General features: G+C 63.6%; 54 protein-coding genes and 1 pseudogene (1 of these 55 only partly in view). 32 read left to right on the forward strand and 23 right to left on the reverse strand.

Annotation, left to right across the window (positions count from 1 at the left end; all coding sequences use genetic code 11):
- The first annotated feature begins 35 nt into the window (after positions 1–35).
- From ROZ37_RS15700 to ROZ37_RS15750, 11 genes are all read left to right on the forward strand, one after another.
- Positions 36–473 (forward strand): TIGR03745 family integrating conjugative element membrane protein, encoded by a 438-nt coding sequence (locus tag ROZ37_RS15700; protein WP_312660700.1) that lies wholly within the window; start codon positions 36–38, stop codon positions 471–473.
- An 8-nt stretch (positions 474–481) separates the two neighbouring features.
- Positions 482–916 carry a TIGR03750 family conjugal transfer protein gene (locus ROZ37_RS15705; RefSeq protein ID WP_312660702.1) on the forward strand — a complete coding sequence of 145 codons (435 nt, stop codon included), beginning with the start codon at positions 482–484 and terminating at the stop codon, positions 914–916.
- Positions 917–931: 15 nt separating this feature from the next.
- Positions 932–1,705: a PFL_4703 family integrating conjugative element protein gene (locus ROZ37_RS15710; RefSeq protein ID WP_312660705.1), complete on the forward strand. Its 774-nt coding sequence runs from the start codon at positions 932–934 to the stop codon at positions 1,703–1,705.
- 158 nt (positions 1,706–1,863) lie between these two features.
- Positions 1,864–2,757 carry a TIGR03749 family integrating conjugative element protein gene (locus tag ROZ37_RS15715; RefSeq protein WP_312660819.1) on the forward strand — a complete coding sequence of 298 codons (894 nt, stop codon included), beginning with the start codon at positions 1,864–1,866 and terminating at the stop codon, positions 2,755–2,757.
- Between the two features lie 8 nt (positions 2,758–2,765).
- Positions 2,766–4,220, forward strand: coding sequence for a TIGR03752 family integrating conjugative element protein (locus ROZ37_RS15720; protein ID WP_312660706.1), 1,455 nt, complete (start codon positions 2,766–2,768; stop codon positions 4,218–4,220).
- Positions 4,207–4,704 carry a TIGR03751 family conjugal transfer lipoprotein gene (locus tag ROZ37_RS15725; protein WP_312660707.1) on the forward strand — a complete coding sequence of 166 codons (498 nt, stop codon included), beginning with the start codon at positions 4,207–4,209 and terminating at the stop codon, positions 4,702–4,704. Before ROZ37_RS15720 ends, ROZ37_RS15725 begins: the two co-directional genes overlap by 14 nt.
- A gap of 13 nt (positions 4,705–4,717) precedes the next feature.
- Positions 4,718–7,567: a conjugative transfer ATPase gene (locus tag ROZ37_RS15730; RefSeq protein WP_312660709.1), complete on the forward strand. Its 2,850-nt coding sequence runs from the start codon at positions 4,718–4,720 to the stop codon at positions 7,565–7,567.
- Positions 7,567–8,103, forward strand: a complete 537-nt coding sequence (locus ROZ37_RS15735) for a hypothetical protein (RefSeq protein WP_312660712.1) — start codon at positions 7,567–7,569, stop codon at positions 8,101–8,103. Before ROZ37_RS15730 ends, ROZ37_RS15735 begins: the two co-directional genes overlap by 1 nt.
- Positions 8,100–9,419 carry an integrating conjugative element protein gene (locus ROZ37_RS15740; RefSeq protein ID WP_312660715.1) on the forward strand — a complete coding sequence of 440 codons (1,320 nt, stop codon included), beginning with the start codon at positions 8,100–8,102 and terminating at the stop codon, positions 9,417–9,419. The genes ROZ37_RS15735 and ROZ37_RS15740 overlap by 4 nt, the downstream gene beginning before the upstream one ends.
- Positions 9,416–9,790: a hypothetical protein gene (locus tag ROZ37_RS15745; RefSeq protein WP_312660718.1), complete on the forward strand. Its 375-nt coding sequence runs from the start codon at positions 9,416–9,418 to the stop codon at positions 9,788–9,790. The genes ROZ37_RS15740 and ROZ37_RS15745 overlap by 4 nt, the downstream gene beginning before the upstream one ends.
- A 12-nt stretch (positions 9,791–9,802) precedes the next feature.
- Entirely contained in the window at positions 9,803–11,395 is a 1,593-nt protein-coding gene (locus ROZ37_RS15750) for a conjugal transfer protein TraG N-terminal domain-containing protein (protein WP_312660721.1), read from the forward strand.
- 11 nt (positions 11,396–11,406) lie between these two features.
- On the opposite strand, the gene ROZ37_RS15755 is transcribed toward ROZ37_RS15750, so the two are convergent.
- Complete coding sequence (locus ROZ37_RS15755; RefSeq protein WP_312660723.1) at positions 11,407–11,715, reverse strand: hypothetical protein; 309 nt, start codon at positions 11,713–11,715, stop codon at positions 11,407–11,409.
- A gap of 32 nt (positions 11,716–11,747) precedes the next feature.
- On the opposite strand from ROZ37_RS15755, the gene ROZ37_RS15760 reads away from it, so the two are divergent.
- The 14 genes and pseudogenes from ROZ37_RS15760 to ROZ37_RS15825 all read left to right on the forward strand — a co-directional run bounded on the left by ROZ37_RS15760 (position 11,748) and on the right by ROZ37_RS15825 (position 22,415).
- Positions 11,748–12,566: a DsbC family protein gene (locus tag ROZ37_RS15760; protein ID WP_312660724.1), complete on the forward strand. Its 819-nt coding sequence runs from the start codon at positions 11,748–11,750 to the stop codon at positions 12,564–12,566.
- Complete coding sequence (locus tag ROZ37_RS15765; RefSeq protein ID WP_312660725.1) at positions 12,563–12,982, forward strand: TIGR03757 family integrating conjugative element protein; 420 nt, start codon at positions 12,563–12,565, stop codon at positions 12,980–12,982. Before ROZ37_RS15760 ends, ROZ37_RS15765 begins: the two co-directional genes overlap by 4 nt.
- An 11-nt stretch (positions 12,983–12,993) precedes the next feature.
- The gene (locus tag ROZ37_RS15770; protein WP_312660726.1) at positions 12,994–14,022 is read left to right on the forward strand and encodes a TIGR03756 family integrating conjugative element protein; all 1,029 of its coding nucleotides are present in this window, start codon (positions 12,994–12,996) and stop codon (positions 14,020–14,022) included.
- A gap of 5 nt (positions 14,023–14,027) precedes the next feature.
- Positions 14,028–14,567, forward strand: coding sequence for a PFL_4695 family integrating conjugative element protein (locus ROZ37_RS15775; RefSeq protein WP_312660728.1), 540 nt, complete (start codon positions 14,028–14,030; stop codon positions 14,565–14,567).
- Positions 14,568–14,577: 10 nt separating this feature from the next.
- Entirely contained in the window at positions 14,578–15,138 is a 561-nt protein-coding gene (locus ROZ37_RS15780) for a hypothetical protein (RefSeq protein WP_312660729.1), read from the forward strand.
- 10 nt (positions 15,139–15,148) lie between these two features.
- Complete coding sequence (locus tag ROZ37_RS15785) at positions 15,149–16,060, forward strand: transglycosylase SLT domain-containing protein (RefSeq protein WP_312660730.1); 912 nt, start codon at positions 15,149–15,151, stop codon at positions 16,058–16,060.
- 14 nt (positions 16,061–16,074) lie between these two features.
- Entirely contained in the window at positions 16,075–16,719 is a 645-nt protein-coding gene (locus tag ROZ37_RS15790) for a hypothetical protein (RefSeq protein ID WP_312660732.1), read from the forward strand.
- 486 nt (positions 16,720–17,205) lie between these two features.
- A pseudogene (locus tag ROZ37_RS15795) lies at positions 17,206–17,791 on the forward strand (RadC family protein).
- Between the two features lie 412 nt (positions 17,792–18,203).
- Positions 18,204–19,184 carry a helix-turn-helix domain-containing protein gene (locus ROZ37_RS15800; RefSeq protein WP_312660736.1) on the forward strand — a complete coding sequence of 327 codons (981 nt, stop codon included), beginning with the start codon at positions 18,204–18,206 and terminating at the stop codon, positions 19,182–19,184.
- Complete coding sequence (locus ROZ37_RS15805; protein ID WP_312660738.1) at positions 19,181–20,005, forward strand: hypothetical protein; 825 nt, start codon at positions 19,181–19,183, stop codon at positions 20,003–20,005. Before ROZ37_RS15800 ends, ROZ37_RS15805 begins: the two co-directional genes overlap by 4 nt.
- A 211-nt stretch (positions 20,006–20,216) precedes the next feature.
- Complete coding sequence (locus ROZ37_RS15810) at positions 20,217–20,450, forward strand: hypothetical protein (RefSeq protein WP_312660740.1); 234 nt, start codon at positions 20,217–20,219, stop codon at positions 20,448–20,450.
- A gap of 430 nt (positions 20,451–20,880) precedes the next feature.
- A complete protein-coding gene (locus ROZ37_RS15815) occupies positions 20,881–21,780 on the forward strand; it encodes an EAL domain-containing protein (protein ID WP_312660742.1) in 900 nt (299 codons plus the stop codon).
- The gene (locus tag ROZ37_RS15820; RefSeq protein ID WP_312660744.1) at positions 21,781–21,951 is read left to right on the forward strand and encodes a hypothetical protein; all 171 of its coding nucleotides are present in this window, start codon (positions 21,781–21,783) and stop codon (positions 21,949–21,951) included.
- 20 nt (positions 21,952–21,971) lie between these two features.
- Positions 21,972–22,415, forward strand: coding sequence for an H-NS histone family protein (locus ROZ37_RS15825; protein ID WP_312660745.1), 444 nt, complete (start codon positions 21,972–21,974; stop codon positions 22,413–22,415).
- A 419-nt stretch (positions 22,416–22,834) separates the two neighbouring features.
- Here the strand turns inward: ROZ37_RS15825 and ROZ37_RS15830 are convergent, their stop codons facing one another.
- Genes ROZ37_RS15830 through ROZ37_RS15840 form a run of 3 tightly spaced genes read right to left on the reverse strand, consistent with a single transcriptional unit; the run spans position 22,835 to position 26,021 of the window.
- The gene (locus ROZ37_RS15830) at positions 22,835–23,995 is read right to left on the reverse strand and encodes a hypothetical protein (protein ID WP_312660747.1); all 1,161 of its coding nucleotides are present in this window, start codon (positions 23,993–23,995) and stop codon (positions 22,835–22,837) included.
- A 2-nt stretch (positions 23,996–23,997) separates the two neighbouring features.
- Positions 23,998–24,933, reverse strand: a complete 936-nt coding sequence (locus tag ROZ37_RS15835) for a hypothetical protein (RefSeq protein ID WP_312660749.1) — start codon at positions 24,931–24,933, stop codon at positions 23,998–24,000.
- 2 nt (positions 24,934–24,935) lie between these two features.
- Positions 24,936–26,021 carry a nucleoid-associated protein gene (locus tag ROZ37_RS15840; RefSeq protein WP_312660751.1) on the reverse strand — a complete coding sequence of 362 codons (1,086 nt, stop codon included), beginning with the start codon at positions 26,019–26,021 and terminating at the stop codon, positions 24,936–24,938.
- Positions 26,022–26,484: 463 nt separating this feature from the next.
- Here ROZ37_RS15840 and ROZ37_RS15845 point away from each other — a divergent pair, with 463 nt between their 5' ends.
- The gene (locus ROZ37_RS15845; protein ID WP_312660758.1) at positions 26,485–27,021 is read left to right on the forward strand and encodes a hypothetical protein; all 537 of its coding nucleotides are present in this window, start codon (positions 26,485–26,487) and stop codon (positions 27,019–27,021) included.
- 108 nt (positions 27,022–27,129) lie between these two features.
- On the opposite strand, the gene mcrC is transcribed toward ROZ37_RS15845, so the two are convergent.
- From mcrC to ROZ37_RS15880, 7 genes are all read right to left on the reverse strand, one after another.
- Entirely contained in the window at positions 27,130–28,248 is a 1,119-nt protein-coding gene (mcrC, locus tag ROZ37_RS15850; protein ID WP_312660759.1) for a 5-methylcytosine-specific restriction endonuclease system specificity protein McrC, read from the reverse strand.
- Entirely contained in the window at positions 28,248–30,470 is a 2,223-nt protein-coding gene (locus ROZ37_RS15855; protein WP_312660760.1) for an AAA family ATPase, read from the reverse strand. Before ROZ37_RS15855 ends, mcrC begins: the two co-directional genes overlap by 1 nt.
- A 63-nt stretch (positions 30,471–30,533) precedes the next feature.
- On the reverse strand, positions 30,534–31,694 hold the full coding sequence (locus ROZ37_RS15860) for a hypothetical protein (RefSeq protein WP_312660761.1): 1,161 nt from the start codon (positions 31,692–31,694) through the stop codon (positions 30,534–30,536).
- A complete protein-coding gene (locus ROZ37_RS15865; protein WP_312660762.1) occupies positions 31,691–32,854 on the reverse strand; it encodes a PDDEXK nuclease domain-containing protein in 1,164 nt (387 codons plus the stop codon). The genes ROZ37_RS15860 and ROZ37_RS15865 overlap by 4 nt, the downstream gene beginning before the upstream one ends.
- Positions 32,851–34,470 carry a class I SAM-dependent DNA methyltransferase gene (locus ROZ37_RS15870; protein ID WP_312660763.1) on the reverse strand — a complete coding sequence of 540 codons (1,620 nt, stop codon included), beginning with the start codon at positions 34,468–34,470 and terminating at the stop codon, positions 32,851–32,853. Before ROZ37_RS15870 ends, ROZ37_RS15865 begins: the two co-directional genes overlap by 4 nt.
- 15 nt (positions 34,471–34,485) lie before the next feature.
- The gene (gene hsdR / locus ROZ37_RS15875; RefSeq protein WP_312660764.1) at positions 34,486–36,888 is read right to left on the reverse strand and encodes an EcoAI/FtnUII family type I restriction enzme subunit R; all 2,403 of its coding nucleotides are present in this window, start codon (positions 36,886–36,888) and stop codon (positions 34,486–34,488) included.
- Between the two features lie 91 nt (positions 36,889–36,979).
- Positions 36,980–38,116 (reverse strand): hypothetical protein, encoded by a 1,137-nt coding sequence (locus ROZ37_RS15880; RefSeq protein WP_312660765.1) that lies wholly within the window; start codon positions 38,114–38,116, stop codon positions 36,980–36,982.
- On the opposite strand from ROZ37_RS15880, the gene ROZ37_RS15885 reads away from it, so the two are divergent.
- Positions 38,106–39,047, forward strand: a complete 942-nt coding sequence (locus ROZ37_RS15885) for a competence protein CoiA family protein (protein WP_312660766.1) — start codon at positions 38,106–38,108, stop codon at positions 39,045–39,047. The genes ROZ37_RS15880 and ROZ37_RS15885 overlap by 11 nt on opposite strands.
- A gap of 65 nt (positions 39,048–39,112) precedes the next feature.
- Here the strand turns inward: ROZ37_RS15885 and ROZ37_RS15890 are convergent, their stop codons facing one another.
- The 8 genes from ROZ37_RS15890 to ROZ37_RS15925 form a co-directional block, all read right to left on the reverse strand.
- Positions 39,113–41,398: a helicase gene (locus ROZ37_RS15890; RefSeq protein WP_312660767.1), complete on the reverse strand. Its 2,286-nt coding sequence runs from the start codon at positions 41,396–41,398 to the stop codon at positions 39,113–39,115.
- Positions 41,399–41,521: 123 nt separating this feature from the next.
- Positions 41,522–42,538, reverse strand: a complete 1,017-nt coding sequence (locus tag ROZ37_RS15895) for a hypothetical protein (protein WP_312660768.1) — start codon at positions 42,536–42,538, stop codon at positions 41,522–41,524.
- A 268-nt stretch (positions 42,539–42,806) separates the two neighbouring features.
- Entirely contained in the window at positions 42,807–43,151 is a 345-nt protein-coding gene (locus ROZ37_RS15900; RefSeq protein WP_312660769.1) for a hypothetical protein, read from the reverse strand.
- A gap of 107 nt (positions 43,152–43,258) precedes the next feature.
- Positions 43,259–43,882, reverse strand: a complete 624-nt coding sequence (locus ROZ37_RS15905; RefSeq protein WP_312660770.1) for a hypothetical protein — start codon at positions 43,880–43,882, stop codon at positions 43,259–43,261.
- A gap of 173 nt (positions 43,883–44,055) precedes the next feature.
- Positions 44,056–45,153: a DUF6094 domain-containing protein gene (locus ROZ37_RS15910; protein ID WP_312660771.1), complete on the reverse strand. Its 1,098-nt coding sequence runs from the start codon at positions 45,151–45,153 to the stop codon at positions 44,056–44,058.
- Between the two features lie 459 nt (positions 45,154–45,612).
- Positions 45,613–46,266, reverse strand: a complete 654-nt coding sequence (locus ROZ37_RS15915) for a DUF3275 family protein (RefSeq protein ID WP_312660772.1) — start codon at positions 46,264–46,266, stop codon at positions 45,613–45,615.
- A 394-nt stretch (positions 46,267–46,660) separates the two neighbouring features.
- Positions 46,661–47,167 carry a DUF3577 domain-containing protein gene (locus ROZ37_RS15920; RefSeq protein WP_312660773.1) on the reverse strand — a complete coding sequence of 169 codons (507 nt, stop codon included), beginning with the start codon at positions 47,165–47,167 and terminating at the stop codon, positions 46,661–46,663.
- 1,550 nt (positions 47,168–48,717) lie between these two features.
- On the reverse strand, positions 48,718–48,939 hold the full coding sequence (locus ROZ37_RS15925) for a hypothetical protein (protein ID WP_312660774.1): 222 nt from the start codon (positions 48,937–48,939) through the stop codon (positions 48,718–48,720).
- A 1,068-nt stretch (positions 48,940–50,007) separates the two neighbouring features.
- Here ROZ37_RS15925 and ROZ37_RS15930 point away from each other — a divergent pair.
- Both ROZ37_RS15930 and ROZ37_RS15935 read left to right on the forward strand, forming a co-directional pair.
- A complete protein-coding gene (locus ROZ37_RS15930; RefSeq protein ID WP_312660777.1) occupies positions 50,008–50,577 on the forward strand; it encodes a hypothetical protein in 570 nt (189 codons plus the stop codon).
- Between the two features lie 77 nt (positions 50,578–50,654).
- Positions 50,655–50,978: a helix-turn-helix domain-containing protein gene (locus ROZ37_RS15935; RefSeq protein ID WP_312660780.1), complete on the forward strand. Its 324-nt coding sequence runs from the start codon at positions 50,655–50,657 to the stop codon at positions 50,976–50,978.
- A gap of 3 nt (positions 50,979–50,981) precedes the next feature.
- Here ROZ37_RS15935 and ROZ37_RS15940 read toward each other — a convergent pair whose 3' ends face one another.
- The 3 genes from ROZ37_RS15940 to ROZ37_RS15950 all read right to left on the reverse strand — a co-directional run bounded on the left by ROZ37_RS15940 (position 50,982) and on the right by ROZ37_RS15950 (position 53,020).
- Positions 50,982–51,191, reverse strand: coding sequence for a hypothetical protein (locus ROZ37_RS15940; RefSeq protein ID WP_312660782.1), 210 nt, complete (start codon positions 51,189–51,191; stop codon positions 50,982–50,984).
- A 45-nt stretch (positions 51,192–51,236) separates the two neighbouring features.
- Entirely contained in the window at positions 51,237–52,106 is an 870-nt protein-coding gene (locus ROZ37_RS15945) for a tyrosine-type recombinase/integrase (protein ID WP_312660784.1), read from the reverse strand.
- Between the two features lie 434 nt (positions 52,107–52,540).
- Entirely contained in the window at positions 52,541–53,020 is a 480-nt protein-coding gene (locus tag ROZ37_RS15950; protein ID WP_312660785.1) for a hypothetical protein, read from the reverse strand.
- A 334-nt stretch (positions 53,021–53,354) separates the two neighbouring features.
- On the opposite strand from ROZ37_RS15950, the gene ROZ37_RS15955 reads away from it, so the two are divergent.
- Positions 53,355–53,750, forward strand: coding sequence for a helix-turn-helix domain-containing protein (locus tag ROZ37_RS15955; protein WP_312660787.1), 396 nt, complete (start codon positions 53,355–53,357; stop codon positions 53,748–53,750).
- 102 nt (positions 53,751–53,852) lie between these two features.
- Positions 53,853–54,278 (forward strand): hypothetical protein, encoded by a 426-nt coding sequence (locus ROZ37_RS15960; protein WP_312660788.1) that lies wholly within the window; start codon positions 53,853–53,855, stop codon positions 54,276–54,278.
- A gap of 37 nt (positions 54,279–54,315) precedes the next feature.
- Here the strand turns inward: ROZ37_RS15960 and ROZ37_RS15965 are convergent, their stop codons facing one another.
- Positions 54,316–54,681 (reverse strand): hypothetical protein, encoded by a 366-nt coding sequence (locus ROZ37_RS15965; RefSeq protein ID WP_312660790.1) that lies wholly within the window; start codon positions 54,679–54,681, stop codon positions 54,316–54,318.
- 98 nt (positions 54,682–54,779) lie between these two features.
- Between ROZ37_RS15965 and ROZ37_RS15970 the strand changes: the two genes are divergently transcribed.
- Positions 54,780–56,210, forward strand: partial view of a DDE-type integrase/transposase/recombinase gene (locus ROZ37_RS15970; protein ID WP_312660791.1) — the 5' portion only. 879 nt of this gene lie beyond the right edge of the window; only the first 1,431 of its 2,310 coding nucleotides appear in the window; it begins with the start codon at positions 54,780–54,782; its stop codon lies off the right edge, out of view.

A 56,210-nucleotide genomic window follows, 5' to 3' on the forward strand; every position in this document is an offset into this window, starting at 1 on the left:
ACGAAACGGCGCCTTACCACCACACGGAGGAAACCATGAAGCTCCTCATCCAACCTTCGAGCGCAGCAAACGCCGCGGATGGTCACATGATACAAGCACCGGCGCCTTGTCTGGAGCACCGGCCCAATCATGCCGCCCGCACTATCTTGCTGGGCTTCGCCGTCCTCGCCTCGGCCTTCATCGTCGAGCCAGCCCTGGCCGAGCTACCGACGGCCGTCGCCGCAGAAGGTGCCGCTTCCGGGGACTACATCGCGATCGGCAAGGAGTACTTCAAGAACGGCCTGATCGTCCTCGGGCTCATCATCGCCACGCTCGGCTTCATCGCGGTCGCCGCGGGCGGCATCGCGAAGTTCAATGAATACCGCATCGGTCGCGCGGAGCTCGGCGACTTGGGCGTGCTGGCCGTCGTCGGTGCCGTCGTGTTGGTGCTCATGGTCTACCTCCTCAACGAGGCGGCCGTCATCATCACCTAGGGATGGTCATGGACTCCTCCAACGTCCCGGCGCCGCAGCCGGAGATCTCCGTCGGATCAGGCCAAACGCCGCTGCCGAATCGTGTGAACGCTGAGCCCGCGATCATCAAAGGGCTCTCGTACACCGAATCGAAGTGGACCATCGGACTGGCCTTCCTGCTGTGGCTCCCGGTGGGCAGTGTAGTAGGCCTCGCCCTGCAGCACTTCCCGGTGGCTGTCCTCATCATCGCCACCGGTCCCATCGCCACGGTCTGGCTGGCAGCCGGGTACCTGGCCACGATGAAGCGCAATCGCCCCGATCACTATTACGTGCAGTTGTTCATGCGTCGCGGGGCGCGCCTCCATCTCATCCGCTCCCATTTCGTCACGCATGAGGGCGCTTGGGAGCTCGGCCGCACACTCGAGCGCTCTCGGGTGGCGAAACGCCGGAAGCCGTTGTGCTGACTCCGGAGCATTGCCATGCCCGCCTACACCGACAATCTTGCAAACGCCCGCGCAACGATTCGCCTCCAATCTTGGGCCATCCTCGTTGCGCTCGTCATCGTGCTGATCGCGGTGGCCGACCGGTTTGTGAGGCAGACGACCTTCACCGTGCATGTTCCGCCGGACCTCTCGCACGGAGCCACCATTCAGACGGGTCGAACGCCGGCGGTTCCGCCTCCGAACGTCTATGCCTTCGGGTATCTCATCTGGCAGCAGGTCAACCGCTGGGCCAAGGATGGCTCCAAGGACTACGTCGCGCAGATCTACGCGCTACAGAACTACCTGACGCCCTCCTGCCGGGAGCAGCTCCTCAAGGACGTCAGCACCAAGGCCGGCGATGCCGAGCTGATCCAGCGCACTCGCGCCCTCCTGGAGATTCCCGGCTACGGCTATACCGCGAACCGGGTGACGGCGCACGGCAACGGGGGATGGACCGTGCTCCTCGATGCCCAGATTCTCGAGACCTCCAGAGGAATGCCCGTGAAGGACACCTTCATCCGCTATCCCCTGCACGTCGTGCGCTACGACGTGGACCGTGAGCGCAACCCCTGGGGTCTCGCCCTCAATTGCTTTGCCGGCCGTTATCCCGAACGGATCGACCCGCAGGCGCTAGAGGCGCCAATCGCCCCCCAGCCGGCGCCGACCACGCCGCTACCCCCGTCCGCCGCGCGGTCCGCCGTCGATCCAGGTTCGGATCTGCCGCGAGCCGTGCCGCTGCCGGTCCCGGACACCAAGGAGGAGTCGCCATGATCGCCACTCGCATCGCCGCCGCGCTCATGTGCCTCGGCGTTCTTGCCTCCGCCTCAGCGCAGCAGCCCGAATCCAAGGCACCATCACCGGCCAGTCTTTCGCCGGATGCTGCGGGACCGACGGCGGCACCAAGCTGGCATCCCGCTGCCACGACGACCATGGATCTCGGCGCTCTCCCCCCGCAACCGGTCCCCTCGCCCGCTCCGGTCTTCTCGCCCCCGTCCAGCGGCCCAGCCGCCGGGAAGTCCGCTCATCCTCCATCGCCCCCCAACACGCAGGCGGCATCCCCCCCCCCCGCCCGCCCCGACGATCGCCAGGCCGATGGCGGCCGTACGCAACATGTGCTCTTCGAGCGCCTCCCCGTCCACTTGCTCCTGAGCCCGGGGCGGGAGCGCCTGGTGCAGTTCCCGTTCGTCGCCTTGATGGATGTGCCAGCCGCCCTGCAGGGCTTGCTCGAGGTCCAGATCATCGAGGACACGACGTATCTGACGGCGAACGCACCCTTCCCACGCACCCGCCTGTATGCCCAGGCAGTCGACGGCAGCACGACGGTTCCGCTCGATATCGAGTCGCACGAAGCTGTCCGGGTGCCGCCGATGCTGCGCGTCCATCTGCCGGGCGATGCTGCCGCAGAAGACGACGAGCGCGCCGAAAATCGGCGGAACGACGAGCCGGCGGTCGACATGATCCAGCTCACGCGCTATGCCGCCCAGATGCTGTATGCGCCGGCCCGCTTGCTCCCCACCCTGCCGGGCGTGCACCAGGACCCGGTCGATCAGTCGCCCGTGGTCGGCCTCTACCGGGGTGGAGAGATCGAGACTGCGCCTCTGGGGGCCTGGTCGAGCGGCTCTCTGCACGTGACGGCGGTACGCCTCACGAACCGGACCGCGCGCGCCGTTGACCTCAAGCTGGACATGCGGTGGCTACGCGGGCAGTGGATCGCGGCGACGGCCCAGCATTGGCGTCTCTCGCCCCATGGCTCCGAGGCCGACACGACCGCCGTGTACCTCGTCTCCGATCGGCCCTTCGCGGCCGTGCCGCTGTGGCGCTAGGAGGCCCCATGCAGATCGCCCAGAACAGGCTCGTCCCCGTCCTCGCCGTGATTGCCCTCACCGTGACGGGCTACATCCTCTACAAGCAGAGCGAGACACCGGGCGTCCAGCCAGGACCGTCGCTGACCAAGGTGCCAGAAGCCCCCTTGCCGCCCACTGCCAAGGGAGCCGACGCCGACACGCCGCAGGAAACTCTCAAGACCGTGGTCGCGGGCTACACCGAGCTGAACGACCAGATGCGGTCCCTAATCGGCGAGAACCGCCGCCTGCAGGAGCAGAACGATCGCCACCAGCTCAGCGAGGACCGCATCCGCGAGCAGCTTCGCCGCGAGCTGCGCACCGAGATGGCAGCCGAGATGGACGCTCTCAAGCAGCAGCGGGCCGCCGCGGCCGACCCGCAGTCGTCGGGCGGTCTGATCGGATCAGCAATCGGCGCGGCGAACCTCCCTGCGGGCTTTGGCTTCGATAAGGCGAAACCGGATGCGCCAGTGATGGAGGGCACCACCGCGCCAACCCGCGTCCTGCCGCTGGGCTACGAGATGGGTAAGGGCACGGACGGAAGGCAAGGCGTCGTGCGCAAAGTCATCCTCGCCGAAGCGGCGCCGCCCGCCAGCCGGACGACGCGGGCCGAGGCTCGAACGGTGTCCCCTGCCGCCACGCCGTTCTACACGATCCCGGAGAACGCGACCCTGACAGGTGTCGCCAACATGACCGCGATCATCGGCCGGGTACCGGTAGACGGCAAGGTGACCGACCCGATGCAGTTCAAGCTTCTGCTGGGACCCGAGAACTTGGCCGCCAACGGTCATTACCTTCCCCGCAACCTCGCCGGTATCGTGGTGTCGGGCATCGCCATCGGGGACATGACGCTCGCGTGCGCCGAGGGCCTTATCCAGTCCATGACCTTCGTCTTCAACGACGGAAGCATCCAGACGGTCAGCCGACGCCGCGACGGGACGACCCCGCTATACGGCGCGACCGGCGGGTCGGCCGGCGGCAAACCTTCGCTCGCCGCGGCGCCGAAGCTCGGCTGGATCTCCGACCGCCACGGCAACCCTTGCGTCCCCGGGCAGTTCGTCACCAACGCCCCGGCCGTCCTCGCAGACACCATCGGCCTGCGGAGCCTCTCCATCGCCGGCCAGGCAGCGGCCGCAGCCCAGACGACCACCACGGAGAACGTCTTCGGGACAAGCTCCAGCCGGGTCACGGGGAGCAAGGGCACCTACATCCTCGGGCAGATGGCGAGCGCCGGCACCGACGAGGTGACGAACTGGCTGATGCGCCGGCTCGCCGACAGTTTCGATGCGGTCGTCGTACGTGCTGGGGGCGAGGTGGACGTGCACATCGACGCCGAGATCCAGATTGACAAGGCGCCCGACGCGCGGCGCATCGACTACGGGCGACTCGACGCGCCGGCAACCACGACTTCCCATCTGCGAGGCAGCTACCATGGACTGGACTGATTCTTCCCGAATCGCGCGACTCCTTGCGGCCGCCACGGTGGCGGTCGTCGCGCTCGGCGCCTGCAGCGTTGCCGGGCCCCGCAAGTCGCCCTTGCCGGACGATGGGCCGACCGTCGAGGAGATCTACCGCAAGCGGACCTCCGAGAACCAGGGCATGCGTGCCCGCGAAGCCCTCCCGCTGCGGCCCGCCACCGAAGTCCTGCCCGGCCCCGTCCTGGAGCCGGCGATGCTCCAGCTCGAGCGCCGCTTCGCCCGGCTCCCCAACCCGGATCTCATCATGATCGTATTTCCCCACCTGTCCCGCGGGAAGTACCCGGCGCCCGGCTACGTGACGGCGTTTCCGATGTACGAGCGGGTCGAGTACCTGCTCCCCGGCGAGGCGGGCGCGCTGCGGCCGGACCACCGATCCACTCCCGCGTCCACGCCCACCGCTAGCGTCCCCCCGGCGCGCAATCCCGCCGCCAGCCGGGTTGCCCAACCCTGACGGAGCGATCGCCATGCTCGGATTCATTCGCATGTTGGGACTCGCGTCAAACGCCGGGGCCGCCCCTGATCACGCCGAGGCCTCGCGCCGCGAGTCGGCCGTGCGGAGGAAACCACTCCCGGTCCGGGAGCGCCGGCGGCTCGCCTCCCGCCCACCCAGCATCACCGACCTGCTGCCCTGGCGGGACTTCGACGAGAAGACCGGCACCTTCCTCCTCGAGGACGGCGCCTCGCGCGGCCTGCTCTACGAACTCGATCCGATGCCGAGCGAGGCTTGCGCCGATCAGTACCTCAAGGCACGCTGCGCCGAGATTCAGGCGGCGCTTCAGGCCCTGCCCGAGTATGACGAGGCGCCGTGGGTGATCCAGTTCTTCTGCAACGACGACACGGATCTCTCGTGGCAGATCGAGCGCATACGCGACTACATCATCGCGGTGCATGCCAAGGCCCCGGAGCGGGCGCGGGAGATTCTCGCGAGCGAGTTCACGCGCCACTTCCTCGCCGAGATGGCTGAGCATCTGTCGCTCGTGGCCCGGTCCGAGGGCCTCTTCTTCGATGAGGGGGTGTCGGGCAACCGATGGCGCGGCCAGATCCGTCGCGTGCGTTGCGCCATCTACCGTCGTTTCCCGCCGGGCTTTGATTTCTCCCGGGACCTCCTCGACCCCGCAGAGACGCTGCAGCAGGCGGCGCGCGGGCTCGTGGCCGGCCTGGCGCAGACCGGCATCCACGCCCGGCCGATGAAGGCCGCGGACTTCTACGCATGGCTGCTGCCGTTCTTCAATCCGATGCCCGACTTCGCCGAAACCGTGGGCGAGCTCCTCCGGCTGTGTCCGTACCCCCGACCCGACGAGGCGCCGGACTACCTCGATCTTGGCGAACTGCTCTTCCTCGCCGCGCCCAAGTCGGATCCCGAAGCCGGTCTGTGGTTTTTTGACGGCCGGCCCGTACGGGCGCTGGCGCTGCAGTCGATGCGCAAGCTCCCCGAGATCGGCCACTTCACCGCCGAGCGCGACCACGCCGGCAAGCTCTTCGCGCGCTTCGACCGCTTTCCCGACGGCACGATGCTCTCGGCGACCATCGTGATCTGCCCGCAGGACACGATGACGGGTCACGTCGAAGCCATCAAGAGCGCTTCGCGCGCAAACACCCTCGAAGCCGCCCACACCTATGACGAAGCGGTGGCCGTCCTCGACAACATGCGCACCGACAAGCTTTACCCCATGTACCTCACCCTGTTCGTGCGGGGCGAGGACACTTCACAGCTGGGGCGCACGGTGGCGGATCTCACCGCCGCGCTGCACACGTCGGGGCTCAGGTTCATCCAGCCGGTGGATGAGCTGCAGGGCTGCGACGTGTTCCTGCGCGCGCTGCCGATGTGCTTCGATCCCCGCTTCGACGCCCGCCACCTGCGCCGCTCGCGCCTCACCTTCGCCTCCCAGATCGCGGCCCTGCTTCCCCTCTATGGGCGCGCCCGCGGCACGGGTAACCCCGGCTTCTGGCTGTGGAACCGCGGCGGAGAGCCCCTCCTGTTCGACCCCTTGAATCCCCGCGATCGCAACAAGAACGCCCACCTCCTGACCCTCGGCCCGACCGGCGCCGGCAAGTCCGCCACGCTGTGCTATCTCGCAATGCAGATGATGGCGATCTATCGACCTCGCTTCTTCATCATCGACGCGGGGAAGTCCTTCGGCCTTTTGGGCGAGCACATGCGCCGCCATGGACTCACCGTCAATCAGGTCGAGCTCACCCCCGATACGGAGGTCAGCCTGCCGCCCTTCGCCATGGCCCCGCGTCTCTTCGATCAGGACGGCATCCAGGCCTTCGACGAGACCTTCGGGACGCCGGATGAAGACGAGCTCCCGGAATCGGAGGCAGCTGAAGTCCCCACGGCACCAGACGACGATGACGAATCTGCCGACCCTGGCAAGCGCGACATCCTGGGCGAGATGGTGATCGCCGCCACGCTGATGATTACCGGCGGAGAGGAACGCGAGATGCGCAGGATGAGCCGCGCGGACCGCTACCTGATCGCTCGCGGAATCCTGGCCGCCGCGCGCGAGGGCCGCGACCGCGGCCAGCCGCATCCGCGCGTGCAGGACGTCGCCCACGCCCTCATGGCCATGCGTAGCGACGAGGAGCTGGGCCCCGCGCGGCGCGACCGGGCCGAGGAGATGGGCCAGGCGATGATGGTGTTCTGCGAAGGCCTGCGCGGACGGCTCTTCGACCGGTACGGCGCGACCTGGCCGGATGCGGACGTCACGATCGTCGAGATGGGCACGCTGGCGCAGGAGGGCTACGAGGATGCTCTCGCGGTCGCCTATACGTCCCTGATCACCCACGTCCAGGCGCTAGCCGAGGCGACCCAGTATGACCATCGCCCCATCATCAACCTCACTGACGAGGGGCACATTATCACCGCCAACGACCTGCTGAACGTCTACTCGGTCAAGATCACCAAGATGTGGCGGAAGCTCGGGGCATGGTACTGGCTCGGCACCCAGAACATGCAGGACTTCCCGGCCTCGGCCTCTCGCATCCTGAACATGTGCGAGCACTGGGTGCTGCTCACCATGGATCGGGACGAGATCGAACAGGTCGCCCGCTTCCGCACCTTGACTCCCGAGCAGCGCGCACTGATGGAGTCCGCCCGCAAGGAGCCGCCGAAGTACACGGAGGGCGTGATCCTCAATCCGCAGATGCAGGCCCTGTTCAGGAACGTGCCTCCGCCGCTCGCCATCGCGCTCGCGATGACGGAGAAGCATGAGAAGGCCTGGCGCCTTGACATCATGAAGACCACCGGCTGCACGGAGCTCGAGGCGGCCTATGCGATTTCCCGCGAGATCGCGACGAAGAGGGCCGCGTGATGGACGCCCCGGATCCTCGCGTACCCCTTGCCGGCGACCTCGCCCTGAGCGCGCAGCTCGACCGCATCACAGCCGAAGCCCGCGGGCATCACCGGCTGCTCTTCCTGGAGTACCTGCCCGACGACGCGTTTGCCCTGTGGGCCCGCGCCAAGGCGATCACGGAGCCGGACGACGTGGCCTACATCCACCTCCTGGCAAGCGGCCGAGGGGTCGTTTCCGGCGTCATCGTCGGCCTCGAGGTGGGCGGCGACGACCTCGACGACGACCTCAGCACCGTGCTCTTCGGGCGGCCTCTGGTCCTCGTGGCCGGCCTCGACAAGGCCCGCCAGCATCTGGGCGGGCGCCTGTTCCAGTGGCTGGCCTGGGCCGCCGCCACGCTACCGCTCATGGTCGCCAGCACCGCGGACGCTACGCCGTTCGTGCGTCATCTGGGACGCCACCCCGTCGACGTCGACCAGATCCTCAACGGCCAATGCTCGGGCACGGCCGCCGAACTCGCGGGCCGCGCCATCAAGTCCTCGCGGGAAAACCCATGAAGACGATGCGCAACATCACCGCCGCCGTCCTCCTTGGCCTCACCGCGACGGTCCTCCCGGCCGCCGACATCCCCAGCACCGGCTCCAGCCTCTATTACCGGCTGGGAGGCGGCGATCCCGCCTCGCGTGCAGCAAACCCCCGCGGCGTGCCCTACAAGCTCGCCCTGTCGGGGGTGGCACGCCTTCACTACTCATGCGGGGCCTACGACTTCGGGTTGTCCTTTCAGACCTTGATGAACCAGTTCGCGGCGCTTGGGACCCAAGTCACCAATGGCGTCAAGGCAGGCATCACGGCGCTTCCCCTGTACTTGTTCCAGCGTGCATCGCCCGGGCTGTATGAGCTCTTTCAGACCTACGCCAAGAAGGCCGAGGTGGCGATCCAGATCGCCACCAAGAGCTGCGAGGAGATGGAGGCCCAGATCAAAGCCGGCGAGGATCCCTACGAGGATTTCATACGCATGGCCAGGGGCGAGGCCTGGAAGCAGCAGGCGACCGTCACCAGGGATGTGGTAGCGGCGAAGGACAGTGTGGGCGTCAGTGCAGGGAATGACGGCATCACTTGGGTGGGAGGAGGAAAGGCCGGGGGAGTCGACCAGGAACCGGTCCGGATCGTATATGACACGGTATTCGGAGGTTTCAACGTCACAATGGGCCAGGCGCCCAAGACATCGTCCGCCACCTATCCCGCTGTCAAATTGACCGGCACCTTCCCCTCTCCGGGAAGCGCCGCCACGTACGGAACGGACGTACTTGGCGATGTCGAGGTCACTACCTGCAAGGAGAATGGCTGTCCGGTCCCGCAGTCGAAAACCGGCCTTGGCCTGATACAGAAATTCGAGCTTGAAATCCCGGTTGTGCAAGGGCAAATCGACGCCGTATTTGCCAACGTCGTGCCACGCGGGACGGATCTGGCGGCGGCCTCCGCCCCTGGGGTCGTCGTAACCCGTAAGCTCGTCGACGCCATTCGCGAGCTCCCTGCCATCGAGCAAGGCATTGCGCGCCAGCGCCTCGTCCAGGACTTAGCGCTGGCGAGGACCGTCGACAAGGCACTGATCATCCGGAACCTGCTCCTGACGGGACGAATGATCCCGGAGGTGTACAAGACTGCGAATACTCAGATCGAATCCAAGCTCGCGGAGCTGAACCGCCACATCGACGATGTGCTCTACGAGGCCAACGTTCGAAAGCGCGTCATCTCCGAGACGGCGACGGTCCTTTTGGACAGTTATCAGGCGGCGCGCGCTGCTTCGGCCGGAAACGCCGTGCAGCAGCCGGTCGACCAGCAACCCATGATCGGCGGGCGGGTGAAGAAATGACCGTTCACCCGTTTCAGTCAGGACGTCGGCGCCTCATCACCCGGCCGCTCGCCCGCTCCGCCCTGGCCACCGTCCTTGCGATCATCGCGCTCGCCGCCTTCGTCGTGGTAGCGATGGTCGCACTCGGATTCCGCGACGATCTGGACGTCCTGCACCAGGTCGTGGGGCGGATCAAGCCGTATCTGGTCGGCGTGCACCTTCTCGCGATCGGCGCCCTGTGGCTCGCTTGGCCGTGGCTCGGCCACCACTTGCCGGCCCGATGGCCCGACGAGGCTCGCCGGGCGTTCCTCGGCGCGCGCCATCGGGTCTGCATCGGTCTGCTCTTCATCGAGCTCTTCGTGGTGCTCGGCATTCCGTTCGGTCGCATGTAGGAGGAACCCGCCGTGAGCGTCGACAGTTACCTGGAGCTCTTCACCACCATGTACGGCTGGGCGTTCGCGGGTGTCTTTCGCGACATCCTCGTGGACACCGGCATCATCTTCCTCCCCTTCCTCTTCATCATCATCGGCACCTGGTTGCGCGCTCACGAAATGAACGCGGTCGAGGGCGCCGATGCGGCCTGGATGGTCCGGAAGATGGAGGTCGAGTTCTGGACCGCCATCTTCGTCATGGCCTTCTGCTTCACGCCGGTCGGCACCAGCCTCGAGAACGTCAAGCTCCACCACACCCCGGCAACAACCGCACTCAATCCGACCCCCGCCACTGCAACCGGAACGAATTCGGACAGCACCTACGACGATGCCTTCAGCTCGGTGCCGCAACACCTCGAGCTGCCGCCCTGGTGGTTTGCCGTCATGAGCCTGTCAGGCGGGTTCAACGATGCGGTGCGTGGCGGCATCTCCGGCGGTTTGAGCGGGCTCCGGGAGGTAGAGGAGTTCGCCCGTTCCGCCGCAGTGGAAGATCCGACCCTTCGCGCGGAGGTGCAGCGCTTCTACAACGAATGCTACCTGCCGGCACGGTCCCGTTACCTCGAAGCTCCACCGTCCCCGTCCGCAGCAGCCGCACTGGAGGCCTACGGCGACGGCGATCCCGACTGGATGGGAAGCCACGCCTTTCAGACCGACCCGAACCTCTACCCGGCCCTGCATGCGCGGTCCGGCGTGCCGGGCTTCGCCCTGGACGTGGCCCGCCAGGATGCCGACATGGACGCCAACTCCGCCGTCCCGGACTATGGACGCCCCACCTGTCACGAATGGTGGGCAGACCCCGCGCTCGGGGTGCGCGCCAAGCTGATCAAAGGTATCGGCAATCTCGCGGCGGCACCCACGTCGCTGACCGAGAAGGTGGCACTGGTTTTCAGCTCGGTGGCCGGCGAGAAGCGCGAAGATGGTTTGGCAAGGCTCGCCATGGGACGGTCGAACCCTGCGATTGCACCCGAAACGATGCTCCCCGACGACAACCGCAGTTGGTACCACGCCCTCCTCGGAGCCGGACCCGACGTCGCCGGAATGGCCGGAATGGTGAACAAGGCGCTTCACGCCCAGGCGTCCCGCTTTCCGATCATCCAGTTCGCGACCCTGGCCCAGCCCCTGATCCTCATGGGCATCTACATGTTCATGCCCCTGATCCTGGTCTTCGGGCGCTACAGCGTTCAGATCATGTTCCTGGGTGCGCTCGCCATCTTCACCGTCAAGCTGTGGCCGGTCCTCTGGTACATCGCGATGTGGATCGACGAACACCTGTGGGTCGCAATGTACCCGGACGCCGGGCATCTGCTGTTCAACGTCCTGCACCTTGAGTTCGACACGGCGCTTAAGCGCAGCACCTTAAATACGCTCCTGATCGGCCTTTACCTCGGGCTACCCCTGATCTGGAGCGGGATGATGGGGTGGGCGAGCCTGCACGTGGTCCACGGCATCGACGCCATGAAACACAGTGCAATCACAGCGGGCATGGCCGCTGGGCAATCCGGGACCAATATCGCCACTCGTTTCGTCGGTGGCGTCGGGAACACACTCCGGCGAGGTCGAGGATGATGGCGCCAAGATCAGAAATGGACGATCGGGTCGCCGGAGAATGCGCCGACTCTCTCCCCGTTCCGACCGACAGAAATCGGTTCGCGACCATGCACCGTATAACCCGTGTAACCCCCCTCGGCGATGTCCAGGCCACCAAGAGGTCCGTAATCGAACGGTGCGATGGCGTTACGTCCGAACGCGTCAGCGCCACGTTCATGGTTCTCCACATCGTCGTCACGCCCAGTCGTCAGGAAGAAAGCCAACAGTTTCGCCGTCCCTGCCAAGAGAGCAAACGCGCCAACGAACGTCGCGCGGATTAGGTTCGCAATCGGCTTCATACGTGCCTCCTACGCCCGTGAGGAAAGTACCAATGCCAATAACCCATATTGAAAAATACGCCGTACGACCCGGTAGGTACACCTCGACGGTGTACCGCGCTGTAAGGCAGGTGGTGGCAAGCATCTGCATCCTGCCGTTCTCCGTCGGCATCGCCACGGCCGATTCGTCGAAGGCAGCCGACGACATCAAGGACGCCATCATGCATAACACTGCCAGGCAGGTCCGGCCCGTCTCGGTGGCTTCCACGCCGGTTTCCGGCATCTACGAGGTCGTCAACGGGATGGACGTGTTCTATGTGGACGCGACTGGTCGCTATGCCTTTGTGGAAGGTCGCCTGGTGGACATGGTTGAGCGCCGCGACCTCACTCAGGCGAGGCTCGAGGCGCTCACTGCGATCCCCTTCGCCGAACTGCCGATCGACATGGCGATCAAGACCGTGCGCGGGAACGGCTCGAGGCGGCTCGCTGTGTTCGAGGATCCGGCTTGCCCCGCGTGCCGGTCGCTGCAGTCGTCGCTCACCGCTCTCGACGACGTCACGATCTACACGTTCACCTACCCTGTCGTCTCCTCCGACTCGATTCCCGCGGCCGTGGGCACCTGGTGCGGCAGCGATCACCCGGCCGATCAATGGCGGGCCTACATGGAAGGTGCCCCTGTGCCACGGCAAATCGAGCCTCACTGCGAGCCCGCCATGGACCATGTCCGGCGGATCGTCGAGTTCGGACGTAGCCATGGAATACGCAATACACCTACCCTCGTACTGGACGACGGGCGCCGGGTAGTCGGAGCGATCTCCGGCCCCGAGCTCGAAGAAGCCCTGACGCGCGCTGCCGAGGAAGCAGGCAGATGAACGCGACAATACGCCGGTTGGCCGCCTCTCTGACCTGCGCCACCGCCCTTCCGTCCGTCCTGGCCCAGGAGCGGGTCGAAGTCTTCCAGCTCAGCACGCAACTGCTTCGCGGAACGGGGACGGCAACGGTGTATCACGTGGATGGCATGGAGCGAATGACTACCGCCCTGTCCGCCGGGCTGCCCTCCGACCCAATCCAGGCCGAAGCGGTCGCGAGGCGCCGCTTCGAGGCGCTCACCGACACCGACCGCCAGGCGCTCGGGGCCAGCGCACAGGGCCTGACCGCGGCCATGCAGTACCGGCTTACCAAGAGCCCGGCAATCGTATTCGACGGAGCGGCCATCGTTTATGGCGTCGAGAACGTGGATCAGGCCCGCGCCATCTACCGGACGTGGCGTGCCCGGGGCGGCCGGTAGGGGAAGGCGGCATGCGCGCGTGTTCCGGCACCCGGTCAGCCAAGGCGCCGCGTCTGCGCGCGCTCGTGGCCGCCTGCGTCGTCAGCTGCAACCCCATAGCCGAGGCGGTGGAGTCCACCACCACCGCTGCCCTCCTCGCCCAGGCTGTCGCGAGCTACCCGGCCTGCAGCGCATGGCATGTTTCGGGGATCTGCTTCTGGCTGCGGTGCACACCGGTCGGATGCTCCATCCGCACATCCACCCGCGTCAGCCATTTCGCCCCCGATCTGGTGGTGAGCACCTATCACGATGTGCCCACCCACCCGTGGCCGGAAATCGGCATCCCGATCTCGGCGGCAAGCCGAGGGCTCCTCGAGACACTGCTCGGCGTCGACCTGGCCGACAGCGCCGGCACGCACTCGCAGGCCGATCGCACCGACAAGCAGCGGCGCTTCCGCGACGCCGATGCCATCGGCCATCCCGCGGCCGGGCTGCCCGACCTCGCGACCTGCCCCTCGGCCGTCATTCCCTTCGTCCCCTACTACCAGTCGAAACTCGACGCGGCCGTGTGGCGTTCCTACCTACCGGCGGAGCTCCTCCTACCGGCCTCCTGGGTGCCGGGAATGCGCGAGGTCGGCACCCCGCCGCTCAATACCTGGGGCAACGTCTATCCGCGTAACGGTGAGGTCGTCCAGCAACACGAGGTCAAGGCCGCCGCGGTCCTGTCGCAGCGCATCGCCGATTTCATCACCCGGCCGACGCAACCGCACGTCTACGCCTACGTCACCTCGGGCGGCATTCGGCGGCGGCGGGGTCAGCTCGTATGGGATCCACCGCCGGCGCACGAAAACGATCCCATGGGCGGCCTGTGGCAGATGAACGTCGCGGTCCCCACTCCCTGCCACATCTTCGGACTCAATGACACCGCGAGGCCGGCCTCCTACGGCGACGCCATGACCACCCATTCCGGCAGCTATGCCTACACACTCTGGCGTCCCTACGCCTGCTGCCGGGTGCGTGGCCAGATCTTCCTCGGCAACATCCAGTTCGGCTTGTGGTGAATGCGATGAGTCCTGTCCGTTTCGTGCCCCTGCTGGCCGTCTTCATCGTTGCACCGTCCTGGTCGGCGCCCCCCCTTGCCAGCCGGCCGCCCACCGTCATCCACGACGCCGGTGGCGTACCACTTGCGCCTTACTTCGAGCCGTTCGCCGACGACACCGACGAGGGGGCCCCCGAGCCGGTCCGCCAGCCACCAGCGCAACCACTGCCTCCGCAGCTCTTCCCGGTCGTCTCAGCCCGCGGGGGGCCCGGCCGCCTTCTGCAGAACCCGATGCCAAGCAAGTTGCCGGGCGGGCCGGGACAACCCATCTTCATCGTCGGCGACGATGCGGCCTCCGTCGACTGGCTGCAACGCAACGCGGACGCATTGCATCGAATGGGCGCCCAGGGAATCGCCGCGTCGGTGCGCAGCCCGGAGGACTTTTTGCGTCTGCGGGGCCTGGTCGACCTGCACATGACGCCCATGTCGCCCGATGCGCTCCTCGAAGCGGCCGGAATCCACGTTTGGCCCGTCCTCATCGGCGCCGATGGGACGATTTCCCAGTAGGAGGCACGTGATGAGCCAGAGAAGCATCCGCGCCCATCGGCTTGCGATCGCACTTGCCCTCGCCTACTCGGGCGCATCGCCCGCCACGGATCCGTCGCATGGCGATCTCGGAGCCCTCGCAGCCGCGCTCTTCGCCACCGTGCCGCCTGGCGAATTGTCTCAAACGGACCGGCGCGAGATCGCCGCCCTCACGCCTCTCGCCCTACGCGACGGCATCGTCGAGAGCAGCCTTCCGGGCTGCGAAACGGCGACGCACCCCGAGGTGAAACTTGAAGACCTGAACGGCGACGGCGTCTCGGAGGTCTTCGTTGTCGCCGGCAATTCCTGCACGTCGGGGATGACGGGCTGCAGCATCTGGCTGTTCGCCAGGCGCATCGACGGGCGCTGGAGCCGGCGCCTCGACGTCGCGGCGGCCGCCTACCGCGTGCTACCAACAACGTCCCTCGGGTGGCGCAACCTGAGCGTAGGCGGCCGTGGGTTGTGCCAAGGGGTATGGCGCGTCGCCGCGAACGGTGAGTACCGGTACGCGCGCTCCATCAGGCCCGACGGGACTCCGTGCCCAAGCCAATAGGAGGTCTGGCATGAGCGCCCGTCTCGCTTTCGTCCTGTTTCTGCTGACCGGCCTCGTCTGGGCCGGCGTGACATACACCGATTTCCTCAAGGCCGTGGGGCAGCGGGAGAGCACGATGAACCCGCGGGTCACCAACCAGTTCGGTCACGTCGGCCTCTTCCAGTTCAGCGAGGCCGCTCTGCAGGACGTGGGCCTCTACTCGGGCGACGGCACACCGAAGACCAACGACTGGACAGGCGCCTTCACCGGCAAGTACGGCGTCAGCTCGCTGGCTGACCTCCTCGCGAATCCCGACGCTCAGGTCCAAGCGGTGACCGCTTACCATCGCCAGACATGGAACACCCTCACGAAGGTCTATGGTGCTGAAAGCTACCTTGGGACAACGATCACCGGCATCCCGATCACCGCGTCGGGTCTCGTCGCCGCGGCACACCTCGTAGGCGCCGGCACCGTCGGGGAATGGCTGAAATCCGGAGGAACGACGGATCCGGCCGACGGCAACGGCACCACGCTCGTCTCCTACCTGGAGCAGTTTGCAGGCTATACGCTGAACTTCGCGCCCCCGAGCTACGCCGAGGTCCTCGCAGGCACCCCTTCGGGGGTTTCGTCCGGCGGCTATGTCCCTACCCCTGCCCCCTTAAGGACGTCCGTCGCGACAGGCTCTGCCACCCTGCTCAAGGACAGCAGCTTCGGCCGCACCTCTGCCGCCCAGGGCTTCTTCGGCGCCACCGGCTACCACATGGGCCAGGTTCGGCAGCTGCTGGTCGGAATCGCGGCAATGGCCCTCGTTACCTGGATCGCATGGGTCGTTGTCGCCAAGTGGCGCGGCCTGTCGGAGGGACTTGATACAAGACGCGATCTTGCAGTCGACATCGGTCGCGCTATTGTTCTGACATGGATCGTGCTGCTCATCATGATGTAGATCTGACGACTTCCATGGAGGCGATGATGAAACGGACGCCATATTTGGTCGCCCTCCTTCTGGCGGCATCCCTGCAGCCCGCCCGCGCGGACGTGCTCGACGGCCTGATCTTCGGCGCCAAGTGCATGGGCGCGGCCGATCGCAAGGCCTGCGAGGAGCAAGCCAAACGCGATGCCGACGAGACGCGGGCGCGGATGCGCCAGCAGCCCAACCAGAGCGCACCGACCCTGACGAATCTCGACTCGCCCGACGATACGCTCGGCAAGAAGATCTATCGGAACTGGCGCAAGAACGTGGAATGCCATCCATTTTCTAAACGCTCCGTACGCGACGTCGATTCAACTTATGCGCAAGTAATGAACCGGTATAGCTTCGTTACCCCGAACCAAGCCAAGCTTCAATCAGGTACCGGCGAGGCGGGACTTTACATCGCGGGTTATCTTCATGAGTCCGCACCCGGCGCCCTCTACCGCCTCGAACAGGTGGTGTATTCGCCCGACGTGGCCAACGGCCGGCGCCAGTACAAGCTGCGGCTCGACCTCGCCCGCGACGGATCCGGCACCCGTGTCACCGGCCAGTACTGTGTGACCACCGACGATCCGACCGGCTGGCGCGATTTGCCGGACCAGGTGCTCAAAAGCCTCAACAACACCTTCTAGCCCCCTGGAACGCCGATGCTCGGCGACGAACGTCCTTGCCCACATTGCCGCGGCGCCCGCGAAGTTCGCGCCCAGGTCGAACGCCCTTGCCGCAGCTGCGGCGGCAGTGGCCGTGAACGCCGCGCGTACGACGACGAGCCTTGCCGCGCCTGCGGCGGCCGACGCATGGAATCCATATCCGAGTTCCAGCTTTGCACGGGATGTAACGGGCGGGGATACGTTTGAGACGCGTTCGAAACCAGGCTCGCCTCACGGCCCCCTCGCATCCATAATCGATCGGGTTGCGAGCATCGAATCGGGCGATTGCGAGCATGACCAACTGCGCCTAGGATAAGTGCAGCTGCAGGGCCGTTCGCGGCTCTATTGAATCCGGTTAGCCCCTGACACCGGAACGGCTTTCGAGCCCGGGGTTCTGTTCAGTTTCATTTTTTCCCGTGGGGAGTCCTTCCCCCACGCGGACACGGCTCTCCATGTCTGTCCAAGGAGATGCCGATGTTCCACTTCCATTCGACTACATTGTCTGACGCAGCACTGTTGGAGCGCTTCTTCGGCCAAGAGGCCGAAGACGTGTGGGAGCGTTGCGGCTCCTGGGCCAAGGTTCTCGAGATCGCGCGGGACCCGCGCACGGAGCCCTGGCACGCCCTCGCGAATGCACTGGAGATCCTGCAGCGAGGCTTGAGCGAAGACTTGGCGGAGCGCGATGCGCTCGATGCCCCCGAGACCGTGCGCGCGTTTCTCCGCACCTTCTTCATGGGTCGCCCCTATGAGATCTTCGTCGTGTTGTACCTGGACGCCCGCAATCGCCTCCTCCACGCGGAGGAAGCCTTCCGTGGCACCTTGACGCAGACCAGCGTCTATCCGCGCGAAATCGTGCGCCGAGCGCTCGAGCTTCGTGCGGCCGCAGTGATCTTCTCGCACCAACACCCGTCGGGCCCGTGTGAGCCTTCGATCGCCGACGAGTGCTTGACCCGGCAACTGAAGGAAACTCGCCATGGTCGACGTGAAGGTGCTCGACCACTTCGTCATCGCCGGCGCTGTGGACGTATCCTTTGCCCAGCGGGGACTCCTGTAGTACTGCGGTCTTGCCAAACCGCGATTTGGCCGCTATTTTTGTTTTGTCTCGACGGCACCCTGCCGTCTCTCGAGACCAGGCGGGGACGCCCTCGCTCTCTCGCTTCGCGCGACACTCGCTCAATCCCTTGCTCGTCAACCGGCGCTTCTCGCCGCTCTGACCTCGACTCGTCCCGATTCCCCGCCCCGCGGCTGATGCAACTGCCATCAGCCGCGGCATGGCATGCATTGATCATCCGGACCACGAACGCCAGCGAGGAAGCACATGAATGAATTTCGGGCAGCATGTCCCCGGCGCCGAATCGACGACTTGATCGGCGTCGGTCAGAACTCGCATGACAAAGAAATTCCCCTGCCACATGAACAAAGAGGTGCCGCCATGCGCCTCGACCTACCCGTGAGGTAGCGTCGTCATGAGCATCAAGGTCATGTCGCTCGTATGGGAAGGATTTCCTGCGTCCGGAAGCGAGATGCTGGCAATGCTCGCTCTCGCGGACTGGTGCAACGACGAGGGCGGAAGTCTCCACCCGTCGATGAAGGCTGTTGCGGAAAAGATCCGCGTTTCGGAAAAGCAGGCTCGTCGGATCATCCACGCCTTTGAAGAAACCGGATACCTCAAGGTAGTCGGGAATGCCAATGGTGGCGCGCCCGGCACCACAAAGCAGTACCAGCTCAACGTCGTGAAACTTAAGACGCTTGCGGACGAAGCCGCAGCCCGAAAGACGGCTCCCGTCGATGTCACCCCTCCCACCGACGTCACCCCTCCCGTCGATGTCACCCCTCCCACCGACGTCACCCCTCCCGCCGATGTCACCCCTCCCACCCATGGGAGGGTACGGCTCCCACCCATGGGAGGAGAGGGCTCCCATGGGTGTCCCGAGACGCCTCCCACCGGTGGGAGCCAAACCACCAGTGAACCACCAGTGAACCACCAGTTAACCGTCAGGGGGACGGCGGCGCCTGCAGAGCCGGAACTCCCCCTTGCTGTCGCCAAGGCGCCAGCCCCCCACCAGGCCCAGGCCCCTCCCGGCGAGACGGCGCTGCAGGCCGCCTGCCGGGCGACCTGGGCAGCCTACCGCCAAGCCTATGCAAACCGTTACGGTGCCGCCCCGGTGCGTAACCAGAAAGTCAGCTCGCAGGTGAAGCAGTTCGTGCAGCGCATCGGCTACGAGGAATCGCCCCTGGTTGCCGCGTGGTTCGTGCAGCACCCCGGGAGCTACTACGTCGGGCGCATGCACGACTTGGGCTGCCTGCTGAGCGACGCCGAGAAGCTGCACACCGAGTGGGTGACGGGAAGGGTCATGACCGCCGGCAAGGCCCGCCAGTCCGACAGAACCGGCACTACCATGGCCGCACTCGCCGAGGTGCTGGCCGAGAGAGGAGAGTCGCTGTGAGCGCGAACACGCTGAAGGCCATCGCCGTGACGGCCGAACTGACCGGGGTCGAGCTTTCGACAGTGGCGCTGAAGGCCATGGATGCGGACCTGTCCGCCTACCCGGAGGCCGACGTGCTGCACGCCTTGGACCGCTGCCGCAAGGAGCTGAAGGGCCGCCTGACGCTATCGGCCGTGCTCGAGCGCGTCGCGGAGCTCGATAGCCGCCCTGGCGCGGAGGAGGCGTGGGCGACCGGGCTTTCCGCGGACGACGAAGCGGCGACCGTGGTGTGGACCGACGAGATCGTCCAGGCACTGGCGGTGGCCAAACCGCTCCTCGATGCTCGCGACAAGGTGGCGGCACGCATGGCGTTCTGCCAGACCTACGAGCGTCTGGTGCGTAAGGCGCGCGAGGCTAAGGAGCCGTGCCGGTGGTGGGCGTCGCTTGGCCGCGACCCGCGGCAGCGCGCGGCGGCCCTCGCGGCAGCAGTCGAGGCAGGCCGGCTCACACACGCGGCCATCCAGCCCCTGCTGCCCGCGCCAGCGGAGAGCGATGCGGTGGTCGCGGCGCTCATCGGCGGCGACGACGCGAAGCTGCTCGCCCACGTTCCCAAGGATGGCCGCGAGACCGCGATCCACAACCTCCAGTGCCTCCGCGCCCACCTCGCCGAACGGGAAACCCGGGCAGCGGCGCGTGAGGCGCAGCGCGCGACCGATGAGCGAGGGCGGCAGGCGGTGGTGGAGGCGCGCAAGGCCAGCATGTTCCGCGCAGTGCAAGAGCGCATGAACGGCACGGCTTCGACGGACGACCGCCCTCCCCCAAAGACCTTGCTTGTTCCTTGAATGCCAACCTGGCGTGAACCAGAATACAAAAACACTCTAAAGCGGCGGCTCATCGCGGCCGCGCAACCTGTCAGCCCCTGAAACAGGTACGGCATCCGCCCGGGGTTCTTCTTCCAAGTTGCATTCAATTTCTCCGTCCGGGATAACCCACGTCCCGGTTCGCGGATCGCGCGTTCTCCCGTCCAGCACTTACCCACGAGGAGATCGCCCTATGTGGCACGACGAACCCGCCGACAGGCCGGGACAGGATCCCCAAGCCTACCTTCCATTCGCCCAATGGGAGGACCGTTTTCGCGAACGCATCGCGCATTACCAGGAGCTGCTGCTCGTCTTTCCTGGCTCCGCTTACCTCGCAAACGAGCTCGCCAACTACCAGCGTTGGTTCCGCGAGCATCTCTTGCTACGCACCACCGCAGCTATCACCGATGACGAGCCACCGTTCTGAAAGGAAAGCAGCGTTCCGGGCGAGTGAGCTCGGAACGCTCGACACCACCCGCGCAACCGACACGCTGTGACAATGCCTTGCGAATACTCGACCGACGCACTATCGTAAATCCGTCCCCTCGACAATTTCTGCGCTCGATCCCCTCGCTCAGCGACGCTCCTTCGATCACCGTTCGAAGCAGCGCCGCGCCTTGCCTTCCCTACGCTGTTGTCTGAGCGACCCGCCCATGCGGGTTGCCTCGTCTCGTCAGATCCCTCGCAGCCGGCACATGCCGGCGCAGTGTCCAGGCGTTGCGCGCCTAGCCTCGCTCCGCTTACGCGATCGGTGTCCCCAGCCTCCGCGCCCCGCGCCCGGCTGTGACACGTCGAAAAGCCGAAAACCACGGCCGAGACACTCTGGGCCACCGGCAACCGAGACACGGAGAGAAACCATGCACACGACACACAATCCCCCGGAATCCTCGCATCGGTGGAATCGACGACGCAGCGCCCGGCGCGGGCGTGGGGTCCATCAGGCCACCGACGCTACGATTCGCTCGCACCTTTACATCGGGCGAGACCTCAGACGCGCCCTCGAGCATCAGGAGTTCGTCCTTCACTACCAACCCGAGATCGACACAGGCACCGGTCACACGGTGGCGGCCGAGGCACTGATCCGCTGGCGGCACCCGCAGCGTGGCATGATCGGCCCCGACACCTTCATACCCGCAGCGGAACACGTGGGACTGATCGGCCGCATTGGGCAATGGGCGCTCGAGACTGCTTGTGCGCAGCTTCACGCGTGGCGCGCCGCCGGCCATGATCTGCGGGTCGCGGTCAACTTCTCGGTCGAGCAACTACGCCGACACGACATCGCCGACACCGTTGCCCACACGCTCAAACGATTCGACCTCCGGCCGGATGACCTGGTCGTCGAGATCACCGAAAGCATCTGCATGCACGCCCATGACCGGGCGCGGGAGAGTCTCGCCCGCCTCGCTCGGCTCGGTGTACGGCTGGCAATTGACGACTTCGGCACCGGCTACTCGTCGCTCAGCTACCTCAAACGCATGCCGATCCGCATCCTGAAGATCGACCGAAGCTTCGTCGTCGACCTCGCCGACGCCGCCAATGCGACCATCGTGCGAAACATCATTTCGCTCGCGCATGAGCTGGATCTGACCGTCATTGTGGAAGGCGTCGAGACGGAAGCTCAACACGAACTCCTGCGCGTCATGGGGTGCGACGTGGTTCAGGGCTACCTGGTTGGTAAAGGTCTGCCACCGGCCCTGTTTCACGACGCGTTTCTCGCGCCCCGACAGCACGCGATCGTTGGGCAGGAGCGGGTCTGAATGGACATGTCGACCGACAAGCTGGCGCTGCGCGCCGTCATTCCCACGCGGCCTCGCAATGCCGGAGGAGATGACATGCGCGGTCATCGACGCAGCCATCTGCTCCAAGTCGGTCTCGAACTAGCCGGGCATGCCCTTTGGTCGCTATACAATGCGATCGACTGCCAATAAACGGAAATCAGCCGACAAGCATGACCGACCTCTCCGTCTACACCCTCCCCCAGCTCAAACAACTCACCGCCCTGATCGAGAAGGAGATCGCCAAGCGCGAGTCCGTGACCAAATCCGATCTTCTGAAAAAGCTGACGAAGCTCGCGAAGGAAAGCGGCCTGTCCCTTGACGACGTGCTCGGAAACGCCACTCCGGCTCCGGCGAAAGCTCGGAAGGTTTCCCCCAAGGGGACAGTTACGCGCAAAGAGCCTTTGCCAATCAAATATCAGCACCCAAGCAACCGCGATCTCGCTTGGTCCGGACGCGGACGCCGGCCGCAGTGGGTCGAAGCTTGGTTGGCGCAGGGGGGTGCATTGAGCGCGCTGGAGATCGCAGCGCAAAAGATGGCAAAGCGGAGCATGAAGAAGGCGACGGAAGCGCAGCCGGTAGTGCAGGAACCGGCGGCAGAGGTAGCGGCTAGCTGAGCCGCTTGGGGGTGTCGGGGAGCGTCCGCACATTCCGCACCCCAATCGGCCCGGCGCACCAGGTCATCACTGACCGCCGCCCGAAGCCGCTTCGTCGTATAACGAGTGGCAGGTTCCCGCGCTGAGCACGCATCCAGAGCGGAGCCTGAACGAGGCTTGCTCGGCCGGAGTTGTCGGCCAGACTGTGCGATTGAGCGGCGGCGGTAATGCCGATCGCCGCCGCACGACACTCAGCGCCAGTGAACGGCAAGTCTCCGATTCCTCAAACTTGCGGTATCCGCTGAGTCCGTGTGAATACCGCTCGATCAGGGGTTCATACTGCCAGTCCACAGTCATGTGCCTTGGTAAAGGTACTAAGGGTTGTCGGACGAAGTGGGCCGCTATAGGGAAGGCAGCTGACAGCTAGGCCGGTCCAGAATCTAAGCTCCGACAGGAGTACTGTCTTGCGCCTCCTCCCGCTCAGAAATCGCCAAGTTGAGTTTCTGCTCGATTAGCGACCGAAGAGCATGCTGAACCTCGGAAGAGACAATTTTCTTTGCGTCGGCATTTGGAGAGCTCTTGTGCACCCATCGCATAACCTCAAATACTAACTCTGAACTAGGACTAACCGACCTCGATCCACTAAACGAGAAGGAAACTCGGCATTCGCCTTCGTTCGGTCCGACTACGAATGGAAACGTCACATCCATTCGGAGAATATAGTAATGCTTATAGTATTTCTCGTCGTTGATTAGAAAGATGTCATTCAGCCTATCGCCATCCACATTAAATCGCCGGACAGTTTGTTTCATCCAAGCGATTTGAGGGTCATCGGGCAAGGCGGGGCCGTTGGTGTCCAGGCAAATGTCTATATCATTTACACTGCCGGCCTGTACGCAAGCCCCATACCCTGCAGTCAGTCGCTTGAAGTACCTAATACGCTCTTCATTGTTCAAGAATCCAAAGGTCACCGAAATCGGTTCATCACCCTTGACGAGATTCTCACCGTAAAGCACCTTTGCAATACGCGATGTGATCTTTTTATTGACAACTTCAGTTTCCTTCGATGAATGAGTTGAAGTAAACTCAAGCTTCAACTCACCCCCTTGACGCTCAATCGTCACTTGCGCATCGAAGCTAAGTTCTCGCTGAATCCAGTCCTTGCTGAAATCTTGGCGTTGAATCTGATATGGAATTGTGACTTTATCTGCATCGACAACAACCAGGGTTGGGCTTGTAACGAAATCCACACCCGAAGCCTCGCCTAGCATATCAAATGGTTCAGCAAAGAGACTCTTCTTCAGCGGAGTAATCCAATCCACCCCTTTTGCCACCAAATCCAAGCCAGCTACCTTAATCTTTGGCTGCGATTCGCGACTGACACTGCTTTCAATCAACCTTGTAAAATTATCTGGAGTTAAAAGCGTTGCAGAAAGAAGTGGAACAGTTATTGCCTTATCGGAGTTTCCAACAAATACCCCCTTTTCTTTGAGTGCCCCATATATTTCTCCGTAGCTAAGGTGATCGCTTCCCAAGAGAATTCGGAGGTCTGAGCCCGACACAATGCTGGACTTGAGATCAATGGCGTGAGCTTTAGTCATGACTAAGCCTCATTCAGAAGGGCCAAGATAGAGCGATTGAAAGAGAAAGGCTCAATCGTTTCATTACGGTCTGAAAAGGCCAATCTCGCCAGATCTGCAGCCGCCTTATCGGTCGCGGGATTATAATCCGGCATACCGATTCTTATGGTTGCAACCAGACCTGTACAAAATCTCAGTCCATAGGCTATCAATTTTGTGTACGCATCCGTACTGAATGCCTGATTTGCATAAATGATCATTTCGGTCTTCTCGCCCTCGTACATAACAATGGGCAGAACGTCCGAAGCAATTATCTCAAGAGGCAGAAATGCGCCAGTTCTTGCCTCGTCCACAGTAGTGACCGTGCCAATGACTGGGAAGAAGAACGCCCAATCTTTCTGGCGGCGCTCGATGTCGTCCATGACCTTCATGACGAAGCCCGCACGCCCGCTGTCGATCAAATAAACGGGGACGTCCGATTCTTGTTCCAAACGGATTTTCGACAAGATCGGCTTAATGTCTCGCTCGATATCTTCTGCATCGTTGTGCACCCAAATCAGGAGCCCGGAGTGAGAGACCTTTTTGCGCGCCTTGAACGACTTGGTCGCTTGAGAAACTTCTTCGCTATAACGGGCACACTCGATCACCTCGTGAAGCTCGGCTAGATGCTCTTTGAATTCCCGCTTTAATGCAGACTCAGATGCAGGATAGGAGCCAATCTTGTTCTTGACCGAGACATGTACCACATCCGTTCTTACGTCATGAAAGGGATTGTTGTACAGAAATATCTGATCCTCGCCGTGACTAGTCCTTTGATTTCCCTTTTCATTCCTATGAGTCGGTGTGTTGCATTTTATGGGAACGTTCTTTAAGCTTTTTTTCCACCCGATTCGATCCAAAAGCCCTGCAGCGATACTCTCTCCGATTTCACCGGAGCTTTTTGATTTCTCCCCTGCCATTCCTATTCTCCAAGCTCGATATCAATAATGGCCCGATATCCATTCTTCGTCTTACTTATTGAGCAGTTTTCCAAGCGAGCCTTGGGATTGGCGACAGTTAAGCCAATTCCATCGCCTAGGGGGTATTGGCGGAGCACGTTTCTGGTTCGACGAGTGAGAAGCGCTGAATCGAGTGTGCTTCCTGATAATGCCGAAAAGCCCGAATGATCCTCAAGTTGCTGCGTCAATCTACTCACTTCATCGCGATCTAGATATCGCTCAGAAACCTCTTCCACATCTCGATAATTGACCGTTGTACTGGCGGAAAAAATGTCAACTAAATCTCGACGCAAGGACATTCCGGCCTCTACATCAATCCTTGAACAGACTTGCTTAACAAATTCTGCGGCCAATTTGGAAGTTGATTTTCTGGTTTGTCTTGGCCTCGCTTTCAGAAAAAGCTCTGCCCAGTACTTTGTTTGCTGACTGCCTGATTCTTTGACGAAGACGCCAACGTCGTCTCCGACAATCAGAGCACCTTTTTGAATACTGGTCACTGGAATTCCATTGAGTTCTATGAGATTTATCGAATCGTCTGATTTTTCTATATCAAAGAATTTCTCACGTTGCTCAATCTTATAGAGCCCCAGTGCCGCATGTGGTATGCCGTCAATTCGCACATCCTGAAAGAGAATTACGATGAACTCACCCTCCGCAATGCTGGGATGCATCGAAGCCGAGTAAAGGTGTTTCGCAATATTCTGGCTGACGTTCACAAAATTTTCTTCGTTAGCCAGTATTCGCGCGGAGAAATGCTTTGCGGCATTCAGGCTGATATCAGACTCGTGATAGAACTCAAAGTCTTCGCCTGATTTTGCAAGTGGTGTGAGATAGTGTCGAAGAAGCGTGCCGCGCAATTCCGCAGTCCCGCGCACTTCCTGCTGTGAGAATTCACACCCTTCTTCCCGCAGACGATTTCCTACTCGATGGACCACGCAGTGCGTGACCTTTGCTGAACTGACATCTAGCATTGATTCCCCCTGGGCAGACTTGTGGTAGCCACCTAATGCTGTGGTCCTAAATGTAACATCATGTTCAGCCAACTTCACTGTGAAAAGCCTGCACGGGAGTCCCGTTGTGCGCATTCACTGTGTGCCATGCAAGTCAGTGCCGGACTGACCGCTGCCGTTGAACGGCCGTTGAGCAATCCGTTGCCGCCTGACTGTCGACAGCAAGCCAACGACGGCAATGGCCGAGCTGCCGAACTAGGTCATCCGGCAGGTATGAGCGCCGAACGGCTCTTTCGCTGTTCGTCCTGAAGAGGGGGAGTCCCCTTGTCGCCGAGAGCATCCCTCTTGTGCCGCGCCGCAATACGGTCGCTCGACGGCTTTCGAACCGAGCAGGAGCGCCATGAGCCGCGCCACCGCGTAAGACGCCCCCATCTACCACGTCTAAAGGCCCGGTCTGGCGAGCATCTCCGCCCAACGCCGGCAGAGCAGTTCGCACCGGGCGCAAAATGCACCTGCCATTCCATATAGACTGCCATCTTCAAGACAACGTCGGGAACGCAACGTGGCACAGTACGACGAGAGAGTGATCCAATCCTATGCGGATGCGTTATACGATCGGGCCGCCGTGATCGTGTTCCAGTACACGGCCGGAGCGGGCGTACTCGGAGCCTTGGGAGCGCATTTCAGCGTCGGCGACCAAACTGCGATCACGGCGAGTTTTGGCATCGGCGCTCTGATCGGATTCGTACTCGGACGAGGCAAATCATTTCGACTGCGTCTTGAGGCACAGACGGCCCTCTGTCAGATGCAGATCGAGCGCAATACACGGCCCTCGTCGCGCGCGCCATCATTGGTCTTGGACGAGCCCGCGACGCAGTGCATAGCCGAGGGCAAGGCCACCCCTGCGCCGAGCGAGCAGTCCGAGGCCATGGCTCGTGCGATCTTCTCGAACAACGGCGAAGCGGTGAGCCGACTCATTGCTGGCGGAGCTGACGTCAATTTGCCGAACGAGAATGGCGTCACACCGCTGCAGATGGCTCGAAACTGCGAACGACGTGAGATCACGGCACTGCTGATCGCCGCGGGCGCCCATAAATAGGAACATTCAGCGTGTGAAACACGAGTAGCCGTGTAGGAGCGATCCTAACGGCTCAAGTTCCAGTTCACCGCGGGGTGCGTCGACCTCGTTCCGGCCTATTATGCTGACTTACCCCTCAACGACTAACCGCCGCAACTGCCTTCGGATCTCGCCGGACTCAGCCCCCAGATCCACCGTCGCAAACCGGATCTGGTGCCCCTGAATCACCGCGGCCTCATCGACCACCTGCCCTATAGCGGGATGCAGCAGCATCCCGCTCGCGCTGTCGGCCATCACATCGCCCTGCCCAACCTGCGATCGCAGGTAAGCGTATATCTGATACAGGTAGCCGCTGCGCAGCGTATCCTCACGGTACCAGCCACGGGTGACGATGGCGTTGAACTTGGTGTCGATCACGATGCGCCGGCCGGTGGCAGAATGGTCGAGCACCACGTCGGTACGCATGGAAGGCAGGATCCGGTCGATGCCCGCGGTCTTACCCTCAACCTGCCAACCGAGCGTCCCCCCGCACTTCACCTGCCAGCCTTGCGTGCGCAGCGTCACGTCGTAGAACCCGCCCACGGCGCGTTCGAAGAGCCGGCGCACCCAGACCTCTTCCCGGTCGGGCAGCGCAAACACATTCGCCCCCGAAGCTTCGGTCGGCAGAGCCAGATCGAATGCCAGCTGCGCGGCGGCGACCATAAAGCGGTCTTCCGCGTCGTTGCGGCCGAAGCGGTCCATGCTCATCTGGGCACGCGTCGGGGCTTGGCCCGAGACACCCATGGCCTTCATCCCGTTCGCCAGGGCACGGCACCGGGGGGCGAGGTCCTTCCTGCTCACGATTCGGGCGATGGTCTCCAGCGCTGCTCGCACGAAACGGTTGCGCGGGGTGTCGATGCTCAGCTCGTCGAAGCGGCAGGCAACCAGGCCGCGCGACAGCAGCTGGTGGCGCTCAGTGCGCAGCATGTCGATCCGCCCGCGTACACGGTTGAGCACCCCTTCACGGGCGAGATAGTCCAGACTCAGGCGGCGCCGCTGGCGCGCTTCGACGGCGTGCGCCAGCAGATCGGCGACCAAATCGGGAAGATCGTCCGGGTTGTCCTCCAGTGCCACCGCCTTTACTCCGCCCGTGCGGAACAGGTCGGACGCATAGAGCATCAGCAGCCACAGGTTGCGGACCGGGATGCGGCCGATGTACCCCGCGGCGCTCGGCGCCGCGCTTGCCGTCGGTGCGGCAACGGCAGTCATTACCAGCCCTGGATCAGTCGCGCCATCGCCTGCTCAGCCTCGGCAGGCGCATCGAACCAATATTCGTCGAGCAGCGGCCGGATCTCCGTGGCGACGACCTGTCGGAACCATTTGTGCGTGTCACCTGGCTCCAGGCGGTGGGCCGGTGTCACATAGCTGTGGCCGACCCGGAACTGCTTGCCCAGACGCGCATCGGCGGTGATCTTGTCGTTCAGCTCGGTGATTCGGTGCTCGATGTCCGCCACCCGTACCGGATCGACACCGCAGGTATCCACGACCCAGTCCCGCCACGCTTCGCCCAGCCGCGGCTCCAGCCCGACGAAAGCGAAGCGGCGGCGCAGCGCCAGGTCGACGAGTGCGAGCGAGCGATCGGCGATGTTCATGGTGCCGATCACGTAGAGGTTCTCCGGGATATGGACCGGGCGTCGCTTGCCGTCAGCGTCCGGGTAGCAGAGCTCCAACGCCTCGCTGGGTGTGCGCTTTCCGGCCTCCAGCAAAGTCAGCAACTCGCCGAAGATCTGCGCCGGGTTGCCGCGGTTGATCTCCTCGATCACCACGACGAATTTCGCCGACGGTGCTATGCGGGCTGCCGCGATCGCCTCCATGAAGACGCCGTCCGCCACCGCGAGCTTGCCGTCGCCGGTGGGGCGCCAGCCGCGCACGAAGTCCTCGTACGACAGATTGGGATGGAACTGGACGGCGCGGATCCGGCCCACGTCCTTCTGCCCCATCAGCGCGAAGGCCAGCCGCTTGGCAAGCCAGGTCTTGCCGGTGCCGGGCGGCCCCTGCAGGATCAGGTTTTTCTTTGCACGCAGACGGTCGAGCAGCAGGTCGATTTCGGCGCGCGCGAGAAAGCAGCCGTCCTTGAGGATGTCGTCGACCGAATAGGGAACGATCGGCGGTGCTGCCTGCACGGTATCAGGGGGTGATTCGTCACTCGCCTGCTCCCCTGCCCCGCCGCCAAGATTTTCCAGCGGCGCCGACTCATCCGCGGGGTCTTTGTATTTCCAGGACTCCAGGGACAGTTCGGGGAAGCTGTGAACGGGGTAGTCGTCTTCCGCAAAGCGTGCGCGCAGATCCTCCAGTAGTTTCAGGTAGGTGGCGGCATCGCTCGGCCCTTGCTGGCCGCCGAGGGGGACATTGAAGCCCAGCCGCTTGTTGAGGTAATGCCGCGACTGGCTGTCGAGGGTCGCGAAGTCCCAAGGGTGTGCCCAGTACAAACCCGTGGAGAGATTCCAGGCCACGCCCCACACCTCGATCGCCGCATCGTATGCCTCGATGAAGGTCTCGCGCATCCCGGACTGGTCGTCCTCCACCAGCTTGTGCCCCGCCACGAAGACGCGCCACAAGGCGTCGATGTCGCCCGCACCCCGCTTTTCGGCGTAGCCGAAGAACCATGAGCGCTGGTTGTTGAGTACCGGGATACCTTCGAACGACGGCGGCACCGGCACCGTGACGCGGAGCAGCACCGCCAACTCACCGGCGATTGCCTTGCGGTTGGCGTCCGTCAGACCCCGGTTGAAAGTGCCCATCACGGTGAACGGGCAGATGTCCTTCAGCGGACCGGTACTGCCGTCGGCGAACTTGTCCTGCAGGTAGCCGAGGCCGGGCACCCGTGCCGCGATCTCGTGGATGCCCTCGATCAGCGGCGTGCGGTTGTCTGCATAGGCGAGCAGCTTCTCGGCCACCGCCTCGTAGAAGTCGGTCCACTGGAAGCGCAGCTTGTCCGGCGAGACGGTTCCAAAGCGCTCGCGCCAGAACGGCTCGTTCCGGAAGCGCTCGATGTCCTGCGGCTGCTTGCCAAAGGCGAACGCGATCAGCGCGTCGTTCCTCCAGTCGCCCGGCAGCACGCGCCAAATCGTGGGGCGGTAGGTATAGAAATACCATTCACGCACGCCTTCGCCGGGCTGCCATTGCACCTCCACGCGCTCGCCGTCCTGCGGATTCTCGACGATCGTGCCCACTGCCTTGATGCCCATGACCGAAACGGTGCGGCTGCGGTTGTCGAACGGCAATCCGTTCTTGCGCGTGTAGGCCGCCTTGATGGCGATACGCTCGCCCGGTTGCATGGCGCGCACCAGCGCGCGCTCTTTCTCGGTCGGGGCGCTGACTTCCCAGATTCCCTCCTTAAGGAAGCGCGCGGACTGTTCGTCGGTGTGTCCGAAGCTGGCGCCGACAAACCAGGTCGTGCTCGATGTGCTGACGTTGGCCTGCGTGATCATTCGTGGTCTCGCTTCGCGATTCTTGAGGACGGGTTCTGTGCAAAGGGGCCTGGTCGATAACCGTCAGACGCTGACCGGCTCGGCAGCGCTGAACACCCGCTCCAGCGTCGCCGGCAGCAGCGCCGCGTTGGCTTCGCGAATGGCTGCATGCTTGGCATTCAGGGCTGCCACCTCTGCCTGCAGCCGATCGAAAGTCTGCTGCACGGCAAGCGGCGGGACGGGCACATCAAGAGACATCAACGCAAGCGCCGTCATGGTGCGATTTCTTGCAGCCGTTCCCGGCGATGCCGCATAGATCTTCGCGAAGCCCTCTTCCGTCGTGAAGTAGTACCAAAGGAATCCAGGCACCGCGATCTCCGGGTTCGCTTCGCATGTGAGCATGCGGTGGTTGCCGACACAGCCGTTGTCTTCCGACCGGGCAATGGCTATGGCTTGCTCCCACGCCATGATGTTGCTGAAGATCAGATCGCCAGCCTGCACGCGATACAGGTCTTGCCACGAGAAATCCGAGCCCGGCACGGTGCGCCGATGGAAAACACCCTTGTAGAAGCTGCGCACGCCGAGCTCCGTATAGCTTTGCTCCGGATCGATGATTACTTCTCGACGGACCAACGGGGCTGCCTCTGTCAGGGGTCGCAGCGGCGAGTTGGCAATGGCATCGCGGAAGCGCAGGGCCAGCAGGTGCTCGGCGTGGTGCTCGACGGCATCAAGATGCGCCTCGACCTGCCGGGTTTTCTCGGCCAACGCATCGAGGCGGGTAACAAGAGCCTGTTGTTCGACCAGTGGCGGGAGCGCAATCGCCTGATCAAAAAAACGTTCTTCCTTGATGCGAACCCTGTTGGTGGTGCCCTCACTGGCCGCCTTGCATAGTTCAACAAAGGGCGCTGAGCGGACCAGCCAACCCATGAAGGCTGAATTGCACTGGTTTGAGTCACGAAACTCGAACGAGGGGAAATCGTTGCTGACGATGGCACCGTCAAGTTCCGGCGGCACCAAACCAATCGCGCCGTTGCGCGCGTCGATCTTGGATAGAATCAATTGATTGGCGCGCACGACTCGGCGAACTGACACGACGTCGCCGCCACGCACCTTGCCCCGGCTGACAACGCCTTTGCCCCATAGCTTGATCGTCACCTCGTGGTATTCGGCCGCAGGATCCAGCACTGCGGGTTCGTCCGAGCGCCGAAGCAATTCGCCCAAGGCGACTTTAGGCCACGCCTTCATGCGCCGCCCTCCGCATCAACACTCCGGGCGATCTGCTTCGCTTCCAGCTCGCGCCGCGTCTTCTCCAACTCCGCTTGCAGCAGCTCCACGTCGGGAAGCACGGTCCGGTATTCGGCAGCCATGATTTTGTTCGGCAATCCGTCCAGCGCGTAGCGGGCCAGGGCGGATTTGGCCCGTGCACACAGGATCAGGCCCACCGGCGGATTCTCGCCGGGTAGCGTCCAGTGCTCACGAGCATAGTTGCAGTACATATGCATCTGGCCGACGTCGGCATGGGTCAGTTCGTTGAGCTTCAGGTCGATGATGACGAGGCAGCGCAGGCGGCGATGAAAAAACAGGAGATCTACCCGGAACCAGCTCTCGTCGATGCGGAGCCGCCGCTGGCGACCAACGAAGGTGAAATCGTTGCCCAACTCCAGCAGGAAGTCCTCCAGGCGGTGGATGAGCGCATCTTCCAGTTGTGACTCGGAATACTCGTCCTTGAGATTGAGGAACTCCAGGACGTAGGGGTCCTTGATGGCCTCGTCCGGCGTGACGGCGTCACCGGGCTGGGCTTCGCTGCCCTTTTCCAGCATGGCGCGCTTGTTGGTGGACAGCAGTGCCCGCGTGTAGAACTGGCTGCTGATTTGCCGATCGAGCTGTCGCACGCTCCAACCGCCGCGAAGGACCTCGGCTTCGTAGAAGGCCCGCTCCTCGGCCGAGCGGGTGCGTCGGATCAGGTGAATGTAGTGCGTCCAGGACAGGGGAAATACCTGGGCGAGTTGGTTCAGATCGAAATGCCGAATCAACGATTCGGAATTCGATGGCACGGCGCCTGCAGGCAATTTCCGAATCAGCGATTCGGAAATCTGCTCGGGGGGGTAAGTCTTGTAGAACATGCGCATGGATTCGAGTGAATCCACCCCGAAGCCGCGTCCAAAGCGGACGGACAAGTCCGCCGACAGACGCTTGAGCAGGGCCTTGCCGTACTCGGCTCGTGCCGCGCCGCCCTGCTCGAACTCGACGATGCGCCGGCCGATCTCCCAGTAGCTGGCCGTCATCAGGGCATTGACGCTGCGTGCCGCGGCACGGCGGGCGGCTTCCAACAGCGCAACAATGTCGCCGTGCACAGCGGCGTAGTCTGCCGGCGCCTGGGTTGCCGGCGTGCTGGGCTTTGTCATCCCTGCACCTCGGCCACCAGCGCTTCGATCTCGCCCAGCAGTCGCATCACCTCCGCCTCGTGGCTGCGCATGGAGGCAATCAGGTCCTTGGGGTCGGCATGCTCAAGCCCCGCCTTCGCGTTGGGGTTCTTCAAGTCGAGGTTGTAGCCGCGCGCGGCGATATCGGCGGCGCTCACCTTCCAGGCCTGCGGGCCTTCCTGGCGGTCCTTCCACCAGGCGGTGACCTGAGCGAACTCGTCGAATTGCAGCGGCGCGGTCTTGCTGTACTTCTTGCGGCCCTCGGGCAGCGGCAGTTCGTAGTACCAGATGGTCTCGGTCGGGGCGCTACGTTCGAAGAACAGCAGGTTGGCAGGAATGTCTGTGTAGGGCGCGAACACGCCCTGCGGCAAGCGCACGATAGTGTGGAGGTTGAAGGACTTGAGCAGCTCCTCCTTGATCGCGGCACACACTCCGTCACCGAACAAGGTGCCGTTGGGCACGACCACCGCGGCCCGGCCACCCCGTGCAGCCGGTTTGCCGCCGGGTACCCGGGCCCCCGCCACACTCAGCTTGCGCATGATGTACTGCAGGAAGAGCAGCGCGGTTTCCGCCGTCTGCATGTTGGGCGGGAAGTTGCCCTTGATGCCGACCTCCTCCTCACCGCCGAAGGGCGGATTGGTGAGGATGACGTCCACCCGCTCGCTGTGGCCGATCTCCGCGATCCGGCGATCGAGCGTGTTGCCGTAGGCGATCTGCGGCGCCTCCAGGCCATGCAGCAACAGATTCATCTGCGCCAGCATGTAGGGCAAGGGCTTGGCTTCCTGGCCGTATAGGGTGTCACGCTGCAGCGTGCGCCGCTCTTCCGGCGTGGTCACCTGCGGGGCGATGTGATCGTAGGTTTCGACCAGAAAACCGCCGGTACCGCAGGCCGGGTCGAGGACCGTCTCACCCAGCCGTGGGTCGGTGACTTGCACCATGAAGCGCACCACCGGACGCGGCGTGTAGAACTCGCCCGCATCGCCGGCGGCATCGCGCATCTCGCGCAGCATGGATTCGTACAGGTGCGAGAGGGTGTGGATCTCCTCGCTGGACGAGAAGTGGATGCCGTTGATCTTGTTGAGGATGTCGCGCAGCAGATAGCCGCTGACCATGCGGTTCTGCACGCCCTTGAACACGTTGGCGATGACTTCGCGCTGGCTGCCCTTCTCGCCCTCGCCAGCGAGGCTGCGCAGATGCGCGAACAGGCCCTTTCCGGTTTTGCCGTCGGGGCGCACGGTGAGGTCCTGGCCGATGAAGGCGAGCAGCTCGTCGCCCGTGATGCCGTCCTCGCGGGCTGCCCAGTCGCGCCAGCGGTACGGCGGCTCGATGATCGGTTGATAGGGCTTGCCGTCGAGCTCGGCCTCTTCCTCGTGAATGGTCTCGAGATCGTCGAGGAACTTGAGGAACATCACCCAGGTGAGCAGCGGCAACCGGTCGACGTCGCCGTTGAGGCCCTTGTCCTTGCGCAGGATCTTGCGCGCGGTGCCGATCAGGGCGGAGAGGTTCTCTCGGGAGGTGAGGGGCGCCTTCGCTTTACGCGGGGCGCGGGTCTTCTTTTCGGTGCTGCTTGCAGCGGTCGATGCAGTGGAACGGGCCATCAAGTCGGATTCTCTTTATTGGTACAGCGCAGTCTGCAGGCGGGACACAGCATCCTTCATGCCGCGCACGCCGCCAAAGTGGCGGGCTGCGATTTCGCCAGGGTTGCCGTAGCGGTCGAAGGGTTGCACCTTCATCAGCTCGGACAGTGCGTTGAACTGGAGGATGCCACGCTCGATGTAGCGGTCGAGCAGCAGCGACAAGATTTCTCGGGCGGTGTCACCGTACTGCGCGAACAGGTCCGGCGCCTTGCGCCGCGCCAACTCGGCACGTTGACGACGGGTGAGCAGCGGCGCATTCCAGGCCAGGTGACAGAGCAGATCGAAGGGGTCGGCATCGCCTTGGTCACTGCTGGCCGCCAGTTCATCGAAGCTGATACCGCGTTCGGTGAGCTCGCGCAGCACTTCGCTGCGCGTGTCGGGGTTGGCCCAGGCCGATTGCAGCGCCTCGCGGGTCGGATACAGCGCACGCACGGTGCGGCCCGAGTACTCGGTGTATTTGACCACCTGCAGCTTCTTGCCGTCGGTGTCGAGGTCGTACACCAGATGGCCGATCACCTCAACCTCACCGCCGTCGACGTAGAACTTTCGAGGCTCGGGCGGCGGCTCCTCGATCAGCACGCCCGTACCCGGTCCGATCTGTTCTTCGCGTAGCTCATACTCCAGCAAGGCCGTTTCGGTAGTCTCCGGCTCCGGCTCGAGCGCCGTCACGCCGAGCTGCTCGCCGGCCTCGTCGATCGTCACTTCCTCGATGCGCGCTGGCTCACCATCGAAGTCCGGATCGGCAAAGTGGTGCGTGGCCGTGCCGGTGAAATCGATGATGTTGAAGTACTCCTTGCCGTAGTCGACCTTGAGACGGGTGCCACGACCGACGATCTGCTTGAACTCCGAGCGCGAGCCCACGACGCGCGCGAGGACGACGTTCTTGACCATCTCGGCATCGACGCCTGTGGTCAGCAACTGCGAGGTCGTGAGGATGACCGGCGTAGGCTTGTCCACGTCCTGGAAGTTCGCGAGGTGGGTCAAGCCAATGGCGCCCTCGTCCGCGGTGACCCGGCACACATAGTCCGGGTACTGTACAACCAGGTCGCTACTGAGATTGAGGAGCTCCTGGCGCATTTCGGCCGCATGCTCCTGATCGACGCAAAACACCAGCGTCTTTGCGAAGCGGTCCGTGCCCTTGAGGAAGTCGCTGAGATGTCGCGCCATCGCCCGCGTGCGGGCACGCAGCGCCACCACCCGCTCGAAATCCTTGGTCTGGTACTCCTCGTCGGGCACCTCGCGGCCGTAACGGTCGATCTCGTCCTTGCTCGGTCGCCAGCCCGCGGCATCGACGGTCGTGATCACCCGATGCACCCGATACGGCGCTAGAAACCCGTCCTCGATGCCCTGGCGCAGGCTGTAGGTATAGACCGGGTTGCCGAAATATTCGTAGGTGTCGCGGGACTCCTCGCGCAGCGGGGTAGCCGTCATGCCGAACTGCACGGCCGGCGCGAAGTAATCGAGCACCGCGCGCCAAGCGCTTTCGTCACGGCTGGAGCCACGGTGGCATTCATCGATGATGATCAGATCGAAGAAATCCGGGCGGTACTGGCGGAAGACGTCTTCGCTGGCCGTGCTCAGCGCCTGGTAGATGCCGAAGTACATGTCCCGGCCCTGGCTCACGTCACCGCCGGCAATCTTGTGCCGGGCGTCGCCAAAGGGAGCGAACATCCTGGCCATCGGGTCATCGACAAGGATGTTGCGGTCGGCCAGAAACAGGATCTTCGGTCGTCGGTACTCACCGGTTCGGTTCCACCGGCTGTTCCATAGTTTCCAGCAGATCTGGAACGCCACGCAGGTCTTGCCGGTGCCCGTGGCGAGAGTGGCGAGGATGCGGTCCTGCCCCTGAAGGATGGCCTCGATTACGCGGTGGATCGCAATTTGCTGGTAGTAGCGCGGAACCTTGCCGGAAACGAGGTTGAAGGGCTCCAGCAAGTGCGGCGTCGCATCCTCGGATAGTTGCGCCGCGTCGCTCAGGCGGGCGAACAACTCGTTTGGCGTCGCGTAGCGCTCCACTTCGCGCTCGGTTCCGGTGATGTAGTCGATCTCGATGATGCGCAGGCCGTTGGTCGCATATGCGAACTTGAGCCCGAGGATTTCCGCGTATTCACGCGCCTGTTGCACTCCCGTCTCCGCGGGGAGCCCCGCTTCCTTCGCTTCGACCACCGCAAGTGGGAAATCGCGACGGTAGTACAGCAGATAGTCCGCACGCTTCTGTTTTCCACGCTGCACCTTGCCGCCCGCCACGATGATGCGGCCGTTGGTGAAGCTGCGCTGCTCGCCGATCACATGAGGTGCAGTACCCCAACCTGCCTCCACCAGCCGGGGCGTGACGTACTCGCGGCATGTATCCGCTTCGGTAATCACGCCTGTTCGCATTGCCTCCCCTTTCGCTCACTCTGGAAAACTTGGGGGGATTATCGCAGATAGGACCTTGGAACCGTCGCCGCTTGGTTCCATGCGTCATGAATCACATGAGCCGGAGACCCTCACGCCGAACATGGTCGAACGAAAAGACATGCGCCGCCGGCGCCTCCTCGCAACGCCCGACGAGGCTCCACGCGTGCTTCAAGCCGCCGGAACGCGCGACCACCTTGCCGCCGCACAAGGTGCACTTCGCCGTGTAGCGAACAGCCTTGATTGACTTCTCCGGATGACGCGGGGGCCAGCGCCACTCAACAAGGCGGTCATCATCGACCGACTGCATCCACCATGGAGCCAGCGCGATACGCCACTGGTGCAACATCAGCAGCGTGCCCAGCGTGCTCCAGAATGCGTAGCCGAAAACCGCCGCGCTGATCAGTGCGTTCGCACTTTCACTTATCGAGCGCTTCGTCACCATTGTGAAAGGCACAATCAGCAGTGCGAGGAAGACGACGAGGATGCCGGCAATGAAGACACCGCGAAGTGCGTGCCGCCGCCAGCCTGACAACAGGAAGCCCTGTGCGAAAATTCGGGCCAACCACGATGCGTCTTCAACGTCCTCGCAGATGTAATTAACGCCTTCGTCGCCGCCGGAAACACTGCCTGGAAGTCGCACTGCAGGTTCGGAAACGGGTGCCGGGCTTTCATCCTGCTCTTCGCCGTCCGAGGCTTTCGTCAAGGGAACCAGACGGAAGCAATACCGTGTCGGGTTGCCCTGTCCGCCGCCCTCGTCCCGCGACAACTCAGGGGCGACATCGAGCCCGAGTTGCAGAAAGCGCTGGCGAATACCTTCCGCTTTCGTTGGCCAGGTCTTCGTGACCAGGTTGCCCCAGTGGGTCCGAACCTTCTCGGCCGTGTCGTCCCAAGTATCCCCCTTTATCCAGTTCCGGCCAGTCACTGTCCCTACTGCCTCGCCGATCTCCAGAGGGTCGAATCCACCCTCAGCCCGTTCGGGATGACGCTGCGTCAGCAGCATCAACGCCCTCAATACGGAAACATTTAGCAGCCGCGACTCGCGCCAACCTGCAGCAAGATCATCAAGACACTTGGCTGCAAAAACAATCGCTTGCGTATCCACAAACCCCCTTTCAACCCCGTTTCCCGGGTGTTCTGGCAAAGCAGCCTGCGCGGTAATTCCACTCGTCACTGTCATCAACGAGGGAGCAATCAACATGGAAGCCATGAGTCTGCTGCAATCATTTGCCATTGCCAAGGACGGCCGGGTCGTCTCGGTAGAAGAGGTTGAGCGGGGACAGGCGTGCAAGTGCGTGTGCCCGTCCTGCCGTCGCCCACTCATTGCACGCCAGGGAGATGTCCGGGTCTGGCACTTTGCACATGCAACCGGCGCCGACTGCGAAGGAGGCGCCGAGAGCGCGCTGCATGTTGCTGCTAAGACCGCGATCGAGCGCGCCTGCGGCATCACCTTACCGGGGCTGTCCGTGCAGCGCTCCGTCACGCTGCCAGACGGACGCCGCGGCACAGGCGAAGCCTCCATTCCGGATACATGGGTCGACTTCGTAACGGTCAGGACCGAAGTTAATCTCGGCCCGGTGATCCCCGACGTCGTGGGGGTGACTGGCTCGGAGTCCTATCTCATCGAAGTCGGAGTGACCCATTTCGTCGATCAAGAGAAACTTGCCGTTCTACGCGGGCTCGGCCAGCCGTCGGTTGAGATCGACCTTCGTGGCTTTGATCGCGAGTCCTGGGACTGGGCCGCCCTTGAAGAGATCGTGGTCCGAGGCGCTGCAGGCAAGCGCTGGCTGTTCTATCCCGCGGAGCAGGCGCTAATCGCGGCAGCGACCGAACAGGCTCGTTCTGCCGCCGAATCGATGCCCGAACCAAAACCCATTCCGCCCATGCGCAAGGCGAAACCGCCGAGAACCCGCTATTGGCCGGATGGCCGGATCGTGGACGTGACGGATTTCCCGTTCGGGATCGCGCTCTGGAGTCCGTACGATGCTCAGTTCAACGAAGTGGTGAAGGGCTGGTGCCGGGTCTTCGGCGGGCGGTGGCAGGCTGCCCACAAGAACTGGCTCTTTCCCCTGGAGGCCAAGCCGTTCCTGGTCGCCGAGATAGCGAAGCGCCAGACCCGCTCGCCGGCAATCATTACGTGAGACGAGGTCGTATGCAAGAAGAAGGAGAATCCAGGACGAGGGCTCCCGCCCCCGCCCTGGCTTCGTCAGGCCGCCAACCTCTTGGCCAGCGCCACCTCGATGCTGTCGCCGGTCTGGTTGAGGACGTCGAGGCCCGTCTCCGGCATGTCACCCGACGTGGATTGCGCCACGGCAATCTTCTGGGCCATGAGTGCAAGGCAGTCCATTTGCGCCGAATCCGCGTATCCGAAGAAGTGCACGGCCACGTCGTTGCGCTGCCCGATGCGCCATGAACGGCGCGAGGCCTGCTGCAGGGTGTAGCAGTTGTAGCCCGACTGCATGTAGGCGATGGTCGGAAAATCGAGCAGATCCAACCCGGTTTTGACGAGTTCCGGATTCGTGATCAGCAAGTCGATGCCACGTTCGACCTGGTCGGCCACCCAGTCCTCGCGCCGCGCCGCTTCGACGCTCGCGCGCAGCACTGCCACCTTGAAGCCAGCGCGCTCCAGTTGGACCCGCAGACGACTCGTGGTGTCTCGGGTTCCGGTGTAGATCGAGTAGGCGAGCACCTTGCGGCCCCTGCCCTTTTCGTGGCGGCAAAGTTCGATCAGCGCCGCTTCCTTCGGGCTGACGTCCTCATCGCCGAAGATCGCCCGCTGATACGCAAGCTGGGCGCCCGTTCGAGGATGCCGGACGAGCTCGTCGCGGAAGCAGCAGTCAGGCCACGCCAGCAGCACCTGGAGCACGACGCCGAGCAATGTCGCGTCGCCGCAGCGTAGTGCCTGGCGCAACTCGGCCGTCAGGACGGCCGTGAGCTTTGCATAGCCCTCGCGCTGGGTCTCCATCATCGACACCGATTCGAACACCTCGCGATACGGCGGCAGCACGTCGCCCCCGATGTCCTTGAGTTTCATAAAGACCGTGCAGGGCAGCACGTATCGCATGATGCCCTTCGGGCCGAAGCCCGGAGCTTTCGCCGTTCGATGGCTGATCGTCTTGCCCTTCGCGGTCCGATGGGAGCGGCTTTCCACCTCACGGTAGATGTCCTTCACGACACCGTGGTCGCGCATGAAGGCCATTGCTGCCGGGCCCAAGCTGCGACGTACGTTCGTGCGGTAGCCGTCCTCAATCATCGCCCTCGGATTGAGACGCCAGAGGAGGTAGAACAGGTCTTCGGCGTACCCTCCCATCAGGGTACCGGTCAGCAGGAGTGTCTTGCTGCACTTGGCGGCCAGGACGCCCATGGCTTGTCCCTGGGCGCTTCCGGCGTTCTTGTATTCGTGCCCCTCGTCGACCACCAGCAAGCCGAAGTAGCCTTGGGGCAAATACCGTTTGATAAATTCCGTCGCCTGGTAGTCGCCCTGGCCGAAGCCGATCTCAAGGGCGGCCATGGCGCGCTCCATGCGTGCGGCCTGGCGGTCGGAGAAGACGAGCTCGCCCTCCTCGTCCATCAGGTTGATGAACTCGTGCACGTTGTCCGCCAGCATGGCGCCGAGCATCTCCTCGCCGAATCGTTGGACCAGGTTCTCGGCGGTCTTCGCGCCGATGGTCGGCAGCTGCTGCAAGGCGTCCACGACCAGCTCGCGGTGCGAACGCTGCGGCTTGCCCTTGCGCGTCAAGGTCCACAGCCGCGCGCCGCAATGAGGGCAAGCGGTTCGATTCTCGTCGAGCACCACCTTGGCCCGCGCCACCGACATCGGCAGCTCGGCGTCGTTGGCCTTGTCCGTTAGCCATTGCCCGCAGTCCGGACAAATGGCGTAGGCGGCGACGTGGCGCGCGCCGAGCTCGTCCCGATACACCGTCCTGCGCACGTTGAACGCGGGGCGCGAATGAAAGCCCATGCGCATCCGCACTCGCCCGAGCACGAAAAATTCCGGCACGGCAGGTGCGGTACGCATCGCGCGCAGGGTGAGAAGCTTCTGCAGCGTGTCCGGGCCATTGAGAATCCAGACGCGAGCATCCGGCACCGTCAGCAGGATCTCCCGACGCCACTTGTATACCAGGTGCGGCGGGGACAGTACCAAGGTGCGACGCAAACCCGCCTCGTGCATCACGACGGACGCGGCGATGGCCATCATGGTCTTGCCGGTTCCCATCTCGGCGTTGAGGATTGCCGCGGGGTCGCCGGCATCGAGCAGCAGGCGCGTCACGGCCTGGACAGCATCGCGTTGCGCTGGAAAGGGCTTGCGGGACAGCCGATCCATCAGCGCATCGCGCCGCGGGTCCGCAGCGCCGTCATAGACGGGCGGATTCTGGCGTCGAACGGCGTCCAGCAAGCTGGCACCGAAATCGTCGACGAACTCAGCAAGCGACAACTGGGCGGGCTCCGGCAGGACAAGGGCCGGCGCGAAGTCAGCATGTGCGAGTTGCATGGAGGTCTCCTTCAGAAGGCGGAGACCGAACCCGATGCGGGGTAGGTGTCCCCGCATGGGTTTGAGATGGAAGAAAGGGGCGACAGCCGACAGGCAGACCGTATTCGCCGGTGAGCTTTTCGCTCAGTACTCTTCGGGTAGCAGCAAGGTTGTGACGCTGCGGTCCGCTTCGGTGATGATCCACAAAGTGTTGGCGCCGTATCCCGCGCACGGGTGCGCTGGGTCGATCGGATACGCGGCGAATATGCGGCAGTCACCCAATCGAACGGCCTCGTCGTTCAGCTCAGGCTCGGAGCTCACCCCCCAATCGCCCCGCACGTAGGCGCGGAGACAGCGGTCGACGAGGTCCGGGTAACGTTCGAGGAGTGGTTCGACCCCTGCCGTCATCACCACGCGACCGAGTTGGAACAAGGGTTTGGCCGAAGCCTGTGCGAACGGCAAGGCTTCAGCGATCGCCCGGATTCGTTCCGCCGCGTCGGCGGCCAGGTCGTCCGCATCGAGCGTCAGCAGACCCTGCGTGACGGCCATCGAAACGATGTCCTGGAAGCGATTCTCCAGCGTGACGCGGACGCCCCCGACTTTGCCGAGCGGTGGAAACCTGAAGCGGCTCAGTGGCATGCAGAGCCGATCACCCAGGCCGTCGAGTAGCGGATCCCGCCAGTGGTCGAGGAGCGGCAGCGGGCTGAGGTCCTGGATCAGGGCCCATAGTTGGGAGCGCGGCACTTCGTGCTCGTCACTCACCAGCCAAGCGGTTGCCCCCGGTCGGTCGGGCTGAATCAGAACCGGGTCGTAAAGCCAGGTGTGAGTCAGGCTTCCAAACAGGTTCCGGTCAGGGAACCGGCCCGTGAACTTCTGTAGCCGCTCCGGCTCCGGGACGAAGACCGTGTGTCGTGCTCCCTCCTCGGTCAGGTTGAAGCTTGCCTGCCCCGCCTGGAGGAGGCCGCCCTGATCCCGACGCACCGAGAATGCCGACATGAACTGCAGCACGGAGGTGTCGCGTCCATACAGGGAGAGCAGCAACAGCTCGCCGTCTTCGCCGCGGACGCAGGCATCCGCGTACAGATCGGAGAAACCCTCGATCGACAACATGATGGGTTCCGCCTCAATCGCCCGTGGCGACCGGATTTCGACGTTTTCCATGACAGAGCTCCTCGTGAGATGGGGAGATGCCGCCCCATCGGGGAAGCGGATCTTCCCGATAGGGTGAATGAATGGACGAAGGCCCCGGGCCCCGAAGGGCCGTCGCTGTTTCAGGGGCTGACAGCGCGCGGCGCCGACTCGATCGAGTCGCCGGCAATTTCATGAGTCGCTTTCTCCATTGCCTCGATTTGTTCACGGCCACATCGAGACAGTGGAGAAAGCCCCGCACCGACCGGCACGGGGGAAGACAGCTCATTGGATTGGGTTCTCAATGCATGGGGACGGCCAGTCGAGGCGCCGCCGTGCACGCAGGCAGCCACACACGCCCGTTGTAACTCACGTAGGCGATCTGCTGGCCGCAGCCGTCGAGGACTTGTCCGCCCGCCCAATTGCCGCCACCGACGTTGTGGTCGTCGATGAAGCGGCACACGGCGCGGCTCGCGTCTGCGAGCGTCGCGACCGGCAGCAGTCGATTCAGGACGCCGAGAAGTGTTTGAGCGGGATCCTGACCCAGGTCCGGGTTACCGGCCGTCATCAGGGCGACGCGAAGCGGTTGAAGCTGCGCGAGCTCGTACTCGTCCGCCACGCGGTCGAAGTTTCGCGATCTGTGCATGATTCGCTCCTGAATGCCCCGTCGGCCTCCCCACCCGCCGGGTGTGCGATCCGACAGGTGATGAGGATGACAAAGGACTTGCGGCGGCACGGCCGCCGCAGGAGAAGCTAGGGATCGCTGATGCGCCGGACCGGTAGCAAGAGCAATTCGCCTTGCGCCAGCGCCGACCTCAGCACCTTGTCATTGGGAACACGTACCGACCGCGCGATCGCATCGAAAAACGGCGACTGATCGGTGAGATGGTCCGACAAGAGGCGCGCCAGGTCGCTCAGCACGCGGTGCACGGCCCCGCCGGCAGCCGCAGAGTCATGCGTGGCCTGCAGCCGCTCGGCAACGTGCGTGAGAAGCGCGGCGCCCAACGGAAACAGGGCCTCCGGCCAGTCGATGCCGCCGTCGCGCCCGATCGGGATCTCCATCTGGTCGGCGCCCGCCTCGGGGAGCAGTACGCACAGGCGATTCAAGGCACTCGCCAGCGAGTGGTTGAAGTTGGCCCGAACCACTCGGAGGGTCGACCAGAAGGTCTCGGCCTCGTCGGGCGCCCGGCACACCAGTGGCCAGACGACCTCCGTCCGCGCAAGAGGGCTCGGGTGGCACAGCAACGTGGTCTGAAGATACTCGAGGCACCCCGCTCGCCACTCGGGATCCGTCATCGAGCGCTTGCGGCCGGCGCTCGATGGCACGGGCACATCACGGTGTCGCACGAGCACCCACATATCGATTTCCTGCTTCATCTCGTTCTCCCAAGAAGGATAGATGGCTGGAAGACAACACCAAGGTGAGCTCGCCCCGGAGAGCGAGCCCCTTCGGGTTGCGGTGGTGGAGGTCAAAGCGCCGGCGCCGAGGGCCGGCAAGGCGAGGCGGAGCGACGCTCCACCAGATCCAAGTGCAGCGCGTCTGCCCTGCCCTATTGGATCGTGACGATAGACCCGAACCCGGACCCTGGCGTGAAGTCGATCCCGCGTATCACGGGTACGAACCGGTCGGTGAGAATGACGGTTTCACTGACGGACCCGTCCGGACTTTCCGCAAGCTCGACGGAGCGGACCTTGTCCTTGTACGTGTCGCCCTTGATCAACAGGGTGCGACCGCTGCCGGAGCTCACGATGCCGTGAGCCTGGCCCGCCGCCAGCGCCAGCGCCAAATGCCATCGCCCCATTTCGGTCAAGGGCGGGCGGTGGGCGCCTTTCGTACCGCCAAAGTGGATCCGGAACTGCGGCCAGAGCGTATGGGGGTGCAGTCGCGCCACCTCGGCCGCGAGCTGTGCGGCGTCGATGCGGACCGCGTGGAAGTGACCTTCCCCACCTGCAATCTCGGGCACGGCGTACGGCTCGGCGGTCCAGCACTCGGGCAAACCCTGATCGTGCGCCTCGCCCTTGCCGGCGGCAATGAGCGCCGACACGGTGCGAGGTTCAGGCCGGTCCGAGCGGCGCCGAACGCCAAACACGACGCACTGCTTGAACTGCTGCTCCGGCGCCATATGGAAGCGAAGGCGATCGAAGTTACGGGCGAGAAGGCCTGCGAACTCCGCATCGAGCACGTAGTAGGGCACGATGAGAACGAGGACGCCCCCGAACGCGAGGCTTTGAAAGGTCCGCCGGAAGAAGATCTTCTCGAGCCGGTCCGGTCCTTTGTCGCCGGTCTGCGCCCGATCCGCCACCGCGTCGCCATAGGGCGGATTAAGGAACAAGAGCCCCATCGATCTGGGCGCGACGACGACGTCCTGAATGTCGGCATGAATCGCGAGGTCCAGGACGGTTTTTGCATGCCAGGCCCGCTCGGCATCGAACTCGACACCGCATGTCTGAACCGCGGCACCGCATTCTGCCAACGCCTCGCCGACTCGGTGGAGTGCGGCGCCTTCTCCGCAGCACGGATCCAGGATCCGCAGCTCGTTGCCCGCCACATCGAGGGCGGTAACGATCCGCTCGAGCGTCGCCTGATCGGTCGGGAAGTAGCCGTTCTTGATGAAATTGTTCGCCAGGCGCGGGAATATCAAGGCCATGGAATCTTCTCCTCGGAGGAAACGTGTGGGACGCGGACCCTCGGCAGGTCGATCGCGACCCGCGGGTGGTGGTGCACGATGTCCCGGAGCGATAGGCTCGGTCCTGTTGCAGGGACTGACAGGCTGATGCATCAGGCAACACACGCGGCGGGCCAATGGCCGCGCGCGGCAAACGGACTCCCATCGTCGGTCTGCCCCGTGCAGGCCGACGATGGGAACCCGCTGGTTCCGCTTGGACGAGACTTGAACGATGCCTTCGTCACACCCGCGGGCCCAGGCGCATGGCCCTGGAAGCCCGTGGCTCGGATGCGAGGCACCCCGGTGGAAGGCGTGGGTGCCGATGAAAGGGCGCGCGGGGCAAAACCGCCGACGCAAATGCCGCAACACATCGGGCGTGCTGCTGCCCAGTTGTTCATGGCCCCTCGCGGGCTGGCGGCCGGCGTCGGCCGCGGGATTGATCTAGGATGCGTCCGCTTTCACGGCGAGGTAGGCCTGATACCGGTCGGATTCCTCCGGATACCAAACCTGCTCTTCCGGCACAAAGCCGTATTGGAGTCCGGCTTTCAGGCGGTTGCGCTGCTCCCGAAAGCGCCGGCGATCATCGAGGGTCGGATCGAGCTTCACCGGTTGGCGCGCCGCGACCAGCGCGTGGAGTTCATCGCCGAACAGCGCGAGGTCGGGCGATTCATCCGACCCCGTGGTTGGCGACGCCGACCGCGCCTCCTCCCCCTGCCCGCGTTCGATCGCGGGCGCATTGCTTGCCTCCAGCTCGCGACGCCCAACACTTCGATCACCGGTGTGGGCCGAGACCTCGTCAGCGGGGTCGGGTTCGATCGGCGCTTCCGGCAAGCTCCTTTCGGTGCCGCTATCAACATGCAGATCGACGAGTCGGGCGCGGATCTCCAGCACGAGCCGGCCATTGCTGGCGTAGGACCACGGGAAGATGCGCTGGATGATATAGCGCCCCGCGTAGCTCCCTTCCTCGAACTGGTCGAGGATGGGATCCTTGACGCGAAACTCGCCGATGTCGGTCAGCAGGTCGCCGACACAGAACGGCCCATTGGCCCCCGTGATACGCTTGATGTTCAGGGTCCCTTCGACGGTAATACTCACGATCGCGATCTCCGAATGTGACATCGGAGGCCTGCCCACCCGAAGGGGACGAGCGCCCCGATGGGTGGTTGAGAATCGGACACCGAATGGGTCAAGCCCTCGGCGCGTGCGACACAAGGGGGCCACCAACGTGATCGGTGGCCCCGGCTTTGAAATATGCACCGGGTTTCCGGACCGGTACAGGATCGAAGCGGACAGGCAAAACCCTGCCGACGGACCCCGGGCCTGACGGCCGTCCCAGTTTCAGGGGCTGACTGGGCGCACCACGCACGTTTTTGCCGAAACGTGCAAAACGGCTGGAACAACAACGAAAGGCTCTTTCTTCAGACCGTGGCCTGGAGAAAGAGCCCTTCTTGATGAAGGGCTCCCGAGGTTGTAGCGACTGACCGGGTGATCACCCGTTGGTGCCGTTGCGCTCTTGGTGAGCGCTTTCGGCGGATTCCTGAAAAGCTGTAGTCTTCGGGCGCTCGAAGACCGTTTCACCGTCCACCTTGACGTGCGTCAGCAACAGCAGACGGCCCTTGATGATGACTCTCGGTTCCTTACCGGGCTCGCCGGTCTCGGAATCCTTGACGTCCGCATAGTAAAGATGTGGGTAGATGTCGCCCACGCGGAATGACACAAAGACCTTGCGGTCCTGCTGCACATCCGGCTTGAAGCGTTCAACGAGCTCGGTGCACTCGGCACCAACCACTCGAAGGTCGAAGTATGTGTACGCGGGTTCCGTGACGGACCCATGAACAGCATTGATCGCGCATGCGAGAAAGGGCTCGCCTCGACGACCGCCGCCGCGCGGTTTCACCCACCGGACCCGGCCCAGATAGCCGCATCCCTTGGTATGCAGATCGAAATGCTCCTTCTCGGGAGCGGAGTTGGAAGCAACTTGCTTGGATTCGGTCATGACGGTCTCCAAACGAAAAAATCGGGAGACCACACGTCCCATGATCGGGAAGTGAATCTTCCCGATCGGGTGGGTGATACAGACGGAACCCCGGACCTGACGGTCGTTCCGGTTACAGGGGCTGACCGGACACAGTACAACGGCCGCATGGCCGAATACTGCCGACGATTCTACGCCAAGAGCACTCGCCGTCAACGGGGAAACGCCTCGCGTAGCAGCGCCGCAGAAGCGGGCACCCCCTATGGGACCCTCTGGCACAACCGTTCGAGCGTACCTTTCGCCTGACCAACCCGCCTTGCATTTCGTCGTTTGATCAGGGATAGTCCCGCGGGCAGGCTTAATCCGCCGAACGGTTACCCGTCGCACGCGATCGCGGCCAGCTTTCGATCTTCGAAGGCGTCTTGCGAACGCTGTACCCGTTAGTCGACATGCAGCCCGGCGATGCCGAATCCCCCGGACACCACGAGCAGCAGTATCGAGCAAACGCCTTCACGCCGCACTTACCCCGGCTGTCTCTGCCCTTCTTCTCGGCTACACGACTTCTCGCATTTGCAGCACCACGCTTCTGCGCCGGATTTGATGCCCGTCCCGCAGGGCGCCCGAGCCACAGCTGCGGCGCATAGCGCGCGGGTCCTGATGCGCCGATCGTATGAAACACCCGGCGCGCCAAGTTACGCTCCCCGATTGGACTCTCCCTATCAAAGGAGCAGCACACGACTTGACCGCGCCATCCGAGCTGTAACCACATGACATTCCCAAGGCATGGAGGCAGCGTTATGAACGTCATGCACATCAATACCCACCCAGCCCGTCTGCGGCCGGGTGAGATGGCAATCCACTTCGAGCACGGTTGGGTCGAGATCCTCGAGCGCACCGGAACTCGGCTACGAATACGGCGGATCGACTGCTCACCGTCGCTGCCCGACGGCGAAGACCTCACCGCCTGGGAAGACTGGGTCGGGTGCGACAGCTTGAAACCGATGCCGAGACCGTCAAAGGGCGGGGAATCCGCAGCCCGAATTCCTCTCGACCTTGCGGAGCGACGAACTCCACCGCGGAGCTAGCTGCTTGGCGGCCTTCGTACCCTCAGCGCATCCGACACTCCATGAACTCGACAGCCGGTACCGCCCCGCCAGGCGACACTATGAGGAACCTCGCTCTACACAATCCACGCACAACGATGAGGCGCGTCGGCAGTCACAGCCCCGATAAGCATCTCCGCGACTTGTCCACAGCGCCATCCCCAATTTTTGTGGACAAGCGGCTCATCCATGGCATGGAGCACCGCAAGCCTAGAGCACGCATACAACAGCCACTTTCATTTCTGATTCCACCGCAGCTCGTCCGCGGGCGGAGGGCGATGACGCTCGTGCTGCCCTTCCGGTCGACATTCTGATCGGACGATCGGACGTCGGCCTCGTTGGAAGGTTGGCATGCCGTCAAGTTAGACTATCCATTTCGGAAGAGCGCGTGACGCGTGCGTTGCGCCGGCTGCGGCGCAAATGCACCGCAGGTCCGCCGCGGCCCCGTGTGGATCTTTGATGATCTTCTCAAGGAACCGAAACCCAGCCCTCAAGCGCTTGGTGGGCCGCCGCATCCAGGGTCGTGGGATGGAAAGGATCGCCGTAATTGCGATCCTGTTGATCCTCCAACATCTGACCGAGCATGCCGAGTCGGTTGGAATAGTCCCATATTCCGCCGCGCACTGCGCCCATGGCCTTGGCGTCAAGGTTTTCGGTGGCTGGCAAGTCGTGGATGGTGAGGTGGGTCATGGCAATTCTCCCAAAGTGTGAGTCGCGTCTCGGATGGTAGTGAGCTGCATGTTGCGCTCGCCACTCCTATTGCAGAAAGCGCGCCAGGGTGTCGTCATGAGCACTAGGAGACAAGGTAACGTATTGAAAAGGGGAAAAATGTGAAACCGCGGCGATCGCGACGAAGGCGCCAATGGTACTGATGGCGGAGGTCAAAACGGTGGGCAATATCCAACAAATTGAGGAGAGGTGTTCGGTCTGTCGAATCACCGTTGGGTGCCGACACCGTATAAAGAATCGATGAATCCGCCCCCGATAACCCCGCCGTCGCCTTGACGTGTCGGAACATCGCGCCTAAGAATATATCCATCGTCCGGTCAGCCCCTGTAACCGGAACGGCCTTCGGGTTCGGGGTCCCTGAAGTTCATGTCGCTCTCATCGGGCAACAGCTCTCGACAGTTCGTCGAACGCAGCTGTCGTCGTTCTTCCGCTTCCCACTGCGGGAACTCGGACATTCGGCTTGAGGGGCAGCGGCGCATGCGCTCGAGTCCTTAGATCCCCGTTTCACAGCTCGCAGCACAGAGCCTCCTCGACGAGCCTAGTCGTGGGCGAAGGATTTGGACGTTCTTCAAGAAAGCGCAATCACCCTGAATCTCCGTGCAGATCGTGCTCGGCCACCTTTTGCACCGCTGATGTTGCGAACGCGTCTGCGCCGTGCTGCGCCTCCCGTAGCCCTCTCTATCCCGCGGCCCTTCGGCTGGCCGCCTTCCTCCGGAATCGAATCACCTGCGGCCACCCCGGCAGTGGGTACCCGTCGTGAGGATTTCCCCTGCACTTGCCAAACGGCGTTCGCAACGGTATTTTCGCGCCGTCTCTGGGGCGCTACGCCACTTCTCGAGACGCGGCCGGGACGCCTTGCTCTCTCGCTTCGCGCGACACCCTCGCTTATTTCCTTGCTCGTAGATCGGCACTTCTCGCCGCTCTGACTTCGACTCGTCCTGACTCCCCGCCGCGACCGATGCAATCGCCATTGGCACGGCTCGGCATGCATCGACCATCCGGACAACGAACACCAGCAAGGAGAAACAAATGAAGCAGGAATTTCAGGCACCGCTCGGCGTCCACCGCATCGGCAACCTGACCGACCCCGATCACGGCATTGGTGGTAACACTGCACCATGCTCGGTGAGTATTGAGCACGTCGCTCATATCCTGGCGAGCACGTGCTGCTTCGCCGGCCGAGCAAGCGCCTTCTACTCGGTCGCCCAGCACGACTACCTTGCGAGTACGATCGTGCCACCGGAAGACGCCCTGGCAGCACTCCTTCTCCACGCCGGAGACGCGCTTAAGGAGTTGGTCCCCCTGTGTCTCGACGCCGAGGGACAGACTACCGCGGACATTCTGGCCGATCTCGGTGCCCCGCCCTGCCTTCCCGCGTCAGTCAAGTACGCGGATCTCATACTCCGTACCACTGCGCGGAGCGATCTCGACCCGTCCCAGGAAGATGCGTGGATCAGAACGACGCACGCCTCGCCCCTGACCCAGCCCATCCAGCCTCTCGCGCCCATCGTCGCGAAGCACCTCTTCGTCGATCGCTATTTCGAGCTCCGACCCGAAGCGGATCCGAGACGGCCCGCTATCAAGGAGGACGAGACATGAAGAGATATGCTTCCGGCGCCGATCCACAGCTTCTTTCATCAGAGGACACGAACCTCAAAAGCAACGGAGTCTGAATCGTGACGAAGGAGACCTTTACTCTCACTGAAGCGGCCGAGTACCTCAATACTTCCACGGAGACTCTCGAGGAGCTAATCGACACGGGGGCGATGCCGGCAGGACGAATCGGGAAGGCCTACGTCCTCCACATTGCCGACTTGCGTGAGTACCTTCGCGCCGAGATCGAGCGCCAGACGGCCGAGCGGCGCGACTACGCGCGGCGGATTGCGGCTGGACAGATGGCGCGGTCGGAGCGCCCCGCGATCAAGACAGCGTCGGGGGCGGCGCGGACGAAGTATGGGCGACGAAACAAGCTTCCGGCGCTCCCGGCGCTCGACGCGTGACGCTCACCACAGCCGGTCGGCGAAGCTGGAGGCCCTCAGGTTCATGTATCGCTGGTGGGCACGCTCGGACAGGTGCCCGACCATCTTTCTGATCACCGCGCTTTCGAGCGTGGTCCGCTCGTAGAGCCGCGATATCCCCTCATGGCGTAAATCGTGGAACGTCAGGTCCGCGCACTTCGCCGCGGCGAAGATCCCCGCGTACTGGCGCGACAACAATGAGGTGACACGATCGAGTTCATCGTCCTCAAGACTGCCGCTTCACCATGGGAATAGCACCCCGCCCGTGCGATCACCGACGTACTCGCGCAGCACCCTGTCCGCGACGCTCGTAATCGGCACCTGGCGCTTGTCTCCGTTCTTCGTTCGATCGAGAAAGACCGTTCGCTTCGCGAGGTTCACCTGTTCCACCGTGAGCGTGAACATCTCCCGCAAGCGCATTGACGATTCCAACGCCAAATCGAACACCGCCACCAGCGCGTCACGGTGTCGAAGCGTGAGCGCTCGCTGTTTTCCCTCCGGCTTCTGGCCGGCGAGAATTTGACGAATGCGCTCCTCCTCCCCCGCCTGCAGACGGCGGTCGCGCTCTGTATCCTCGCGCGGCCCCTTGCCGTTTACCGTCGCGACCTTACCGTCCGATTCGCTGTAACTGGCGTAGCCCTTTGGAAGAAGCCTGACGGGATTGCCGGGAAAGCTGTCAGCGTGGCGCCTGGCGAGCCAGTCCAAGCAGCGGGCGAGCGCTCCGACATGGTGACGGATCGTGGACGGGGCAAGCGCCTGAACGCGTTTCATATCCCCGATCCACTTCTCGACCCAGCCGTAGTCCAGTTCGGAGATTCGCACTGCGCCTATGCGGCCGATCTGCATGCCAAGTAGTTGGGTATCGGAGCGCGACACCGCCATCTTGTCGCGGTACTCCTCGATGGCCTCCGCCAAGATGACGATCCCGCCGGCCTGGCGTTTGAACTCGTCTGGGACGATGCCCCGGTCGAGCATCGCCTCCAGGCGCCTACAATAGGCCTCGCCCTCCTCTAGATCCCTAAAGGTGAGATAGAGCGGCTTCGGCAGCACACCCCTGCGCCGAACGACGAACTCCCAGGACTTGGAACTGCGCTGTCGCTTCGTCGGCATCGAGAACTCGCATCGACGGCAAATCGTCACGCTGACGAGTGGTTTTGCCACAAAACTGGAGTGGCACTGTGGGGGGGTGTTCGTTTTGGCACTTTCCAGTGAGGGGCCGGGGAGCCCAGAGGCCGCGTGGGGACTGGGGTTGGGGTGCGGCAGGCCCAATCGGCTAGTTGGCACAAAACCGCGCGCAGACTGAGCAGGTTTGCGCGGATTGTGGCACCGAGTCGGGCGAAACTGGGCGCGCGGTGGAAGTCCGGATCGTTCGCGGCTTTGGCGCGCGCGATGCGCGTCGAGGGGGCGCGGACGCGCAGAGTGCCGATCGTGAATGAATGATCGGTGCGGCGACGGCCCGGAGAGGCGCGTCGCTCGTGCAGGTACGCGTGAAGTTGCTGGAACGGGTCGAAACGGCGGCGGTCGGGCATGTCCTTCCGCCCCCTTCACGCGCTGCGCGACGGCGCGTTCGTAATGCAGAAGCGCAGGTAATTAGCGATATCCGTCTCGGTGATGGTCGCGCTGCGCGGCAGGAAGTGCGCGTAGAGCGCGCGCACGATGTAGCCCTCTTCCTCGATACTCATTCCGGACCCGGCGGGGTCGAGCACCTCGTCGGCCGCGCGCAGCACCTTTTCGAACAGCACTACGTCCAGATCGGCCGTCGCGCCGTGATAGGGCACGCCCATGATGACGGGCGGCGCGGGCGTGGCGGTGACGCCGAGCTTCACCTCGGGGGCCGTACGAAGCACATCCTCGAGCTGATCCGATCGGGCGGCCTCGGCCCGGTGCACCTCGTCCAGGATTACGGCCCCAGGCGGCCGCAGCACCCGCGCCTGCAGCACTTCTTCTTCCGTTACTACCTCGCCGCGCAGGTGCCGCCGGATCAGTCCGAGTAACGGGTCTGGCGGCGTGTACTTGCGCTTCACGCCACCTTTTCCACCTTGGGCGTGAACTTCTACGAACGGCCACCCTTCTCGCTCGACCAACTTCCGCCATCCCCGCTCTGAGAGCGGTGCTCCCGGAAGGCGAAGGTCCACCAGCTCAGAACATGAGAAGCGGTCCAGCTCGGAACTTGAGTTCCGAGCTTCAATAGAGTGTTCCGAGCTTTTTTCTTGTGTCATGTTTTGAATGAAATCAACAGGTTAGTCGTTATCTATCGGCGCGGCTCAAATTGCCTGCGCCCGATTTAGCTCGGAACTGTTGACGAGTTCCGTACAGGGCCGTACTATTCCGACATCAAACGGCGAAAGAGGAATAGACATGGCCCGCAAACCCCCCGCAAAAGACTGGGACCGCTATCAGGTGACCGCGGCGCTCAAGCGCGCCGGCATATCCTTCGCGGGACTCGCCCGCGCCCACAACCTGCACCACACCTCGGTACGCACCGCGCTGTACCAAAGCTCGCCGCGCTGCGAGGCGCTCATCGCCGCCGCCCTGGGCGTGCGGCCGGAATCGATCTGGCCGAGCCGCTACACCGCGGACGCGGTGGCCGCCAACCCGTGGCGTCGCCACGCTCTGGCCCGCCTCGGACACCCCGCCGCCGACCTGGCGGGCGGGAGTTCGGAACCAATTTCCAAGCATGAAACTGTATTTGGAAGTTTGCATTGTACCGAGCTTGCCGAGGGCTACAACGGCAGCGCGCGGGTCGCTGCGTAGACATCACCGCGTTGATACCGAAACGAGTAACCCAGGTCAGGACAGCGCGAAATGACGTCGTTTTTTGAGTTTCCACGGGAGGCAGACATGAGACGCGATGCGATGACCATCGATTTGTTCGAGGTGCCGCAGCCGCTTCCGGCGCTGGAAGGGACGCACGACTTCCGCACGGTGGTGTGCGGGCTGGTGTGCGAGGTGCTCGATCAGGCGAAGGCGGCCGGGCTGAGTCGCGAAGCGGTGGCGGCGGAGGCGGCGCGCCTGACCGGTCGGAACGTCAGCAAGGGGATGTTGAACAACTACACGAGCGTTGCGCACGAGGATTTCAACGTGCCGTTGTGGGTGGTGCCGGCGCTGGAGTCCGTGTGCGGTTCGCATTTGCTGACGCAGTGGCTGGTGGGCACCCGAGGCGGAAAGCTCCTGGTCGGGCGCGAGGCACTGAACGCCGAGCTCGGGCGACTGGAGCGGGCGCGCGACGAGGCGGCCCGGAAGATCAAGCAACTGAAGAACGTGATGGGAGAGCAGGCATGAGTCATCGGTCACATCAGCCGTTGCTCGATGGGGCGCATCAGTCCCTGAGCAGCAGCCAGAACCCGATCAGCAGCATGACGAGCCCTTGTCCGACGAAGGACAGTGACCAGGCAGACAGCGGGCCCGCCCCGGCGTCGATGAATTGCCCGGCAACGATGTCGAGTTGCCCCCAGATGATGAAGAACAGCGCCCTGAAAGAGGGCGGCCGGCGAGCGGTCGGGCGACTGCTGGTGGCAATTGTGCTGTTGGTTTCAGCTGGTGCGCAGTCGTGCGTGGTGCTCGGCGAAACCGGCGGGGCGCTCCCTGTCTGGGTGCTCTGGGGCCTTCTCCAAGCGGCGACGGTGGCGGGTATCGCCGCGATGAGCGCGGCTAGGACTGTGGCCGAAGCTTGATCAATTTCCATGAGGGTTCTTCCGTGAAGGTGAATGGTATGCAAGTTGGTAGCCTGCGGCGCCATTCTATCGGCATGAACCCTCGCCATTTCGAGGGAGGGGCGCAGCGATGACGCGCAAGACGCATTACTCGTGCGCGGAATTGGCGGCGCTGCGGTTGCCGGGGTGTCCGGGGTCCGAGCGGGGATGGAGGAAGGTCGTCGATCGCGACGGTTACTCCTTTACCGAGGTGCCGGTGCAAGGCGGAAAGAACGGCGTGCGCCGCGAATACGCCCCACCTGCCGCGGTCGCGAAGCTGATCGACCGCGCGGAAGGCATCGTCGCGGCCGGCGACCGGGCGGCGCGGGTATCGGCGGTGCTGGAGCAGTTCGACCGTGACGACGCGACGCGAGATGCGAACCGCCGGGCGAAGGGCGAGGCCGCGCTGGCGATGCTGGCGGAGGGGATGACCGACAGGCAGCGCAGCCGATTCGACGGCCGGCTGGCGATCGTGCAGGGGTGGGAGGTGTGGTTCGTGCAGGCGCAGCCGATGCGCAAGAAGGCCGGGCTGCATACGTTTGCGGCGCTGTACAACGAGGACCGCCTGCCGCCGCTGCCGACCATCACGGCGGCGGTGCGCGAAGCCTTCCCGGAGATCTCGTATCGCAGCGTGGAGCGCTGGCATGGCGACTACGAGCGCGACGGCCTGGCGGGGCTGATCGACAAGCAGGACGGAAAGCTGCTGAAGGATGTGAACGTCTTCACCAAGCAGCCGGCGCTCTACAACGCGGCGCTGGCGCTGATCGTACAGCGGCCGAACATCAAGGTCTCCGACCTGGTGGAGATGTTGCAGGAGGCAGCGGTCGACGGCGAGACGGGAGAGATCCTGTTCGAGGCGCCGAGCACGCATGCGGCGTACCGCTTCGTGAAGAACTGGAAGGCGAAGCACCCCGAGCTGTACCTGGCCGCGACGAACCCGGACGAGTGGAAGAACCGCTGCATGTCGGCGGTGGGCAACGCCAGCGAGGACGTGGAGCGGCTGAACCAGCGCTGGGAGATGGACGCGACGCCGGCGGACTGGATGCTGACCGACCCGGAGAGCGGGCAGCGGCGGCGCTACACGTGCTCGGTGGTGATCGACTTGTACAGCCGGCGGATGCTGGTGGTGCTGTCGCGCACGCCGAAGGCGCAGACGCACATGTTCTGCCTGCGCCTGGCGTTACTGGCGTGGGGCGTGCCGGAGGTGATCGTTACCGACAACGGGCAGGACTACAAGGCCAACGAATTCCGCATGGCGCTGGAGGCGCTGGGCATCGAGCAGCGGGTGACGGCGCCGTTTTCGCCGTGGCAGAAGCCGCACGTGGAGCGCGGCATCGGCGTGATGCTGCACAGCATCCTGGAGCTGCTGCCGAACTTCGTCGGGCACAACGTGGCCGAGCGCAGCGCGATCGAGTCGCGGCGGGCGTTTTCGGAGCGCCTGTTCCAGAAGGACAGCGTGATCGAGCTGGACATGCGCCCGGCCGAGCTGCAGGGGCTGATCAATGACTGGCTGGCCGGCACC

Origin of the sequence: Aromatoleum sp., assembly GCF_032027225.1 — a bacterium.
In the GTDB taxonomy this organism is placed as follows: Bacteria; Pseudomonadota; Gammaproteobacteria; order Burkholderiales; family Rhodocyclaceae; genus Aromatoleum.

What these genes read in the sequence shown, in the direction of transcription:
- ROZ37_RS15700 (WP_312660700.1), top strand. Translation starts at nt 36, where the DNA reads ATGAAGCTCCTCATCCAACCTTCGAGCGCAGCAAACGCCGCGGATGGT.
- ROZ37_RS15960 (WP_312660788.1), top strand. Translation starts at nt 53,853, where the DNA reads ATGACCATCGATTTGTTCGAGGTGCCGCAGCCGCTTCCGGCGCTGGAA.
- ROZ37_RS15810 (WP_312660740.1), top strand. Translation starts at nt 20,217, where the DNA reads ATGTGGCACGACGAACCCGCCGACAGGCCGGGACAGGATCCCCAAGCC.
- ROZ37_RS15815 (WP_312660742.1), top strand. Translation starts at nt 20,881, where the DNA reads ATGCACACGACACACAATCCCCCGGAATCCTCGCATCGGTGGAATCGA.
- ROZ37_RS15945 (WP_312660784.1), bottom strand. Translation starts at nt 52,106, where the DNA reads ATGCCGACGAAGCGACAGCGCAGTTCCAAGTCCTGGGAGTTCGTCGTT.
- ROZ37_RS15925 (WP_312660774.1), bottom strand. Translation starts at nt 48,939, where the DNA reads ATGACCCACCTCACCATCCACGACTTGCCAGCCACCGAAAACCTTGAC.
- ROZ37_RS15745 (WP_312660718.1), top strand. Translation starts at nt 9,416, where the DNA reads ATGACCGTTCACCCGTTTCAGTCAGGACGTCGGCGCCTCATCACCCGG.
- ROZ37_RS15930 (WP_312660777.1), top strand. Translation starts at nt 50,008, where the DNA reads ATGAAGCAGGAATTTCAGGCACCGCTCGGCGTCCACCGCATCGGCAAC.
- hsdR (WP_312660764.1), bottom strand. Translation starts at nt 36,888, where the DNA reads ATGCGAACAGGCGTGATTACCGAAGCGGATACATGCCGCGAGTACGTC.
- ROZ37_RS15860 (WP_312660761.1), bottom strand. Translation starts at nt 31,694, where the DNA reads ATGAAGGCGTGGCCTAAAGTCGCCTTGGGCGAATTGCTTCGGCGCTCG.
- ROZ37_RS15900 (WP_312660769.1), bottom strand. Translation starts at nt 43,151, where the DNA reads ATGCACAGATCGCGAAACTTCGACCGCGTGGCGGACGAGTACGAGCTC.
- ROZ37_RS15740 (WP_312660715.1), top strand. Translation starts at nt 8,100, where the DNA reads ATGAAGACGATGCGCAACATCACCGCCGCCGTCCTCCTTGGCCTCACC.
- ROZ37_RS15905 (WP_312660770.1), bottom strand. Translation starts at nt 43,882, where the DNA reads ATGAAGCAGGAAATCGATATGTGGGTGCTCGTGCGACACCGTGATGTG.
- ROZ37_RS15780 (WP_312660729.1), top strand. Translation starts at nt 14,578, where the DNA reads ATGAGCCAGAGAAGCATCCGCGCCCATCGGCTTGCGATCGCACTTGCC.
- ROZ37_RS15785 (WP_312660730.1), top strand. Translation starts at nt 15,149, where the DNA reads ATGAGCGCCCGTCTCGCTTTCGTCCTGTTTCTGCTGACCGGCCTCGTC.
- ROZ37_RS15715 (WP_312660819.1), top strand. Translation starts at nt 1,864, where the DNA reads ATGGATCTCGGCGCTCTCCCCCCGCAACCGGTCCCCTCGCCCGCTCCG.
- ROZ37_RS15885 (WP_312660766.1), top strand. Translation starts at nt 38,106, where the DNA reads ATGGAAGCCATGAGTCTGCTGCAATCATTTGCCATTGCCAAGGACGGC.
- ROZ37_RS15765 (WP_312660725.1), top strand. Translation starts at nt 12,563, where the DNA reads ATGAACGCGACAATACGCCGGTTGGCCGCCTCTCTGACCTGCGCCACC.
- ROZ37_RS15955 (WP_312660787.1), top strand. Translation starts at nt 53,355, where the DNA reads ATGGCCCGCAAACCCCCCGCAAAAGACTGGGACCGCTATCAGGTGACC.
- ROZ37_RS15720 (WP_312660706.1), top strand. Translation starts at nt 2,766, where the DNA reads ATGCAGATCGCCCAGAACAGGCTCGTCCCCGTCCTCGCCGTGATTGCC.
- ROZ37_RS15790 (WP_312660732.1), top strand. Translation starts at nt 16,075, where the DNA reads ATGGAGGCGATGATGAAACGGACGCCATATTTGGTCGCCCTCCTTCTG.
- ROZ37_RS15800 (WP_312660736.1), top strand. Translation starts at nt 18,204, where the DNA reads ATGAGCATCAAGGTCATGTCGCTCGTATGGGAAGGATTTCCTGCGTCC.
- ROZ37_RS15705 (WP_312660702.1), top strand. Translation starts at nt 482, where the DNA reads ATGGACTCCTCCAACGTCCCGGCGCCGCAGCCGGAGATCTCCGTCGGA.
- ROZ37_RS15855 (WP_312660760.1), bottom strand. Translation starts at nt 30,470, where the DNA reads ATGATCACGCAGGCCAACGTCAGCACATCGAGCACGACCTGGTTTGTC.
- ROZ37_RS15920 (WP_312660773.1), bottom strand. Translation starts at nt 47,167, where the DNA reads ATGACCGAATCCAAGCAAGTTGCTTCCAACTCCGCTCCCGAGAAGGAG.
- ROZ37_RS15880 (WP_312660765.1), bottom strand. Translation starts at nt 38,116, where the DNA reads ATGGCTTCCATGTTGATTGCTCCCTCGTTGATGACAGTGACGAGTGGA.
- ROZ37_RS15755 (WP_312660723.1), bottom strand. Translation starts at nt 11,715, where the DNA reads ATGAAGCCGATTGCGAACCTAATCCGCGCGACGTTCGTTGGCGCGTTT.
- ROZ37_RS15725 (WP_312660707.1), top strand. Translation starts at nt 4,207, where the DNA reads ATGGACTGGACTGATTCTTCCCGAATCGCGCGACTCCTTGCGGCCGCC.
- mcrC (WP_312660759.1), bottom strand. Translation starts at nt 28,248, where the DNA reads ATGACTGCCGTTGCCGCACCGACGGCAAGCGCGGCGCCGAGCGCCGCG.
- ROZ37_RS15895 (WP_312660768.1), bottom strand. Translation starts at nt 42,538, where the DNA reads ATGGAAAACGTCGAAATCCGGTCGCCACGGGCGATTGAGGCGGAACCC.
- ROZ37_RS15835 (WP_312660749.1), bottom strand. Translation starts at nt 24,933, where the DNA reads ATGGCAGGGGAGAAATCAAAAAGCTCCGGTGAAATCGGAGAGAGTATC.
- ROZ37_RS15770 (WP_312660726.1), top strand. Translation starts at nt 12,994, where the DNA reads ATGCGCGCGTGTTCCGGCACCCGGTCAGCCAAGGCGCCGCGTCTGCGC.
- ROZ37_RS15965 (WP_312660790.1), bottom strand. Translation starts at nt 54,681, where the DNA reads ATGGAAATTGATCAAGCTTCGGCCACAGTCCTAGCCGCGCTCATCGCG.
- ROZ37_RS15730 (WP_312660709.1), top strand. Translation starts at nt 4,718, where the DNA reads ATGCTCGGATTCATTCGCATGTTGGGACTCGCGTCAAACGCCGGGGCC.
- ROZ37_RS15890 (WP_312660767.1), bottom strand. Translation starts at nt 41,398, where the DNA reads ATGCAACTCGCACATGCTGACTTCGCGCCGGCCCTTGTCCTGCCGGAG.
- ROZ37_RS15830 (WP_312660747.1), bottom strand. Translation starts at nt 23,995, where the DNA reads ATGACTAAAGCTCACGCCATTGATCTCAAGTCCAGCATTGTGTCGGGC.
- ROZ37_RS15820 (WP_312660744.1), top strand. Translation starts at nt 21,781, where the DNA reads ATGGACATGTCGACCGACAAGCTGGCGCTGCGCGCCGTCATTCCCACG.
- ROZ37_RS15870 (WP_312660763.1), bottom strand. Translation starts at nt 34,470, where the DNA reads ATGGCCCGTTCCACTGCATCGACCGCTGCAAGCAGCACCGAAAAGAAG.
- ROZ37_RS15710 (WP_312660705.1), top strand. Translation starts at nt 932, where the DNA reads ATGCCCGCCTACACCGACAATCTTGCAAACGCCCGCGCAACGATTCGC.
- ROZ37_RS15865 (WP_312660762.1), bottom strand. Translation starts at nt 32,854, where the DNA reads ATGACAAAGCCCAGCACGCCGGCAACCCAGGCGCCGGCAGACTACGCC.
- ROZ37_RS15910 (WP_312660771.1), bottom strand. Translation starts at nt 45,153, where the DNA reads ATGGCCTTGATATTCCCGCGCCTGGCGAACAATTTCATCAAGAACGGC.
- ROZ37_RS15735 (WP_312660712.1), top strand. Translation starts at nt 7,567, where the DNA reads ATGGACGCCCCGGATCCTCGCGTACCCCTTGCCGGCGACCTCGCCCTG.
- ROZ37_RS15775 (WP_312660728.1), top strand. Translation starts at nt 14,028, where the DNA reads ATGAGTCCTGTCCGTTTCGTGCCCCTGCTGGCCGTCTTCATCGTTGCA.
- ROZ37_RS15825 (WP_312660745.1), top strand. Translation starts at nt 21,972, where the DNA reads ATGACCGACCTCTCCGTCTACACCCTCCCCCAGCTCAAACAACTCACC.
- ROZ37_RS15760 (WP_312660724.1), top strand. Translation starts at nt 11,748, where the DNA reads ATGCCAATAACCCATATTGAAAAATACGCCGTACGACCCGGTAGGTAC.